This is a genomic window from Rhizobium sp. FG113 (genome assembly GCF_057809895.1).
The window spans coordinates 171,468-227,993 of record NZ_JBMDKV010000005.1 but is presented as its reverse complement, the minus strand read 5'-3'; the positions used below and the strand labels follow the sequence as shown (position 1 = coordinate 227,993).

The 56,526-nt window shown below is 62.0% G+C and carries 52 protein-coding genes (2 of these 52 running past the window's edge); 19 read left to right on the top strand and 33 right to left on the bottom strand.

From position 1 onward, the window contains the following. A protein-coding gene (locus ACODTZ_RS15880) for an EAL domain-containing protein (RefSeq protein ID WP_489026742.1) crosses the window boundary here: on the bottom strand, positions 1-1,836 show its 5' portion. Its footprint begins 522 nt before the window's first position; the window shows 1,836 of its 2,358 coding nt (coding positions 1-1,836); its start codon is at positions 1,834-1,836; its stop codon lies beyond the left edge, outside the window. Positions 1,837-2,023: 187 nt separating this feature from the next. Beyond that, on the bottom strand, positions 2,024-2,635 hold the full coding sequence (locus ACODTZ_RS15875; RefSeq protein ID WP_111562863.1) for a 50S ribosomal protein L25/general stress protein Ctc: 612 nt from the start codon (positions 2,633-2,635) through the stop codon (positions 2,024-2,026). Between the two features lie 391 nt (positions 2,636-3,026). Here ACODTZ_RS15875 and ACODTZ_RS15870 point away from each other — a divergent pair, with 391 nt between their 5' ends. Both ACODTZ_RS15870 and ACODTZ_RS15865 read left to right on the top strand, forming a co-directional pair. Next, entirely contained in the window at positions 3,027-5,807 is a 2,781-nt protein-coding gene (locus ACODTZ_RS15870) for a bifunctional diguanylate cyclase/phosphodiesterase (RefSeq protein ID WP_489026741.1), read from the top strand. An 82-nt stretch (positions 5,808-5,889) separates the two neighbouring features. After that, the gene (locus tag ACODTZ_RS15865) at positions 5,890-7,341 is read left to right on the top strand and encodes a hypothetical protein (RefSeq protein WP_489026740.1); all 1,452 of its coding nucleotides are present in this window, start codon (positions 5,890-5,892) and stop codon (positions 7,339-7,341) included. 66 nt (positions 7,342-7,407) lie between these two features. On the opposite strand, the gene ACODTZ_RS15860 is transcribed toward ACODTZ_RS15865, so the two are convergent. The 7 genes from ACODTZ_RS15860 to lgt all read right to left on the bottom strand — a co-directional run bounded on the left by ACODTZ_RS15860 (position 7,408) and on the right by lgt (position 14,053). Then, a complete protein-coding gene (locus ACODTZ_RS15860) occupies positions 7,408-7,920 on the bottom strand; it encodes a Kazal-type serine protease inhibitor family protein (protein WP_489026739.1) in 513 nt (170 codons plus the stop codon). Positions 7,921-8,008: 88 nt separating this feature from the next. Beyond that, positions 8,009-8,941, bottom strand: coding sequence for a ribose-phosphate pyrophosphokinase (locus ACODTZ_RS15855; protein WP_018897392.1), 933 nt, complete (start codon positions 8,939-8,941; stop codon positions 8,009-8,011). A gap of 106 nt (positions 8,942-9,047) precedes the next feature. Then, positions 9,048-9,920, bottom strand: coding sequence for a hypothetical protein (locus ACODTZ_RS15850; RefSeq protein ID WP_489026738.1), 873 nt, complete (start codon positions 9,918-9,920; stop codon positions 9,048-9,050). Between the two features lie 113 nt (positions 9,921-10,033). Then, positions 10,034-11,185, bottom strand: coding sequence for a M24 family metallopeptidase (locus ACODTZ_RS15845; RefSeq protein ID WP_489026737.1), 1,152 nt, complete (start codon positions 11,183-11,185; stop codon positions 10,034-10,036). Between the two features lie 5 nt (positions 11,186-11,190). Next, the gene (pgeF, locus tag ACODTZ_RS15840) at positions 11,191-11,985 is read right to left on the bottom strand and encodes a peptidoglycan editing factor PgeF (RefSeq protein ID WP_489026736.1); all 795 of its coding nucleotides are present in this window, start codon (positions 11,983-11,985) and stop codon (positions 11,191-11,193) included. Between the two features lie 95 nt (positions 11,986-12,080). Beyond that, entirely contained in the window at positions 12,081-13,181 is a 1,101-nt protein-coding gene (locus ACODTZ_RS15835; RefSeq protein WP_489026735.1) for a class I SAM-dependent methyltransferase, read from the bottom strand. A 23-nt stretch (positions 13,182-13,204) separates the two neighbouring features. Next, entirely contained in the window at positions 13,205-14,053 is an 849-nt protein-coding gene (gene lgt / locus ACODTZ_RS15830) for a prolipoprotein diacylglyceryl transferase (protein ID WP_181459272.1), read from the bottom strand. A gap of 193 nt (positions 14,054-14,246) precedes the next feature. Here lgt and ACODTZ_RS15825 point away from each other — a divergent pair, with 193 nt between their 5' ends. From ACODTZ_RS15825 to ACODTZ_RS15810, 4 genes are all read left to right on the top strand, one after another. Next, on the top strand, positions 14,247-14,519 hold the full coding sequence (locus ACODTZ_RS15825) for an accessory factor UbiK family protein (RefSeq protein ID WP_047506065.1): 273 nt from the start codon (positions 14,247-14,249) through the stop codon (positions 14,517-14,519). 394 nt (positions 14,520-14,913) lie between these two features. Beyond that, the gene (locus ACODTZ_RS15820; protein ID WP_026282796.1) at positions 14,914-15,414 is read left to right on the top strand and encodes a type III secretion system chaperone family protein; all 501 of its coding nucleotides are present in this window, start codon (positions 14,914-14,916) and stop codon (positions 15,412-15,414) included. A 1-nt stretch (position 15,415) separates the two neighbouring features. Next, positions 15,416-16,237, top strand: a complete 822-nt coding sequence (gene proC, locus ACODTZ_RS15815) for a pyrroline-5-carboxylate reductase (protein WP_018897400.1) — start codon at positions 15,416-15,418, stop codon at positions 16,235-16,237. A 16-nt stretch (positions 16,238-16,253) separates the two neighbouring features. Then, on the top strand, positions 16,254-16,595 hold the full coding sequence (locus tag ACODTZ_RS15810) for a tRNA-binding protein (protein WP_047506062.1): 342 nt from the start codon (positions 16,254-16,256) through the stop codon (positions 16,593-16,595). 47 nt (positions 16,596-16,642) lie between these two features. Here ACODTZ_RS15810 and ACODTZ_RS15805 read toward each other — a convergent pair whose 3' ends face one another. The 5 genes from ACODTZ_RS15805 to ACODTZ_RS15785 form a co-directional block, all read right to left on the bottom strand. After that, positions 16,643-17,224, bottom strand: coding sequence for a DUF1349 domain-containing protein (locus tag ACODTZ_RS15805; protein WP_489026734.1), 582 nt, complete (start codon positions 17,222-17,224; stop codon positions 16,643-16,645). A 7-nt stretch (positions 17,225-17,231) separates the two neighbouring features. Further along, on the bottom strand, positions 17,232-18,608 hold the full coding sequence (locus ACODTZ_RS15800; protein WP_489026733.1) for an ATP-binding protein: 1,377 nt from the start codon (positions 18,606-18,608) through the stop codon (positions 17,232-17,234). A gap of 26 nt (positions 18,609-18,634) precedes the next feature. Then, a complete protein-coding gene (locus tag ACODTZ_RS15795; RefSeq protein WP_489026732.1) occupies positions 18,635-19,336 on the bottom strand; it encodes a response regulator in 702 nt (233 codons plus the stop codon). After that, the gene (locus tag ACODTZ_RS15790; protein WP_489026731.1) at positions 19,337-19,846 is read right to left on the bottom strand and encodes a MarR family winged helix-turn-helix transcriptional regulator; all 510 of its coding nucleotides are present in this window, start codon (positions 19,844-19,846) and stop codon (positions 19,337-19,339) included. 322 nt (positions 19,847-20,168) lie between these two features. After that, positions 20,169-20,780: a DUF1236 domain-containing protein gene (locus ACODTZ_RS15785; RefSeq protein ID WP_018897407.1), complete on the bottom strand. Its 612-nt coding sequence runs from the start codon at positions 20,778-20,780 to the stop codon at positions 20,169-20,171. Positions 20,781-20,976: 196 nt separating this feature from the next. Between ACODTZ_RS15785 and ACODTZ_RS15780 the strand changes: the two genes are divergently transcribed. Continuing rightward, complete coding sequence (locus tag ACODTZ_RS15780; RefSeq protein ID WP_209234970.1) at positions 20,977-21,627, top strand: MBL fold metallo-hydrolase; 651 nt, start codon at positions 20,977-20,979, stop codon at positions 21,625-21,627. 90 nt (positions 21,628-21,717) lie between these two features. On the opposite strand, the gene ACODTZ_RS15775 is transcribed toward ACODTZ_RS15780, so the two are convergent. The 6 genes from ACODTZ_RS15775 to ACODTZ_RS15750 all read right to left on the bottom strand — a co-directional run bounded on the left by ACODTZ_RS15775 (position 21,718) and on the right by ACODTZ_RS15750 (position 28,371). Continuing rightward, on the bottom strand, positions 21,718-22,152 hold the full coding sequence (locus ACODTZ_RS15775) for a BA14K family protein (protein ID WP_489026730.1): 435 nt from the start codon (positions 22,150-22,152) through the stop codon (positions 21,718-21,720). Positions 22,153-22,289: 137 nt separating this feature from the next. Continuing rightward, a complete protein-coding gene (locus tag ACODTZ_RS15770) occupies positions 22,290-22,505 on the bottom strand; it encodes a cold-shock protein (protein WP_018897410.1) in 216 nt (71 codons plus the stop codon). 463 nt (positions 22,506-22,968) lie between these two features. Beyond that, the gene (locus tag ACODTZ_RS15765) at positions 22,969-23,883 is read right to left on the bottom strand and encodes a DMT family transporter (protein ID WP_489026729.1); all 915 of its coding nucleotides are present in this window, start codon (positions 23,881-23,883) and stop codon (positions 22,969-22,971) included. Between the two features lie 125 nt (positions 23,884-24,008). After that, positions 24,009-25,127, bottom strand: a complete 1,119-nt coding sequence (locus ACODTZ_RS15760; protein ID WP_489026803.1) for a PQQ-dependent sugar dehydrogenase — start codon at positions 25,125-25,127, stop codon at positions 24,009-24,011. Between the two features lie 123 nt (positions 25,128-25,250). Next, positions 25,251-26,030 carry a class GN sortase gene (locus ACODTZ_RS15755; RefSeq protein WP_489026728.1) on the bottom strand — a complete coding sequence of 260 codons (780 nt, stop codon included), beginning with the start codon at positions 26,028-26,030 and terminating at the stop codon, positions 25,251-25,253. Beyond that, positions 26,020-28,371 carry a marine proteobacterial sortase target protein gene (locus ACODTZ_RS15750; RefSeq protein ID WP_489026727.1) on the bottom strand — a complete coding sequence of 784 codons (2,352 nt, stop codon included), beginning with the start codon at positions 28,369-28,371 and terminating at the stop codon, positions 26,020-26,022. Before ACODTZ_RS15750 ends, ACODTZ_RS15755 begins: the two co-directional genes overlap by 11 nt. A gap of 340 nt (positions 28,372-28,711) precedes the next feature. Here ACODTZ_RS15750 and ACODTZ_RS15745 point away from each other — a divergent pair, with 340 nt between their 5' ends. Continuing rightward, entirely contained in the window at positions 28,712-29,914 is a 1,203-nt protein-coding gene (locus tag ACODTZ_RS15745) for a pyridoxal phosphate-dependent aminotransferase (protein ID WP_113199132.1), read from the top strand. Between the two features lie 141 nt (positions 29,915-30,055). After that, positions 30,056-31,210, top strand: a complete 1,155-nt coding sequence (locus tag ACODTZ_RS15740; RefSeq protein WP_489026726.1) for a GGDEF domain-containing protein — start codon at positions 30,056-30,058, stop codon at positions 31,208-31,210. Between the two features lie 70 nt (positions 31,211-31,280). Here the strand turns inward: ACODTZ_RS15740 and ACODTZ_RS15735 are convergent, their stop codons facing one another. Beyond that, positions 31,281-32,378, bottom strand: a complete 1,098-nt coding sequence (locus ACODTZ_RS15735; protein WP_113199130.1) for a calcium:cation antiporter — start codon at positions 32,376-32,378, stop codon at positions 31,281-31,283. Positions 32,379-32,613: 235 nt separating this feature from the next. Here ACODTZ_RS15735 and ACODTZ_RS15730 point away from each other — a divergent pair, with 235 nt between their 5' ends. Continuing rightward, on the top strand, positions 32,614-32,895 hold the full coding sequence (locus tag ACODTZ_RS15730) for a DUF2188 domain-containing protein (protein ID WP_018897419.1): 282 nt from the start codon (positions 32,614-32,616) through the stop codon (positions 32,893-32,895). A gap of 28 nt (positions 32,896-32,923) precedes the next feature. On the opposite strand, the gene ACODTZ_RS15725 is transcribed toward ACODTZ_RS15730, so the two are convergent. Then, positions 32,924-33,835: a LysR family transcriptional regulator gene (locus ACODTZ_RS15725; RefSeq protein ID WP_489026725.1), complete on the bottom strand. Its 912-nt coding sequence runs from the start codon at positions 33,833-33,835 to the stop codon at positions 32,924-32,926. A 90-nt stretch (positions 33,836-33,925) separates the two neighbouring features. On the opposite strand from ACODTZ_RS15725, the gene ACODTZ_RS15720 reads away from it, so the two are divergent. After that, positions 33,926-34,924, top strand: coding sequence for an SDR family NAD(P)-dependent oxidoreductase (locus ACODTZ_RS15720; protein WP_489026724.1), 999 nt, complete (start codon positions 33,926-33,928; stop codon positions 34,922-34,924). Here ACODTZ_RS15720 and ACODTZ_RS15715 read toward each other — a convergent pair. The 6 genes from ACODTZ_RS15715 to trxB form a co-directional block, all read right to left on the bottom strand. Next, positions 34,921-35,724, bottom strand: coding sequence for an aminoglycoside phosphotransferase family protein (locus ACODTZ_RS15715; protein ID WP_489026723.1), 804 nt, complete (start codon positions 35,722-35,724; stop codon positions 34,921-34,923). The genes ACODTZ_RS15720 and ACODTZ_RS15715 overlap by 4 nt on opposite strands. Positions 35,725-35,819: 95 nt before the next feature. Further along, positions 35,820-36,941 carry an alkene reductase gene (locus ACODTZ_RS15710; protein WP_489026722.1) on the bottom strand — a complete coding sequence of 374 codons (1,122 nt, stop codon included), beginning with the start codon at positions 36,939-36,941 and terminating at the stop codon, positions 35,820-35,822. Positions 36,942-36,987: 46 nt separating this feature from the next. Continuing rightward, entirely contained in the window at positions 36,988-38,157 is a 1,170-nt protein-coding gene (locus ACODTZ_RS15705; protein WP_489026721.1) for an MFS transporter, read from the bottom strand. A gap of 2 nt (positions 38,158-38,159) precedes the next feature. Next, positions 38,160-38,453, bottom strand: a complete 294-nt coding sequence (locus ACODTZ_RS15700) for an ArsR/SmtB family transcription factor (RefSeq protein WP_047506019.1) — start codon at positions 38,451-38,453, stop codon at positions 38,160-38,162. Positions 38,454-39,004: 551 nt separating this feature from the next. Next, the gene (locus ACODTZ_RS15695) at positions 39,005-39,901 is read right to left on the bottom strand and encodes a LysR family transcriptional regulator VtlR (protein WP_018897426.1); all 897 of its coding nucleotides are present in this window, start codon (positions 39,899-39,901) and stop codon (positions 39,005-39,007) included. A gap of 22 nt (positions 39,902-39,923) precedes the next feature. Next, the gene (trxB, locus tag ACODTZ_RS15690) at positions 39,924-40,898 is read right to left on the bottom strand and encodes a thioredoxin-disulfide reductase (protein ID WP_489026720.1); all 975 of its coding nucleotides are present in this window, start codon (positions 40,896-40,898) and stop codon (positions 39,924-39,926) included. Between the two features lie 229 nt (positions 40,899-41,127). Here trxB and ACODTZ_RS15685 point away from each other — a divergent pair, with 229 nt between their 5' ends. Beyond that, positions 41,128-41,595, top strand: a complete 468-nt coding sequence (locus ACODTZ_RS15685) for an Lrp/AsnC family transcriptional regulator (RefSeq protein WP_018897428.1) — start codon at positions 41,128-41,130, stop codon at positions 41,593-41,595. 7 nt (positions 41,596-41,602) lie between these two features. Here ACODTZ_RS15685 and ACODTZ_RS15680 read toward each other — a convergent pair whose 3' ends face one another. Continuing rightward, complete coding sequence (locus tag ACODTZ_RS15680; RefSeq protein WP_489026719.1) at positions 41,603-42,679, bottom strand: glycosyltransferase family 4 protein; 1,077 nt, start codon at positions 42,677-42,679, stop codon at positions 41,603-41,605. A 5-nt stretch (positions 42,680-42,684) separates the two neighbouring features. Further along, positions 42,685-43,161: a transcription elongation factor GreA gene (greA, locus tag ACODTZ_RS15675; RefSeq protein ID WP_018897430.1), complete on the bottom strand. Its 477-nt coding sequence runs from the start codon at positions 43,159-43,161 to the stop codon at positions 42,685-42,687. 247 nt (positions 43,162-43,408) lie between these two features. On the opposite strand from greA, the gene ACODTZ_RS15670 reads away from it, so the two are divergent. The 3 genes from ACODTZ_RS15670 to ACODTZ_RS15660 all read left to right on the top strand — a co-directional run bounded on the left by ACODTZ_RS15670 (position 43,409) and on the right by ACODTZ_RS15660 (position 46,566). Further along, positions 43,409-44,641: a putative DNA modification/repair radical SAM protein gene (locus ACODTZ_RS15670; RefSeq protein WP_112980119.1), complete on the top strand. Its 1,233-nt coding sequence runs from the start codon at positions 43,409-43,411 to the stop codon at positions 44,639-44,641. Further along, complete coding sequence (locus ACODTZ_RS15665) at positions 44,641-46,107, top strand: UdgX family uracil-DNA binding protein (RefSeq protein WP_489026718.1); 1,467 nt, start codon at positions 44,641-44,643, stop codon at positions 46,105-46,107. Before ACODTZ_RS15670 ends, ACODTZ_RS15665 begins: the two co-directional genes overlap by 1 nt. 81 nt (positions 46,108-46,188) lie before the next feature. Next, positions 46,189-46,566: a VOC family protein gene (locus tag ACODTZ_RS15660; protein ID WP_283194206.1), complete on the top strand. Its 378-nt coding sequence runs from the start codon at positions 46,189-46,191 to the stop codon at positions 46,564-46,566. Here the strand turns inward: ACODTZ_RS15660 and ACODTZ_RS15655 are convergent. From ACODTZ_RS15655 to ACODTZ_RS15645, 3 genes are all read right to left on the bottom strand, one after another. After that, positions 46,550-47,842: a T6SS phospholipase effector Tle1-like catalytic domain-containing protein gene (locus ACODTZ_RS15655; protein WP_489026717.1), complete on the bottom strand. Its 1,293-nt coding sequence runs from the start codon at positions 47,840-47,842 to the stop codon at positions 46,550-46,552. The two genes, ACODTZ_RS15660 and ACODTZ_RS15655, sit on opposite strands and share 17 nt — an antisense overlap. A 155-nt stretch (positions 47,843-47,997) precedes the next feature. Next, entirely contained in the window at positions 47,998-51,486 is a 3,489-nt protein-coding gene (gene carB / locus ACODTZ_RS15650) for a carbamoyl-phosphate synthase large subunit (protein ID WP_489026716.1), read from the bottom strand. Between the two features lie 162 nt (positions 51,487-51,648). Further along, entirely contained in the window at positions 51,649-52,677 is a 1,029-nt protein-coding gene (locus ACODTZ_RS15645) for a zinc-dependent alcohol dehydrogenase family protein (RefSeq protein WP_489026715.1), read from the bottom strand. A 173-nt stretch (positions 52,678-52,850) separates the two neighbouring features. Here ACODTZ_RS15645 and ypfJ point away from each other — a divergent pair, with 173 nt between their 5' ends. The 4 genes from ypfJ to ACODTZ_RS15625 all read left to right on the top strand — a co-directional run. After that, entirely contained in the window at positions 52,851-53,768 is a 918-nt protein-coding gene (gene ypfJ, locus ACODTZ_RS15640) for a KPN_02809 family neutral zinc metallopeptidase (RefSeq protein ID WP_112944385.1), read from the top strand. Between the two features lie 105 nt (positions 53,769-53,873). After that, entirely contained in the window at positions 53,874-54,767 is an 894-nt protein-coding gene (locus tag ACODTZ_RS15635) for a LysR family transcriptional regulator (RefSeq protein WP_489026714.1), read from the top strand. Positions 54,768-54,932: 165 nt separating this feature from the next. Beyond that, entirely contained in the window at positions 54,933-56,180 is a 1,248-nt protein-coding gene (locus ACODTZ_RS15630) for a TCR/Tet family MFS transporter (RefSeq protein ID WP_489026713.1), read from the top strand. Positions 56,181-56,319: 139 nt separating this feature from the next. Then, positions 56,320-56,526 carry the 5' end (the start) of an MATE family efflux transporter gene (locus tag ACODTZ_RS15625; protein WP_489026712.1) on the top strand. 1,182 nt of this gene lie beyond the right edge of the window, so only the first 207 of its 1,389 coding nucleotides appear in the window; the start codon lies at positions 56,320-56,322; the stop codon falls past the right edge of the window.

Below are 56,526 nucleotides of genomic sequence, written 5' to 3'. Positions count from 1 at the left end.
GAGGTAGCTGTTCTCAAGGCCCGGGAGCGCCGAGAGCACTGCAAGATGCTCGATCGCCTTTTCCATGATGACGTTGCCGACGCGGATGATCTTGCCGGTCTCCTCGGCAACGTTGATGACCTCCGCAGGCGCCATGAGACCCTTCACAGGATGATTGAGGCGCATCAGCGCTTCGAAGCCGGCGACGCCGCGACCGTTGAGGTTGACGATCGGCTGGAGATAGGCTGCGAACCAATCCTCGATCAGGCCGATTTCGATGCAGCTTTCGATTTCGGCGCGAGCGCGGGCGTGATCCACCATGCCGCTGTCGAAGTGCTGGGCGCCATTCTTGCCGTCGCGCTTCTTGGCATACATCGCCATGTCGGATTTCTGCAGCAGCTCGGCGGCATTGTCGGCGTGGCGCGGATAGATGGCGATGCCGACGCTGGCGCTCAGATGCATATCGGTGCCGAAGGGCTCGTTGAAGATGGAGGCGAGCATCTCGGCCATGAGGTCGGCGCGCTCGGCGGCGTTGCCTGCCGGCAGCAGGATCGCGAACTCGTCACCGCCGAGGCGGGCTGCCACATCCGTGGGCGCGAGCTTGCTCTTGAGACGGCCGACGAATTCCCGCAGCGCCTTGTCGCCCTCGGCGTGGCCGAGGTTGTCGTTGATCCACTTGAAACGGTCGAGATCGACGAAGAGGCAGGCGAGCTCCTGGTTGGCGGCGTCGGCCTCGCGGATCTTGCCGTCGAGCACGGTCTCGAAGCCCTGGCGATTGAGGAGGCCAGTCAGATGGTCGGTGATCGCCTGCTTGTGGTTACGGGCTTCAGAGGCCTTCAGCGCCGTGACATCGGTCATGACCGACAGCGACAGGCCGCCCTGGCCGCCGGTGGCAGTCTTCGATTCGAGGATCAGCACGTCCATGACGCGGCCTTCGGCACAAAGGAACTTGACGGTGACATCGACAGTGACGCCACCATTGAGTTCATTCTTGCGGCCGAGGAAGGCGCTGCGGGTGTCCGGGGTGACGAGATCGGTGAAGCGGTTACCGATGATATCATCGCGCTCGTAGCCGGTGGCGGCGAGCCAGTAGTCGCTGACGGCGGTGATGTGGTCGTTTTCGTCGAGCGAGAACAGCATCGCAGGCGTCAGATTGTAGATGTCGATGGCGCGGCGGTGCGCGAGCTTCAGCTCCTGCTCCTCGCTTTCCAGCTTGGACTGCATCGTGTTGAAGCTCTTGGCAAGGCGGCCCATCTCGTCGTTGGAGCGCCAGTCGACATGGTGGCGCGAGCCGAGCTGGCCGGTGGCCTCGATGGCGGCGATCAGGCGCATCAGCGGACGAACGAGGACGATGCGGTTGCCGATGAGGGCGGCGCAAAAGACGATCAGAACGGCGAAGACGAAGATCGACAGGAAGATGATCTCTTCATTCTTCAGGCCGGAGAACAGATCCGGCGCGGGATAGAAGACCGAGATGGTGCCCAGCTTCTTCGGACCGTCGAGCGTGGTGTAGGTGATGGCGTGCGAGACTTCGATCAGCTGGCCGTTATAGGAAGCGGGGATCGTCGACTGGGTGACGTCAAGCTGGCCGGATTCATCGCGGACCTGAACCTTGACGATGTTGCCCTGCGAGACGACGGCGGCGCTGATCTGCGCGACGCTGTCTTCGTCCAGATCCCAAAGCGGCTTTGCCAGTGCTTGCGAGTTGGCGACGAGAAGAACGGAGATGTGGTCGCGGATTTCCTTTTCGGCGCGTCCGGAGGACAGGAAAAGGAACAGAACAAAAAGCGGGGCTACGAGCAGAAGCAGTGCAGCGAACACAATTCCTAGAAATCTGTTCTGAACGGAATTATGCATTTTCCTGCGTCTGCCCCTTGCCGCACAATTTTTTCGTTCAGAACAGAACCTGCTCTGGAACGATGGGGCATGCTTCCACGAAATGTCTTAATCGAAGTTGAAGCGGCTCTGTCCGAACAAATGAAAAGACCCGCTTTCCGGAGAAAGCGGGTCTTATACTTTACAAAGCGTTCAAGCGATCAAATGATCAAGCTTCAGCTTCGCCAGCTTCTTCTTCTTCTTCCGATACGCCAGCTGCCGGAGCAACGATCGTAGCGATGGTGAAGTCGCGGTCGATAACCGTGGTCACGCCCTTCGGCAGGGTGACTTCGGAGATGTGGATGCTGTCGCCGATCTTCTTGCCGCTGAGGTCAACGTTGAAGAATTCCGGGATCGCATCAGCCGGGCAATGAACTTCGACGTCGTGACGAACGATGTTCAGAACGCCGCCGACCTTGAGGCCCTGGGACTTTTCTTCATTGATGAAGTGAACCGGGATCGCAACGGTAACGGCGGTGTTGCCGGATACGCGCAGGAAATCAACGTGCATGGTGAAGTCGCGGACCGGATCGAGCTGGTAGTCCTTCGGCAGAACCTTGTACTTCTTGCCGTCGACGTCGATCGTAGCGATGGTGGTCATGAAACCGCCAGCGTGGATGCGCTTCGTTACCTCATTGGTGCTGAGGGAGATCGAAATTGGGGCCTGCTTGTCACCATAGATGACAGCCGGGATGAGACCATTGCGGCGAAGTTCACGGGCGGACCCCTTACCAACCCGTTCGCGCGCCTCGGCCTTGAGCTCGTAGCTTTCGTGGCTCATGACTTTTCCTTCCGAGGTTATTTGGAGAGCTCGGCGCAGGCATCGCCTGTCGCTGAACTGGAGGCGGGTTTCCCCATCCTCATCCGCATTGCCTCCAAGGGTGTCTGTGCGGACGCGTGCGCTATAGTCTAGTTGTGGCGGAATGGCAAGGGCGCGGCGCTTGAGAGCCGTGGCGGTGTGAACGCGACCATGCTGTAATTCTTTAGCATGAGCTGATGCAACTTAGACATCCGCCGTCAGCGCCAGTCAAAACTCAGGATCAACCGCCGTTGACGGAGCATTAATGACAGTTGCGATTAGCAATCGTCAAGACTTCGCCGGCTGCCGGAAATTACCGGTTTCTTAAGCGACCGCATATGAAAGCGAAACGGCAAATTGGTCCGGATATATGATGCTTACCGTTTTTAACTGCATTGCCTACATGCATGATCTCAGGCTGGTCGTTTTGGCCGGATGCCTGTGCTTCCTGTCGAGCCTTGCCGCGCTGACACTGCTGCAGCGGGCGCGCAGCACCGTCAAGGTAGCGCGCCTGATCTGGCTTTTGATGGGTGGTGCTGCCGGCGGTTTCGGCATCTGGGCAACGCATTTCGTGGCGATGCTTGCCTATGATAGCGGCGTGGTCGTCGGCTACGACACTTCGGAAACATTGACGTCGCTGGTACTGGTGGTGGTCGCGACGCTTGCCGCCGTGGCGTTCGCTGCCGGCGCGGAGAGCAGGGTGCGGCGGGCGTTCGCCGGGATGCTGTTCGGCGTCGGCGTCACGTCGATGCACTTTCTCGGCATGACGGCTGTGCAGTTTCCCGGCAGCATGGATTGGGACCAATCGCTCGTGCTTGCCTCGATGTCTTGCGCGGTGGTCATCTCGGCCATCGGCTTTTATATGCTCCCTGATATCAAGACCGATGCGCGCAAGCTGCTTATGCCTGCCGCAACGGTCTGCGCCGCGATCGTGGCGATGCATTTTACGGCCATGGCGGCGCTGACGATCGTGCCCGGCCCGGGACCCGTGATCGATCCGAGCGAGACCATGTCCACCGGCTTCATGGTCGTCACGCTTCTGTCGGTCTCGCTGTCCATGATTACGTCCGGCTTTGCAGCGGCGCTGTTTGCGATGCGGGCGGAAAGCTCGACGAAGGAGAGCGAGGCGCGTTTCGAGATGCTGGTGCAGGGCGTCACCGATTACGCGATCTACATGCTCGACCGGGATGGCCGGGTCGCCAACTGGAATGCCGGCGCCGAACGCGCCAAGGGCTATGCCGCCGACGAAATCATCGGCGAGGATTTTGGGCGCTTCTATTCCGAGGAAGAGCGCGCCGCCGGCCTGCCGCAGCGGGCGCTTTTGAAGGCGCGCACCGAGGGGAAATTCGAGGCCGAGGGCAAGCGGTTCCGCAAGGACGGAACGTCCTTCTGGGCGCATGTCGTGATCGATCCCATCTGGAACGCCGACGGCGAGATCGCCGGCTATGCCAAGATCACCAAGGATGTGACTGAGCAGAAGGCCGACCGCGACCGCATCAAGGAAGTCTCGCGCAACCTTGATCTCGCACTTGAAAACGTCTCGCAGGGCATCTGCCTGTTCGACGCCGAGGAACGGCTCGTGCTGGCAAACCGCCGCTACAGCGAGATCTTTGAATTCGAGCAGGGAACGATCCGTCCCGGCATGAGCTACAAGGAGATCATCGCGATCGGCTACGAGATCCACTTCTCGGATCCAGAGGCCGTGGCAAAGCGCGCATCCGAGCATTACGACAAGCTGATGCGTGCGCTCAGATCCGGTGAACGCTCGATCGTGCACAAAGGCGCGCATGGCCGGTCGATCCAGCTGAACCTCAACGAGCTTCCCGATGGCGGTTGGGTCGCGACCTACGAAGACATTACGGAACGGCTGATTTCGGAAGAAAAGATCGCCTTCATGGCGCGCCACGACGCGTTGACGGGCTTGCCCAACCGCTCCGAGTTTTCCGAGCGCCTGTCGCAGGATCTGGCTGTCGCCAAGCGCGCCGGCACGAAGGTCGCGGTCATCGGCATAGATCTCGACAAGTTCAAGGAGATCAACGACCAGCGCGGCCATAGCGCCGGCGACCAGGTTCTGGTCACGCTCTCGGAGCGCATGAGCCAGCTGCTCGGCGAAGACGAATTCGTTGCCCGCTTCGGCGGTGACGAGTTCGCGGCGATCAAGCAGTTTTCCGATATCGCGGATCTGCATGATTTCGTGGCGCGGCTGGAGGCGAGCTTGACCGGCGACTTCCAGATCGATGATTTCGACATCAATCCCGACGCCAGCATTGGCGTTGCCATCTATCCGCAGGACGGATCGACCGGCGAGATCTTGCTCGCCAATGCCGATCTTGCCATGTACCGCGCCAAGGCGACGCTTTCCGAGCGCATCTGCTTCTATGCAGTGGCGATGGACGAGGCGGCACGCGACCGTCGCAAGATGGCAAGCGACCTGTGGTCGGCCATCGAACGCAACGAACTGCATCTGCACTACCAGGTGCAAAAGTCGGTCTCAACAGGTGACATCACCGGCTACGAGGTGCTGCTGCGCTGGGATCATGCGACGCGGGGCAACGTGCCGCCGGGCGAGTTTATCTCGGTTGCCGAGGAATGCGGCGCGATCGTTCCGATCGGGGAGTGGGTGCTGCGCGAGGCCTGCAAGGAGGCTGCCGGCTGGGCGAATAAGCACAAGATCGCCGTCAACCTGTCGCCCGTCCAGATCGGTCACCAGGATATCGCCCATCTCGTGCATTCGGTCCTGTTCGAGACCGGGCTCGAGCCATGGCGCCTGGAGCTTGAGATCACCGAGTCGTCGATCATCGTCGACAAGGACCGGGCGCTGCTGACGCTGCGTCAGGTCAAGAATCTCGGCGTTTCGATCGCCATCGACGATTTCGGCACGGGCTATTCGTCGCTGGAAACGCTGCGCGCCTTCCCGTTCGACAAGATCAAGCTCGATCGCAGCTTCATGAACGAGGTCGAGACCAGCGAGCAGGCGAAGGCGATCATCCGCGCGATCCTGGCGCTGGGGCAAAGCCTCAATATTCCGGTGCTCGCGGAGGGCGTCGAGACGGATGTGCAGCTTGGTATTCTGCTCGACGAAGGCTGCGACGAGGCACAGGGCTATCTGCTCGGCCGGCCGATGCCGATGCGTTCACGCAAGATCGCCGCCTGAGGCCGCGCATGCAACTGCTGGGTTGACAGGGTGGGGGCCTAGCCTTCACATGCGACCTCAAATGGTACGGGAGAAATTCAGCATGCAACTCAAGACCCTAACGGCGACCGCTGTCGTTCTTCTTGGTTTGGTTTCGACGTCTTACGCGGTCGAAATCAACCAGAAGGGCGCCAAGGAAATCGAGGCGAACCTGTCGAAGCTCCTGCCGAGGGATGCAGCCAAGGGCTTCGTGACCGTCAACCCGGCCGGCACGCGCTACGAGATCGTTTACGACTTCGCGGCGCTGTTGAAGAAGGCAGACCCGAAGAATTTCTCCATCAAGGGCCTGAACCCCTGGTCGATCTTCGCGATGCCTGAAGAGAGCGGCCTGTGGACGATCGAGGGCAACAACTCGCTCGACGTCACCGGCACGTTCAAGGCGCCCGGCCAGCCGAACACCGAGTTCACCTATGTCATCGATTCCCTGATTTCGAACGGCGTCTTCGATCCGGCGATCAGCTACCTGAAGTCCGGCGACTTCTCCAGCAAGGCGCTTCGTTTCACCTCGAAGACGGAGAAGGAAGAGGTTAGCGTCGAGACCGGCTCGTCGACCTACAAGATGACCTCGTCTGACGGCGAGCTGAAGGGCCGCACCAATTTTGCCGGCAGCGGCACGATGAACGGCTTTGTCGAGACGATCAGCGGCAAGGAAGTCCCGCCGGTCGAAATCCGCGCCGACTCGGTGGATTTCGCAGCTGCCGTGAACGGTGTTTCCGTCAACGATTTCCGCGCGATCCTCGCCTTCATCATCGAACATGCCGATGAGAAGAAGCTCAAGCGCGCCGAGAGCGAAGAGATCAAGGAGCTGGTGCGCAAGTCGTTCCCGCTGATGTCGAGCCTGAACGAGACGGTGACCATGAACAAGGTCAGCGTGTCGAGCGTTGCCGGCAGCGGTGGCGCCGACAGCATTGATTACACGATAGGCATGAGCGGTCCGAGCGATGCGATGCGGTTCGATGTCGGCATGGCTGCCAAGCAGATCAGCTTCAACAGTGCATTGCTGCCCGAAATGTATGCGCCTTTCGTTCCCGAAGAGGTGGACCTGCAGTTCGCGTTTCCGGAACTCAACATCGCGGCTGTCGGCGACGAGCTGATGAAGGTCGATTTTGCCGACGACAAGAAGAGCAAGGCTGAAAGCGACAAGGCTTTCGAGAAGCTCCTGACCAATGGCGAGTTCGTCGTTGCCTTCCCGAAGATTTCGGCGCGCTCCAGCGTCTATGACGCCGAGATTTCGGGTGAGGTTCGCGGCATTCCGGAGTCCACCACGGCCTATTCGTTGAACGCATCGATCGTCGCGCGCGACTTCGACAAGACGATCACCGCCATCCAGGAACTGGCCAAGAGCAATCCCGACCTCAACCAGGTTTCCTTCGGCCTGATGATGGTCAAGGGCTTCGGCAAGACCGATCCGGATGGCCGTCAGCGCTGGGACGTCAATGTCGCACGCGATGGTTCGATCACGGTCAACGGCCAGGTGATCAAGGGCGCGAACTGAGCCCCAAGTCGTTTCCGGCCCCGTTCGTGGGCCGGAAACCTGCTGCTCGTTAGAGAGCCAGCGTAATCAGCGGCGGCATTCGCCCTGACCGACGATGCGGAAGCCCGCATTGCCTGCCTCGCATGAATTCGAAAATGTCCTGATCTGTCTGCCGCGCTCGCCGCAAACGGGCCGGTATTCGCGCGTGCAGATGCCGCCGGGCCGCTGCGGCGGCATCGGTTCCTCATGGGGAGGGCGCGGACGAGGCGGGCGAGGGCCAGGTCCCGGCGTCATCGGTGGCCCGGCGCGGCATTCGCCACGACCGACGATCCGGAAGCCGCTGTTGTTGGCCTGGCAGGCATTGCCGAAGGTCTGCGTGCGTCCGCCACGTTCTCCACAGACGGGCGCGTATTCCATGGTGCACATTTGCGGCTGCGGCGGGCGAGGGCGCGGCGGTGGCGCCGGACGAACCGGGCCCGGCCCGGGTCCGTAACCTGGGCCTGGTCCATAGCCAGGATCCATGTCCGCCGTGCAGGCGGAGAGTGCTGGAAGGATGACCAGCATCGCCAGTCTGATCGGAGATTTCAGTATTGTCGCCATGCCTCTTCCTCCCGTCGGCTGGATATCATTGATAATCCTAGCCGAATTGGCGCGGAGGAGGAAGGGCGGAGAGAAAGTCCTGCCAGCCTCAGTCGAAGAGGCTGGAGACGGATTCTTCCTGGCTGGTGCGGTTGATGGCTTCGCCGATCAGCGTTGCAGTGGTCAGCACGCGGATATTATGCGCCGACTGGACAGCGGTGGTCGGCTGGATGGAGTCGGTGATGACGAGCTCGCGCAGCTTGGAATTGGTGATGCGGGTCACCGCGCCACCCGACAGAACGCCGTGGGTGATGTAGGCGGTAACGCTTGCGGCACCCTTGGCGAGCAGCGCGTCGGCAGCGTTGCAGAGCGTGCCGCCGGAATCGACGATATCGTCGATGAGCAGGCAGTCCTTGCCGGTGACGTCGCCGATGATGTTCATGACTTCGGATTCACCCGGGCGATCGCGGCGCTTGTCCACGATCGACAGCAGACAGTCGAGACGCTTGGCGAGCGCGCGGGCGCGCACGACGCCGCCGACGTCAGGCGAAACGACCATGACGTTGGAGATATCGTAATTGGCCTTGATGTCGCGCGTCAGGATCGGCACGGCATACAGGTTGTCGGTCGGGATGTCGAAGAAGCCCTGGATCTGGCCGGCGTGGAGATCGAGCGTCAGGACGCGATCGGCACCGGCTTCGGTGATCAGGTTGGCGACAAGCTTGGCCGAAATCGGCGTGCGGCCCGAAGCGCGGCGGTCCTGGCGTGCGTAGCCGAAGTAGGGGAGGACCGCGGTGATGCGGCGGGCCGACGAGCGGCGCATCGCATCGATCATGATGAGCAATTCCATCAGGTGGTCGTTCGTCGGGAAGGACGTCGACTGGACGAGGAAGACATCCTCGCCACGTACGTTTTCTTGGACTTCCACGAAGATTTCCTGGTCGGCAAATCTTCGGACCGTTGCTCTGCCCAAGGGCACTTTAAGATAGTTGCAGATCTCTTCGGCGAGGTGCCGGTTCGAATTGCCTGCGAAAACCTTCATCTTGGTCCGCCTGTTGCCTGCTGATAGCCGCGCTTTTTAGCCAGCTTGTTTCCGAATGCAAGGGTAAACGCGACTTGCGCCTTGATATTTCCAAAAAGCTTGTGGCTTAACCGCCACGGGCGTCCCGCCACGAGGAAAACTCGGTGATCGTCTTGGACGCAATCTGCTGCATGACGGAGGCCGGCACCACGGCCCAGGGATCCTGCGCCTGCGAGGGAACGCTCTCCTGTCCCTGGATGCGGTGCAGCCGGGCGCCGCTGTTGTCGAGCACATCCCAGACATAGACCACAGTGACCTTGCCGCTATCGGAAAAGGCCGAGAGGTAGCCCTTGAGGATGAAGGCGGTGCTGTTGTCGTTGGAACTCTTGATCGAGAGGCCGTGCGAACGAGCCTCGGCGCCAAGCTGTCGCGACAGGGGCGTCACGGCCTGAACGGGGGCGCCGATGATCGGCAGGAAGCGGACGGTCGATGCGCCGGATGGCGTCAGCATCGCCGTGCGCTTCGGTTCTGCCGCCTTTTCCTTGGCTTCTGCGTCGGCGATGTCCTGCTCTTCGGCCTGGGCGTTGGATACAGGCTCCGAAACAGTGTCGGAGACCGGCTCGGAAAGAGGCTGGCTGCGGATGGCGGCAGACGCTCTTGGCGACTGTTCGGTCTGGCCATCGAGCGCGTAGGCCTGGGCCTGCATCGTCGTCGGCGGAGCGCCGCGACCGGATATGGGGCCTGATGTGGTGTCCTGTGTGGTGTCCTGCTCGACATAGGCGGGGTGGTAGCCGCCCTCGCGCGGCGAAGACGCAAAAGCCTGGGCGCGGCGCGGCGTGCCGGCCATGCGCTCGACCTCGCCCTGGGTGACCGGCGTCGAGCGGATGCTGCCCGAGGTGTCGCCGATGTCGACGAGGGGTGTCAGGGCATCCGTGGTATTGCAAGCTGAAAGCAAGGCAAGGCAGGCGATGAGCGTGGGCGCTGTCGCAAGTCGCGTCATCCCTCGTATCATCCTTCTTTCCGTGCGCGTGTGGCCACGCGGCATATGCCCCGGCCAACTTTATGACGGTCGGGGCACTGCAATGTCAATTGTCGATTCTAAAGGGTACCCACTCAGAGGTTGATGAAGTCGAGCGGGTGGCGCGACAGCGCCTTCGGCTCGTCGGCCGTCGTGAGGTAAGTCTGGCCGAGGCTCATGGCCGTGCCGCTGTCGGAATCCATGATGATCATGTGGACGAAGAGCGACATGCCCGGTTCGATCGGCTGCGGATTGCCGACGTGGAACATCTGGTGCTCCATCCATGATGGCGAGAAGCGGGCGCCGAGCGAGTAGCCGCAGGCGTTCAGGCGGTGACGCGAGAGGCCGCGCTCCTCCATGATCTTCGAGTGGACGTCGAAGACATCGCCGAAGGTGTGTCCCGGCTTCAGCACGGTTTCGATGGCCTGGATGTTTTCAAGGCAGGCATTGTAGAGCTCGCGGTGGCGATAGCTCGGCTCGTCGATGACGATCGTGCGCATCATCGCGGCGTGGTAGTGCGCGTAGGCGCCGGCCCATTCCAGCGTCAGCTGGTCGTTGGCGTCGAGCCTGCGGCGACCGGCCTTGTAGCGGCAGAGCAGGGCATCGACGCCGGAGCCGATGATGAATTCGTTGGCGGGATAATCGCCGCCGCCGGCAAAGACGGCGCCCTGCATGGCAGCTAAGATCGCGGCCTCGTCGGCGCCGGCTTTCGTGAGCGAAAGGGCCGCGTCCAGCGCGTCGTCGGCAAGGGCTGCCGCGCGCTCGACATAGGCGATCTCCGTCGGGCTCTTGATGAGGCGCAGGCGGCTGACGAGGTAGGAGGCGTCGGAGATCTGGCCGAAGGCCATCAGTTGCGTGTCGAGAAGCCTTGCGATGCGGCCGGTCATGCCATGGGTGTCGTATTCGACGCCGATGCGCGCGCCGAGCAGGTCCATCTCGACCAGCAGGTTCTTGAGATCGACCGTCGGGTCGGCGTTGACGCGATCGACCCAGATATGAATGTTTTCGATGATCGACGTCTGCCGCGCCTGGCGCAGATCGGCCGAGCGGGTGAGAAGCGCCATGGTGCCGTCGGCCTTGACGACCAGCGTCTGGAAGAAGCAGTAGCCGAAGGTATCGTAACCCGTCAGCCAGTACATGCTTTCCTGGGCGAAGAGGAGGAGGGCGTCGAGCTTCTCCTCCTGCATCTGCTGCGTCAGCCGCGCGAGGCGATCGGCGAATTCGGAGGTTTCGAAGTGTAGGCCCATACCGGTCACATCTCCCTTATGGCAATCGCCGAAATCTGTCGGCCGTAGTCCGGTTCCTGGCTGTGTGTCGTGCGTCGGTAGGAAAAGAAGCGTTCGCTGTCGGGATAGGTGCAGACGCCGAGGCTTTCGGCCTTGACGCCGGCGGCGCGCAGCCGGTCGATGGTGAAGGACGGCAGGTCGAACATCGAATGGCCGGGCTTTTCCGACGGAGTGAAATAGCGCTGGTAGTCGCCGTTTTCGCTTATGAAGCGCTCGACGAATTCGGGGCCGACCTCGTAGCTTGCCTTGCTGATCGATGGGCCCAGGCAGGCGACGATCGCCTCGCGCTTGGCACCGAGCTTGATCATGGCATCGATGGTGTTTTCCAGCACGCCGGTGAAGGCACCCTTCCAGCCGGCATGAGCGGCGCCGACCACCTTGTTTTCCGGATCGGCGAAGAGGATCGGGCCGCAATCGGCGGCGAGCACTCCGAGCGCGATGCCGGGGGTTGCGGTCACCAGCGCATCGGCCGGCTGGCGGGTGCCGTCATAGGAGGCGTCCACCACCACGACATCGGGCGAATGCACCTGATGCACGGTTGCCAGCCGCTCGACGGGCAGGTCGAACCAGCCGGCGACGCGCCTGCGGTTTTCTTCGACCTTGGCGCGCTCATCGTTGGAGCCGAGGCCGACATTGAGGCCGCGATAGATGCCGTCGGAGACGCCGCCCTGGCGGGTGAAATAGCCATGCTGGATTGTGTCGCCCGTCGCTTCGTTCAGCAGCGCGCTTTGGATCGGTTCCGGGGAGGGCGCATGTGTCATCGGTCATTCCACGATTTGTTTTAGCGACGCCCAGACGGTGTGCCGGACGAAGCGCTGTCGATTGCGGCGATGTTGACCCCGCCGCGCGCGCCCTGTCAATCCACGGAACGGAACGGCATCAGATCGATGGCGGGATGGGAAACGGCCATCACCTTGAAGAGTTCCCCCATCTTTCCCTCGCCTTCGCCGGCCAGGCGGTCGACGGCGGCCTGGATGATCTGCTGGGTGCGGGGCTCGCGGTCACGGCCGAGGGCGGCGGCGCGTTCGAGGATGCCGAGGCCCACCAGGAAGTCGCCCTGGTGCAGCTGTCCGTTGACGTGGAGCCCGGCTGCGACGGCGGTCTCGCCGAGCGCCTGGAAATCGACGTGGCTGGTGAGATCGGCTTCGCCGGGGTGGGCGAGCGGCGGGTCGAATTCGTGCATGCGCACTGCCTGCAGCGTATCGCCGAAGCCGGTGATCAGGTGGCCGTAGTCGAGCGCCAGCGCCGTACCGCCAAAGGCCTTTAGCCGGTCGGCGATGGCGACCATGACGGATTCACGGGCAGGGGCGATCTCGAAGAGGGTGCCGAGCGGCACGGTCGCTGCCTGCTCCGGCAGCAGTTGCGGGTCAATGCCTGCGACGCCGGTTCCGAAGGACAGTTCGTCATCGACATCGAGGCCGACCATGCGCTCGCGAAAGCCGGTCGCCGTCTTCACGAACTGGCGGATGGGGATCGCGTCGAAAAGTTCGTTGGCGGCGATCAGCGTGACGCCCGGCGGGATCTCGTCGAAGCCGTCGTGCCAGCTGATCCTGCCCTGATGGGCGGCGAGCGTCTCTCCCTGCACCTCGCGCAGACGCGGGCTGGTCTCGACGAGGTGGACGGTCATCGTTTCGAAGAGTGGCGGCGCGAGGCGCTCGATGACGCGCAGCATGTCCGACATCATCGTGCCGCGTCCGGGGCCGATCTCGACCAGCTTCACATCTAAAGGCGTGCCGTGGCGCTGCCATGCGTGAACGATGAAGACGCCGATCATCTCGCCGAAGAGCTGGCTGACCTCGGGCGCGGTGACGAAGTCGCCGGAGCTGCCGAAGGGCTCCTTGGTCTTGTAATATCCGTATTCGGGGTCGGCGAGGCACAGCGAAAAGTAATCGGTGACGCTGATCGGACCGTTCGCCTGAATGATAGCCTTGATCTTCTCACCGAGTGCGGTGGTCATGTTCTCCTCCTCCGGTGCCGCGATCAGGACTGCAGGGCAGCCTGACGACGGGCGCGGATCATGGCCCAGAGGCCCAGCAGGATCATCGGCGACGACAGGACCATGCCCATCGTCAGCCAGTTGGTGCCGAGAAGGTAGCCGAGTTGTGCGTCAGGTTCACGGAAGAACTCGACGAAGATGCGCGACAGCGCATAGCCGCAGACGAAGACGCCGGCGACGAAGCCGGGGGTCTTCAGCGCTTTCATGCCGTAGATGAGGGCGGCGAGCACGAGAACCAGCACGATGCCTTCTAGGCCTGCTTCATAAAGCTGGCTCGGATGGCGCGCGAAAGGGCCGCCGGTCGGGAAGACCACGGCCCACGGCACGTCCGTCAGCCGGCCCCAGAGCTCGCCATTGATGAAATTGGCGATGCGGCCGAAGAAGAGGCCGACGGGAACGACGGCTGCGACGATGTCGAAGAGGTTCCAGAGCGGGATCTTGTTGCGCTTGGCGAAGATGATCATGGCGATCGTCGTGCCGGTCAGGCCGCCATGGAAGGACATGCCGCCGTTCCAGATCTGGATGGCGCGGATCGGGCTCTCGATGATCGCGGGCATGTCGTAGAACAGGATATAGCCGATGCGGCCACCGAGGACGACGCCGAGCGCCACCCAGACGACGAAATCGTCGAGCTGCGCCTTGGTGATCGGCGAGACATTGCCGGGCCAGAGGCTGTCGTTCGCGGCGATGAGGCGCGCGTAGTACCAGCCGATCATGATGCCGGCGACATAGGCCAGGCCGTACCAGTGAATGGCCACGGGCCCGATTGCAAAGGCGATCGGGTCGATATTGGGGAACGGCATGATGGCCATGAGGTCGGCAGCTGTCTGCAAGGTAATCCCATCCGTTGATGTGGGCGGAAGATGGCCTTGCCATAACAGCGGGTCAAGTTGATTGTTAGTGATGCGAGATAAGTGCGACCGCTTATCCAGTGCAAAGCGCTTGCATCCTTAACGGCGAAGCCCTACCTCATTCCTGAGGGCCGAGAGCGGCCGGAAGCCATTATTTCAAAGGGAGTAAACCGCCATGACGACAGGCGCAAACCGCATCATGGACGAGTTCGCAAAGCTGATGACAGATGCCGCAGGTGCCGCCCAGGGCGTGCGCAAGGAAGTCGAGACGATGTTCAACGCGCAGGCCGAGCGCTGGCTGAACAGCATGGATGTGGTCAAGCGGGAAGAGTTCGAGGTCGTCCGCGAGATGGCGATCAAGGCGCGCGACGAAAACGATGCGCTGCTGGCGCGTATCGCCGCACTCGAGGCCAAGCTCGAATCCAAGCCTGCCGCCAAGGGCAAGTAAATCCCGTTTGGGGACAGGGCGCGGTGTGGCCTTTGAGAGACACACCGCTGCTTCGGCCAAAAAATCGGGTGTGTTTATCCACCTGTGGACACTGCCAAAAAAGCCAATGGGCAGAGTCGTTTATACCCTCCTTCTGAATCCAATTCCCAACACCTTTCCACAGTGGCGTTCCCTAAAACGGCCCTCAGGGGGCTGGCACACCACCGGGTGCGTTATACACTGATTTTAAATGATGATTCGAAGCAGTTGGTAAGCTCCGGGCAGGTTCACTGCGTAAGTCTGGTAGCGGTTCAACGGTCATCTGGGTTGGTGGTTTCCGGGTTAGTTGCGTGTGTTCGCTTGTGTCTCGTTGGACGAAGTCGTTACGCATTCACTCCGGTCAAGAAGGTGCTGCATGAGCCTCATGGAATTGGAAGTCGAGCGTCAATCGAACCCGGTCGATATGATCGAGTACGTCGCCGCCCACAACGACTGGGCTTTCGAGCGGTCGGGTGACGACGAAATCGCGATGACGGTCGAGGGCAAGTGGACGGATTATCACGTCTCCTTTTCCTGGATGGAGGAATTCGAGGCGCTGCATCTCGGCTGCGCCTTCGATATCAAGATCCCCGAACAGCGCATGAATGAAGTGACGAAGCTTCTGGCCGGTATCAACGGCCAGGTGCTGATGGGTCACTTCGACGTCTGGCGCCAGGAGGATGTGATCATCTTCCGGCAGTCGCTGCTGCTTGCCGGCGGCGCCGAGCCTACGAACCGTCAGGTCGAAGTGCTGCTCGCCAGCGCGCTTGATACCTGCGAGACCTATTATCAGGCGTTCCAGTTCGTGATCTGGTCCGGCATGGACGCCAATCGCGCCATGGAAGCCGTGTTGTTCGAAACCGTGGGTGAAGCGTAACATGTCCGGTCTGTCGTCCTCGGGTCCAATCGTTCTTGTCGGCGCCGGCAATATGGGGGGTGCGATGCTCTCCGGCTGGCTGAAGAATGGTGTGCCCGGTGCCTCTGTCGTGGTCGTCGATCCCGGCCCCTCGGCCCAGATGATGGCAACGATCAATGAGGCGGGCGCCAGGCATGTGACGGCGCTTCCCGCCGAACTGAAGGCCGGCGTGCTGTTTCTGGCGGTGAAGCCGCAGGTGATGGACGCCGTGCTCCCCTCCGTGAAGAGCGCCGTCGGCGACGATACGGTCGTGGTTTCGGTCGCGGCGGGCAAGACGCTCGGTTTCCTCGAATCCCATCTTGGCGAAGCGGCGATGGTTCGCGCCATGCCGAACACGCCGGCCATGGTTGGCCGCGGCGTCACCGGCGCGTTTGCCAATCAACGCGTTGGCCAGAACCAGCGCGATCAGGTGCATGCGCTGCTCAGGGTCTCCGGACCCGTGGAGTGGGTACCTTCCGAATCCGATATCGATGCCGTTACAGCCCTTTCGGGCAGTGGTCCTGCGTATGTGTTCTATCTCGTGGAGTGCATGGCAGAAGCAGGCCGCAAACTTGGCCTGCAGGCGGACCTTGCCATGCGGCTTGCACGGGAAACTGTCGCGGGGGCTGGTGAACTCTTGCACCAGTCCCCCGACGACGCATCGAAGCTTCGCCAGAACGTGACGTCTCCAGGCGGCACGACGGCGGCGGCGCTCTCGGTGCTGATGGCTGACGATGCGATGCAGCCGTTGTTCGACAAGGCGCTTTCGGCCGCTCGCAAGCGCGCCGAGGAGCTGGCAGGCTAATTCGAGGCTGATTTTCATGACCGAAGAAATTACCTACGGCGATTTCGAGCGGGTCGACATCCGTGTCGGCACCGTGATCGAGGCCAATCCGTTTCCGGAGGCGCGCAAGCCGGCCTTCAAGCTGCTGATCGACTTCGGACCCGAGATCGGCGTCAAGAAGTCCTCGGCGCAGATCACCGTACACTATACGCTTGAAAACCTCGTCGGCCGGCAGGTGCTGTGCGTGGTCAATTTCCCGCCGCGGCAGATTGGACCGTTCCGCTCCGAGGTTCTGACGCTCGGTTTCGAGGACGAGGCTGGCGCCATCGTGCTCGCAGCACCGGACAAGCCGGTTCCTAACGGCAAGAAAATCATGTGATTGGTGGAGCGCCGTGGCCTTGTGCCCGGCGTTTCAGTGCCGGCGTTCTAGTGAATGTCGCGCGAGAGCGGGTCCGAGAGGCTGAAGTCGTGAAACGTGGCTTCGAAGCCGGCGCGTTGCGGTGAGCAGAAGGCCGGGCCGACCATCAATTCCGCAAACTTCGGGTCGAACCAGGCGAGGCGCGCCATGCGCCAATCGGCCATCATGTCCGTCCTGTACTGGATGAACAGCGCATCGCCATTGCGCGTGACCCGCACCGACAGCCGTTCGAAATCATGGTCGATGCGAAATGCCGACCAATCGGAATTGCCGTTGGTGACGACGACGCTGAAGTGGCAGGCGCCGTCCGTGTATTCGATCCCGCATTTCATCCAGTGCGCCGCATCCGCGCGCAGCATGATGCCGGCCTGATCGTAGAGCGCCTGGTAATCCGCCGAAAAGCTCAGCTCTACGGTGAAGTCGCCGTGGCGGGACCGATGGAGGAAATGGCCGTCGTCGCGGTGAAAGCCGTAATAGGTTCCCTGCCAGAAATCAGTCTTGTCGCCGGAGCGCACGTGCAGGCCGTCGTCGCGCTGATCGGCGAAGGGCGGCGGGTTGAGCCAGGTCATATTGGTGATATCGATCGCCATCGTGATCTCAGGCCGGGATGCGGATGACGGCGCGCAGGCCGCCGAGCGGGCTGTCGCCGAGCGTGACGTTGCCGCCATGGCTGCGGGCGATGTCGCGGGCGATCGCAAGGCCGAGACCCGTTCCCGACGCATCGAGATTGCGTGCCTCATCGAGACGGAAGAAGGGCTTGAAGACGTCCTCGCGGTTCTGTTCGGGGATGCCGGGACCGTCGTCGTCAAACACGATCGTCAGCCACTTGGCGCCGTGCTTGGCCTCGATGTTGAGGGTCTTGGCATAGCGGCGGGCGTTGGAGGCGAGGTTGGTGACGAGGCGCGTGAATGCGTTCGGCCGGACCACGATATCGTCGTCGCCCTCGATCGAGTAAGTGAGCGTCTTCTTGTGCAGGGCGAAGTCCGGCTCCAGCTTCAATAGCAGCTCGCTCAGCTTCAGCTCGCCGACATCTTCCTCGACCTCGCTGCGGGCAAAGGCCATGTAGGCCTCGAGCATCGACTGCATGTCGTTGACGTCGTCGCTCATGCCTTGAAGATCGGGATTGTCGCCGGCGAGCGCCAGCTGCAGCTTGAAGCGCGTGAGGATGGTGCGCAGGTCGTGGCTGACGCCGGTCAGCATCGCCGTTCTCTGTTCCATCTGGCGCTCGATGCGCTCGCGCATGAGAATGAAGGCGAGGCCGGCGCGGCGGACTTCATCAGCGCCGCGCGGATAGAAGTTGTCGGCCTTCTGGCCCTTGCCGAAGCTTTCGGCGGCGGCCGCGAGTTTCTGGATCGGGCGGATCTGGCCCCTCAGGAACAGAATGGAGATGGTGATCAGCACCAGCGATGCGCCGACCATCCAGACGATGAAGATATGGGTGTTGGAGGCGTAGGTCTGATTGCGCTTGGCAAGCACGCGCAGGATCTTGCCGTCCAGCTTCACCCTGACCTCGACGAGATTGGAATCGCCGACCGTGTCGATCCAGAAGGGGCGCTTGATCTGGTCGCGGATCTCGTCGCTCAGAATCCCATCGAGAATGGAAAAAAACGGCTTGATGCGGGGCGGGGGGAGCTCGCCATCGGGCTCGATCGAGATCTGCAGGCCGAGCTGGTCGCGGGCGATGCGGGTTGCCTCGCTGTAGTCGGTATCCTGCGGGTAGGTCTCGATCATCTGGATGATCGCGGCGATATCGGCGGTCACGGCCATCGACAGGCGCTGGGTGACCATCTGCCAGTGCCGCTCCATGAAGACGGCGGCGACGACGGATTGCAGGAGCACCATCGGCATGATGATGATGATCAGCGAACGGACGTAAAGGCCCTTGGGCAACTGGCGGCGCAGCAGGCGCGTGAACCAACGCCAGCCGGAAACCGGCGAGCGGTCCTCGCGTCGCAGGGAATCGAATGTCACCATCTAATGCCTTTCCGGGTCCCGGATCATCAATCGATGCTCAGGCGGTATCCTATACCACGAACCGTCTGGAGCCAGACCGGATTTGATGGGTCGTCCTCGATTTTGCGGCGCAGGCGGTTGATCTGCACGTCGATCGTGCGCTCGCCGACATCGACATCGTTGCCGATCAGTTCGTGGCGGGGGATGGTGTCGCCGGCGCGCTTGGCGAAGAGCAACATAATTTCCTGCTCGCGATCCGTCAGGCGCACGATTTCGGCAGCCTTCTTGAGCTCGCGGCGGGTCAGCGAGAATGTGTAGGGGCCGAACATGACCTGCTCGATCTTGGGCGCATCGCCGGAGATATTGCGGCGCAGGATGTTGTTGATGCGCAGCACGAGTTCGCGCGGGTCGAAGGGCTTGGGCAGATAGTCGTCGGCTCCTGCCTCAAGACCGGCGATGCGGCTGTCGGATTCGGCGAGCGCCGTCAGCATGATGATCGGCACGTTCTTGATGATGCGCAAATCCTTGGTGACATCGATGCCGGATTCGCCGGGCATCATCACGTCCATGATGATCAGATCGAAATCCAGGCCGCCAAGCTTGCGGCGTGCTTCGGCGCCATCGGCCGCGACCGTCACACGGAAGCCGTTCTCGCTCAAATAGCGGTTGAGCAGCGCGCGAATACGCGTGTCGTCATCCACAACGAGCAAGTGTGCCGCATCGTCCGAAATCACTATCTTCGCCGCCATTCAGTCCGCTTTCGAGTTTTGTCTGTTCTGCATGCCACTCAGGAAGGCCTTCACACCCGCTCTGACCTCCGGGGAGGCTCCGTCGAATGCTCTCTCAATACGGCGCGATTGCGGCTCGGCGAGTGCAAGCGCCAGATCCCTGCCTGTTGCGGTGGGATAGAGCTTGCGCTGACGTCGGTCCTCAGGCCCCGCTTTTTGTTGAATATACCCCGAATCGATAAGCTGTTTGAGTACCCTTGCGAGACTCTGTTTGGTTATCTTCAACGTATCCAGGAGATCGGCAACGGTCATGCCGGGGTTTCGGTTAACGAAATGCACCGCGCGGTGATGCGCACGTCCAAAGCCGCTCTTCGCCAGGATGGCATCAGGATCGGAGACGAAGTCCCGATAGGAGAAAAACAGGAGCTCGATGATATCGAAGTCGATGGTTTCGGTGTTTTCCAACGGCTTGGTCAAAGGCTCCGGCTTGGGCTCCTGCCTGCCGGCTCTCGGGCTGCTCTGTCGTGCCAATTTGGCATTTCCTTTCCTAGTCTGCGCCGCTTGACCGACAGCACGGGAACATAGGTCAGCAATCATGACATATGTTCCAGTGTCCGTCGGTTTTCGGCTTTCGCGCGTGCAAAGAAGATCGGTCTTGTCAGTCGAACCGAGATGCCCCGCGCAAAACTCCCCATGCGATACGCAATTCCCCTGCGTGATTGGATTAAGAGGCATATTTGCGGCAACAATCAACAGGCATGACGCGAGCGTTGCGGCGAGTTCACAGCCGTCTGGCGAGCGCGCATGAAAAAGGCGGCCGGGTGGCCGCCTTTGCTGTCCATGATTTCAGGTCTTAGTTGTAGACGTAGACGATACGACGCGTGCCCGGATCGACCAGTACCGGACGGTCGTTGATGCGAGCGTAGCGGTACTGGTAGTCAGGGATTTCCTGGAAGGTCACGGTGCCCGGCACCTGCGCGCCGACCACGACGTCACCGCCGACCTCGACCGTGCGGCCAGGGTTGCTCTCGATATAGGTGGTGACCGTCTGCGGCGGTTCGATCGTCTCTACCGAGCCGACCGGGCCGAGCAGCTCGTCGCCCGGAGCGGGTTCGGCGGGGCCGGTCGCTGCCGTGGTTTCATAGGTCACAACGGGGATATCGAGATCGGACTGGTGCTGCTGGACGATCACCTGGTTGCCGTCCTGATCCATCTGCAGGTACTGGGCATAGACCCAGCCGCGCATGCCGTTGACATCGACACGGCACCACTGGCTGCCCGCGACGCAGCCGTCGAGGATGGTTTCGGAGCCGCGCGTCGCAACGCCGACAGCGGGATACTGCTCGCCGGGGCCGGCGTGAATGGTCAGATCGTTGATGGCCGTTGCGGCCATTTCCGCGCGGGCGAGGCCGGCGGTCGCCAGAACCATTGCGCCTGCCAGGAAAAGATTTCGCTTCATGGTCATCGTGGGTCTCCTTTTATAGACGGGTTGGTAACGCCCGGAATAGGGGGAGGTTCCGCCGACGGCGATCACAGGAGATTACACTTGTCGTTGCGGCGTGACGGAGGGCTGGGCAAAATCGAGGCTGCACGTGCCGGCATTTGCGACTATATCGACATCGAGACGGACGACGTATGCAAGACTTAAAGCGAGGCACCCCATGAGCATGCTCCAGGCCGGGATCATTCCGGTGACAGCGTTCCAGCAGAACTGCACGATCTTTTTCGATGAGGCGACGAAGGAAGGCGTGGTGATCGATCCGGGCGGAGATGTCGCCAATATCCTGCAGGGGATCGAGCAGAATGGCCTGAAGATCAAGGCGATCTGGCTGACCCACGGCCATCTCGACCATGCCGGCGGGGCCAAGGAGCTCAAGGAAGCGCTTGGTGTCGATATCATCGGCCCGCACGAGGACGACCTGCCGCTGCTGCAGCGGATCGAGACGCAGGCGGAGAAATACGGGCTGCCGGCGGGCCAGATGCAGAATGTCGAGCCGGATCGCTGGTTGAAGGATGGCGATACCGTCTCCTTCGGCGAGCATGTCTTCGAGGTCTACCACACGCCGGGCCACGCGCCGGGGCATGTCATCTATTTCAACCGGGCGCAGAAGTTCGCGCATCTGGGCGATGTACTGTTCAACGGCTCGATCGGCCGCACCGATCTTCCCGGCGGAAACCACCAGCAGTTGCTCGATTCCATCCGCGACAAGGTGCTGCCGTTGGGCGACGAGGTCGGCTTTATCTGCGGCCATGGGCCGGGCAGCCGGATCGGCGACGAGCGGCGCGGCAATCCCTATCTGCAGGGGCTTTGAGCCGGGTAGGGGATCGGGGCAGGGGCAACCCGTACAAAAGAAAAGCGCCGCTGAAAAGCGGCGCTTCGTGCATGAACAATCGGCGTTCGATCAGTTGGCGACGCAGAAGTGGCTGCGACCGTCATTGCCGATGAAGGTGCCGCTGCGTGGATCGAACGAACGGTAACGGTAAGAGCAGTAGCGTTCCCACTGCGGGGTCCACGGCTCGACGCCGACGCGAACCGGAGCCGGCTGATAGTAGCGCACGGGTGCCGGGCGGTAATAGCGGGGAGGTGCTGCGTAGACCGGACCGTCGTCATAGGCGTAGGGCGGGTCGATATAACGCGGTTCGTCGTAGCGCGGTGCATTGGCGATCGCCGAGCCGACGATCAAGCCTGTTGCGAGACCGACCGCTCCACCGACCCAGGCGTCGTTGCCATGGTGGTGATGATAGCGCCAGTCGTCAGCCGATGCGACACCGATCGACGAGAATGTGATGGCAGCCGCGGTTGCCGTCAGAAGAAGGGTCTTGGCAAGGCTATTCATGTGTTCTGTCCTGTTCAAACTCTTGGCCGGTTTTGCACCTTGATGATGGCAAGTTAACGGCTGGCGGCTGAATGCAGGCTGAACGATAAAACCCGGCGGCCCGCCGGGCTTCAACTCGATTGCAAAGGTAGGCTCTATCAGCCGTCGATCTGCAGGTTGACGGCCTTCGGGCCCTTGCCGCGACGATCCGGTTCGGTGTCGAAGCTAACCTTCTGGTTTTCCGTCAGTCCGGCCAATCCGGAAGCCTGCACGGCGGAAATGTGAACGAAGATGTCCGCGCCGCCCTTGTCAGGCTTGATGAATCCGAAGCCCTTGTCGGTGTTGAAGAATTTTACAGTCCCAGTCTCGGCCATGCGTCAGGTCCTTTGATCTCTGCCCGCCATCCACACGGGCAGCATACTGATATTGCCTCCTCACGGAGACGCTAACAGGCAATTATTGAATTGTGAGAAAAAGGTCCCCTCTAAATCAGTAGAGTTCTCCGCAGAACTTCCGCCTGCTTATTTAGAACCTACCGACCGGAGTATTAGCGTCTCCGGCGCGCACAATCTTAAGGACTTCCCATGCTCGCAAAATGCCCGAACGCCACGAGATTGCTGCGATTATTCACTTTTGGCAAGCAAAAGTTTTCCGACGCAACGCTGCCTCGCGCGCCAATTCCGGGTGGGTTTTGGCCTTTGACGAAAAAAAGCACTCATCAGCCGCCGCTGAATAACGTTTTGTATCGTGAGCAATATATTTTAGGAGCAGATTTTGCCAAAATTACAACGTGCGCGCGACTTCGCGAACGTTAAACTTTTTTTCATATTTTCGGCTTCAGCCCGGATTTTGGCCGATAAGCAGGCCGTTTTGGCGACGTCGGCGGGCTATCTCGGGGACGATTTCAACTAGAAGCATTGCCGCGAACATCAGCGCGCAGCCGACATAGCCGAGAGTGGAAATCTTCTCGCCCAGCACAAGAGCGCCGAGTGCCGCGCCGAACAGCGCTTCGGACGACAGGAAGATGGCCGCCTGCGAGGAGGTGGTGTAGCGCTGGCCGATGATCTGCAGCGAGAATGCAATGCCTGACGAGAATATGCCGACATAGAGGATCTCCGGCGCCGCGTCCCAGATCGCCGCCAGGCTGATGGGTTCGACAATGACGGCGGCTGCCAGCGCCAGGACGGCGGTGACGGCGAACTGCGCCACCGACAACGTCAGGGCTCGGCCGGTCTCGGAGACGATGATGCCTGCGAGCGTGATCTGTCCGGCGGAGAAGACGGCGCAGAAGATCGTCAGGATATCGCCGCGCGACAGGGTCGACATGTCGCCACCCGACAGAAGGTAGATGCCGGTCAAGGCCATCAAGGCGCCAGGCCAGACGATCCAGTGCGGCGCCCGGCGCAGAAAGACCACGGCGATGATCGGCACGATCACGACGTAGAGCCCGGTGAGGAAGCTTGAGTTGGTTACCGTCGTCGTCTGGAGGCCGATCTGCTGGGTGATCATGACGCCAAAGAGGGTCAAGCCGATCAGCAGATAGAGCATCGCGTGGCGCCCGCTGGTCTTGATCTTGCTCTTGCGCGCCTCGATCAGCGCGAAGGGGAGCACGGCGACGGTGGCGATGGCGAAGCGCAGGCCGACGAACCAGAGCGGTCCGATCGTTTCCATCGCCGTCGACTGCGCGACGAAGCCGCCGCCCCAGATGGCGCCAGCCAGCAATAGAACAAGGTTCGCCTGTATGCGCGTCATGTAAGCCTCAATCTGGGAGGTCGGCCAGACGGGGTTAGCGCTTTGCGGCCGAAAACGGGGTGGTCGAGATGGGCGACCGTTACCAGTTTCGTTCGACCGCAGCAAGGCGACGCCTGCCGATGAGATCAGCCGTTGTTCGCAGGCGCCCGGGAGACGCGCAGCAGCGCACCATCGTCCTCGTCGGTGACGATCAGAAGCGCGCCGTCGGGCGCCACCACGATATCGCGCATGCGGCCATAGGCGCCGTCGAAGATGCGCTCCTCGGCGACGAAAGCGCCGCTGTCATCGCGCTGCATGCGCGACAGGAGCTGGAATTTTAGGGCTGCGACCAGGAAGTCGCCATTCCATTCAGGAAACATCTTGCCGCGATAGATGGCGACAGCGCCCGGTGCGATCGAGGGGTCCCAGTAATAGAGCGGCTGTTCCAGACCCTTCTTCGCTGTGCCTTCGCCGATCTCGGCGCCGGAATAGTCGCGGCCGTAGGTGATGATCGGCCAGCCGTAGTTCTTGCCCGGCTCGATGCCGTTGATCTCGTCGCCGCCGCGCGCGCCGTGCTCGACGGTATAGAGTTTGCCGTCGGCGCTATCGAAGGTGATGCCCTGCGGGTTCCTGTGGCCCTTCGACCAGATTTCCGGCAGTGCTTTTACGCCATCCTTGAAGGGGTTGTCATTGGGGATGCTGCCATCGGCATTGATATGGACGATCGCGCCGGCATCGTCCTGCCAGTCCTGCGAGCGGTCACGATCGCCGCGGTCGCCGATGCTGATGAAGAGCGAGCCATCCTTGGCGATGGCGATGCGGGAACCATACTGGATGCTGCCGCTGGTGAACTTGCGCATCTTGAAGATCGACTTGACGTTCTCAAGCGCGGTTCCGTCGGCCGAAAGCGTGGCGCTGAAGGCTTCGGTGCCGGAGCCGCCGTCACCCGGGGTCGCGGCCGTGAGATAGAGGGTTCGCGAGGTCGCAAAATCGGGTGCCAGTTCCACGTCCATCAGGCCGCCCTGGCTTCTGGCGTAGACCTTGGGCACGCCGGATATCGGCGCGGAGAGCTTGCCGTCCCGGATGATCCGCAGGCGGCCCGGGCGTTCGGTGACGAGATAGCCGCCATCGGGAAGGACGGCCACCGCCCAGGGATGCTCCAGCCCCGAGGCGATCGTTTCGACCTGAACCTGGACCTTCTTGGTCTCGACCGTGTCGGCGGCCATGACCGGGGCGGACTGCGCGACAACCGCCGCCAGCAGCATGCCGATCCCTGGCGCTCTACCGATCCGAAGTGTCGAAACTGATCTCATTCCCCATCCCCTAATGCCAGCTTACAAATGTCAATCCGCCTGAGAGTTGGAGGAGCAGGCGCCTTGCTTCAACCCTCAAGGCAGAGGGGGTAACGGCATTGTGTTTCGGCCTTGAACGGAACCGGTCGCTCTCGCGTCCACAAGCTCGGCCTCGACGATGTAGCGGAGCGGCCCGCGTTCGGTGGCGCCGAAGGGCCAGCAGGTTGCCAGCACGAGGTTATGGCCATGCGCCGCGGGGTCGATGCCGCTGTTGTCCCAGGAGACGACGCGGCCTTCGCCGGCCTTGAAGATCAGGCGTTCGCCGTCGCGGCGCGTCACCTCGATCTCATCGCCCGGCTTGACGTCCTTCAGCCAGCGGAAATGGGTGTCGCGATGGGCGGCGATGACGGATGTGCCTTCGTCTCCCGGCTGCGGCGTGTTGGTGAGCCAGGCGGGGCCGAAGGCAAGGGCTTCGCCGGAGGCACCGGAGAGAACGATCGCCTGCTTGCCGAGGCGCGGGGCGCTGACCTTCGCCTCGGTGGTAAAGTCGGCCCAGGGCCAGGGCTTGGCATCCTCGCCGCGCAGTTCGGCCGCAAAGGCGCGCGCCAGCAGGAATTGCGACAGCTGCGCCTTCGCTTTGATGTAGATGCCGTCGCTGATCAGGATCATTCCATAGAGGGCCAGGATAGCGATGCCTGTCGCGATCACCTTCTCGACCACCGAGAAGCGCGGCAATAGCGCGGAGGACAGCTTGTTATCAGGCGTATCGAAGGCGGTTGCCGCCGCTGTCGCCATGGCGAGTTCCAGATAGGTGGGAAGCGGGCCGAAGTCATCGGCCGGCCCGGCTCCGCTGGTTCTGCCCGTTCTAATGGCCACGGCGGGTTCCTCCTGCCATGGCGTTGCGGCGCTTCCAAGCCATCAGCCCGGTTGCGGCCAGCAGTGCCAGTACCATCATGGTCACACCACGGGCGATCTGCTCGTCGGCGCGGGTGGCGGTCTGCGGCAACTGGATGGAGGCCGAGCGCTGGGCGATCAGGTTGGCCGCCTTGGGTGTCGGGGCGGCCGCCATGCGGGTTGCCGCGAGCTCCGCCACCTGCTGCAGTGGGGCAGCCATGGCGTGGTCGGGTCCGTTGCCTGAAGGTGCCTGAGGGGCAGGGGCGGTCTCGCCGTAGACTTTCTCGAAGTCCCAGCCATCGGGCAGGTTGAGCGGGAGCTTGGCCGAATCCAGCGGCTTATCCTGTGGCCGCGACGGGGTGACGTCGACGGCGACGAGGCTGGTCATGCGTGAGACCAAGTGATGGGCGAGCGCCACGGTCTCGACGTCCTTGTCGAGTGCTGTCGGGTCCTGCCGCTCATAGGCGCGGGCTTCGAGGTCGTCGATCTTGCGGCGTGCCCAGAGCTTGGAGATGCCCTGGCCGTCAGCGGCGTTGGCGATATCCATCTCGACGCGCCACGGCTGGACGCCGGTCTTGCCCGTTATCTGCAGTTTGCCCGTCGGCTTGGCGTCCGGGAGTTCTGCGGTCAGCACCACGGGTTCGCCGGTGTAGAGGTCGGGCATCGGGTTCGGGGTGATGTCCTCGGCCTTGGCGTTTTCGAAGGTCGCGGCGATATCGGTCATCGCGGGGTTCTGCAGCTTCTGGAACAGCTCGGCCATGCGCGTGGCGATCTGGTCGGTGGAGCCGATCTGGGTGAAGGTGCCGCGGCCCATCTCGGCGGCCTTGGTCATGAAGTAGGAGTTGGGCGCCGAGCCGATGCCGACGGTGAAGACGCGGGCGTCTCCACGGTTCTGGGTGATCTCGGTGAAGAGCTGCTGCTCGTTGCCGATCGCACCGTCGGTGAGGAAGACGACCTGGCGCAGCGCGCCCGCCGCGACCGAGCCCTGGTTGCGCAGCGCGTCCTGCAGCGCGGGCAGCATTTCGGTGCCGCCATCGGCGTTCAGGCCCCTGACATAGGATATCGCCTTTTCGCGATTATCGGGGGAGGCGGCGACGAGGCCGTTGAAATAATCGGTCATCGTGTCGTCGAAACGGATGACGTTGAAGCGGTCGTCGGCGTTGAGCCTGGAGATGGCGAGCGCCAGGCTCTCTTTCGCCTGCTCGATCGATGGGCCGGACATGGAGCCGGAATTGTCGATGACGAAGACGACCTCGCGCTTTAAGGGGGCTGCTGCCGCATCCGGCGTCGCGGGCGGGGTGACGAAGGCAAGCAGATAGGTCTTGCCGTCGCGCACTTCGCGGAACAGGCCGGCGCTTGGCGTCTTGCCGGGGGCCGCCTTCCAGGTGAGCTCGAAATCCTTGTCGGCCGGAACCGTCTCATTCTTCAACGCGATGACGCGGTTCTCGTCGCCGTCAGTCTTGATATCGACATCGTGGAAGGAGGATTTGACGTCGCCGAGCGGGAAGCCGGCCTTCAGCTTTACGGTCAGCGCGACAGGGTTGATCTTGGCATTTTCGCGCGGGTCGAGCACCGGTGCGGTGATCTTCTCGCGGTTTTTGACCGGATCGGACGGGACGGCGAAGCCGGCGCCGTTGTTGAATTCGACGGTCTGGACGATCGGCGCTGGATTGTAGCGGGGTGCCACGACCATCGGGAAGCGCAGCGAGAACTCGCCGCCGGACTGGTGCACCGTCTGCTGGTATTCGACCTGCACGACGATGGTTTCGCCGGGGCCGATATTGGCGACCTGGTTGGTGAAGATGTTGGGGCGTTGCTGTTCCAGGAGGGCGGTCTTCTTGCCCTCGGCCTTGGCCTGCTCGTAGATCTGACGGGCCTGCTCGCGCGGCTTGATCTGGCCTTCGATGAAGCGGTCGCCGATCTGCATCTTCAGGACGTCGACGGCGGAATTTTCAGGCAGCGGGAAGACGTAGGTGCCCTCGACCCATCCCTTGCTCGGGTTCTGGAAGCGCTGGGTGACCTTGACGCGGGCGATGGGCCCGGTGACGTCCATCTCGACGTCGGTCTTCAGGCGCGGCGCCTCGACGAAGAAGCCGGGTTCCTTGGCGGGAAAGAGGAGCGAGCCGCTGTTGACGTCGTTCGGCTTGATCAGGCCGGCGAGCTCGCGGGCTTTCGGCTGGCTTTCATCGGCCGCATAGGCGGCCGTCACCAGTCCTGATGTAACCAGAACGGAGGCGGCGAATGCCACGAATGCGATCAGCAGGGATATGGAAACGCGGGCGGCGCGCAGCCGCCTCAAGGTGACTTCATCTTCCAGAAACATGGCATGCCCTCAGTAACCAATTTCGGAGACTAGAGAATGCGGCTTCGATCTCGGCGGGCTCGCGACCGAATTGCGGCATGCCACGGCATTTGTTGCGGCCAATTCGTGGCGAAGGGCCGATTTGGCGAAGTTTTTGATTTCAGGGCGTAAATCGGGATCGCCTCGATGAGGCGGCTTCGGATTATGCGAATCACGATCCCGATGGCGCGAATGATCACGAAGAATCATCCGTTTCATCACGCCTTTGGCCTTGAAAAGCCTGCCTACATTGGACATAGACCGTAGCGCAGAAATCCGGCCCCGGCCGTCTGCTAAAATCAAACCGTATAGGACCGATATCATGGCCTTTCTTGCCGATGCTCTTTCCCGTGTGAAGCCTTCCGCCACCATCGCCGTTTCCCAGAAAGCGCGCGAGTTGAAAGCAAAAGGCCGTGACGTGATCGGTCTTGGCGCCGGTGAGCCGGACTTCGATACGCCCGACAATATCAAGCAGGCGGCGATCGACGCGATCAACCGCGGCGAGACGAAGTACACGCCGGTTTCCGGTATCCCTGAACTGCGCAAGGCGATTGCCGCGAAGTTCAAGCGCGAGAACGGCCTGGATTATTCCTGGGAGCAGACGATCGTCGGCACCGGCGGAAAGCAGATTCTTTTCAACGCCTTCATGGCAACCCTGAATGCCGGCGATGAAGTCGTCATCCCGGCTCCTTACTGGGTGTCGTATCCTGAAATGGTGGCCCTGTGCGGCGGTACGCCTGTTACAGTCATGACGACGCAGGAAAACAACTTCAAGCTCCAGGCTGAAGATCTCGACAAGGCGATCACGCCGAAGACGAAGTGGTTCATCTTCAACTCGCCGTCCAACCCGTCGGGTGCCGCCTATACGCATGACGAGCTGAAGGCTCTGACGGACGTGCTGCTCAAGCATCCGCATGTCTGGATCCTGACCGACGACATGTATGAGCACCTGACCTATGGCGACTTCAAGTTCGTCACGCCCGTCGAAGTCGAGCCGAAGCTCTATGACCGCACGCTCACTATGAACGGCGTATCGAAGGCCTACGCGATGACCGGCTGGCGTATCGGCTACGCGGCCGGCCCGATCCAGCTGATCAAGGCCATGGACATGATCCAGGGCCAGCAGACCTCGGGCGCATCGTCGATCGCGCAGTGGGCCGCTGTCGAAGCGCTCAACGGCACGCAGGCGTTCATTCCCGAGAACAAGAAGATCTTCGAAGGCCGCCGCGACCTCGTCGTTTCGATGCTGAACCAGGCCAAGGGCATTTCGTGCCCGAACCCGGAAGGCGCCTTCTACGTCTACCCGTCCTGCGCCGGCCTGATCGGCAAGACGGCGCCGACGGGCAAGGTCATCGAGACGGACGAGGACTTCGTGTCCGAACTGCTGGAATCGGAAGGTGTTGCCGTGGTTCACGGCTCGGCCTTCGGCCTCGGCCCGAACTTCCGCATCTCCTACGCGACCTCGGAAGCACTGCTGGAAGAAGCCTGCAAGCGTATCCAGCGCTTCTGCGGTGCCTGCAAGTAAGCAGTCTCGCTTGAACTTCGAAACCCGCCGGCGACGGCGGGTTTTTTGTTGCGGGTGTGTTTTGCTCCCGCCCATTTAAGGATCGCTAATGACTGGCGTCTATTGGTGCGGTGTTTTTATAGATTTCATTGCCTCCGGATCATGACGCTTCAATCCTTCCAGCTCGACCTCGCAACGGTTCTCCTGTTGCATCAATGCTCGTTTCTCGTCGGCGCTCTTTGCTTTCTCTACACGCGCTGGCAGTCGAAGCGCGGTGAGGGGTTGGGCACGCTGGCGATCGGCTTCTTGTCGCTGGCGATGTCGTCGACCTTGGCGGGGCTGGGTGAGCGTTCGGTGCTCTCCCATGAAATATGGACGTTCGGCACCTTTGTATTCGGTCTCATCGGCTATTCGGTCTTCTGGGTCGGCATGCGCCAGCTCAGCAGCGGCCGGCGGCGGCGGATCGATTGGCTCGTGCTGGTCATTCCAGCGGTGCTGATCGTGACCGCGGTCGTGACGCGATTCTACCTGGTCGACGCGCTTCGCGGCGCGGTCGGGAATTTCGTTTCCTTCCTGTCACTTGCGGCGGCCACGGCCACCGTGCTGCACGATCGGCGGCCGGAACGGCTGCCGGTGCGGATCGTGCTGTCTTGCGTGATTGCGCTGTCGTCGCTTCTGGCCTTGCTCATCGTCGTTGCCATGCTGACGCCGGCGATCGCTCCGATGACGCCGCGCTGGGCGTTCTTCATCCGCATCATCTGCCATTTCGCGATCGCGCTCTTCGTGATCATCCTCGTGAAGGAGCGCGCCGAGGCGGCGCTGCGGCATGTGGCCGATACGGACATGCTGACGGGCGTCGGCAACCGCCGCTGGTTCACCTCGCGGATGCCGAAGGTCATGCGCGGGGACGATGCGCTGCTGTTGATGGATCTCGACCTGTTCAAGCAGGTCAACGACCGCTTCGGCCACGATACCGGCGATCAGGTGCTCGTCAGCTTCGCCGATGCGATCAGCCGCAACCTTAATGCCAGCGGCAGCTTCGCGCGTCTCGGCGGCGAGGAGTTCGCGGCCTATCTGCCGAAGACGAACGCCTTGGAAGCCATGAAGGCGGCCGAGCGTCTGGTCGATGTGATCGGCAAGCTCGAAGTGGACAGCAACGGTCAGCGCGTGCCGCTCACCGTCAGCATCGGCGTTGCAACAAGCGCGGATGCGGGCCGCTCCTGGAGCGATCTGCTCAAGATGGCCGATGCGGCGCTTTATGCCGCCAAGGATAGCGGGCGCAATCGCGCCGTTCTCTACGACAAGATCGCGGCGTAATCGGCTTTCTCAGTTGGTAATCCGATTCAGCTTTTCGCCCTAAGGCGTTGATTTCGGATTCTATGTGCCGCTATAGCCCCAGGCTCGCCAGCATCAGGAACGTCGCGAACAGGATGAAGTGGGTCATTCCCTCGATCGCGTTGGTCTCGCCATCGTTTAGGTTGATGGCGGCGGCAATCAGGGTGATGGTGACCATGACTGTTTGCACCGGCGTCATCGCCATGATGAAGGGTTGGCCGGTGTAGAGCGCGATCGCCTCCATGACCGGGACGGTCAGAATGACGGTCGAGAGCGAGGCGCCCATGGCGATGTTGACGGTTGCCTGCATGCGGTTCTTCAACGCGGCGCGAAGCGCGGTCAGGATCTCGGGCGCGGCCGATATGGTCGCGACGACGAGCGCGGTGAGGCCGATCGGCGCGCCGGTGCCCTTGAGGCCCGTCGTCATGAAGGCCGACATGAATTCAGCCAGCAGGCCGATGATGACGACGCCCGCCAGGATCGTGGCGATCGAGACCGCCGTCGACCCTTCGTCGCCATGGTCCTCCGATGCGTCCTGCTTGCGCTCGGCGCGGGGGTAGCTGTAGCTGAAGAAATAGCTGTGTTGGCCGACCTGCATTCGCAGGAAAAGCGCGTAGAGCGCGATCATCGCGACGATGGTGAAGGCGGAATAATAGTGCCATTTCTCGTCGGGCACGAATTCCGGGACGATCATCGAGATGCCGATGGCTGTCAGGATCATCACGCCATAGGTCTTGCCGGAATTGTCGTTATAGGGTTGCTCCCCGTGCTTCAGGCCGCCGAGCAAGGCGGCAAGGCCGAGGATGCCGTTTATATCGAGCATCAGCGCCGAATAGATCGTGTCGCGCACCAGCGTCGGCGAGCTTTCGCCGGCCATCATGATGGCGAGGATGATGACCTCGACGGCGACGGCCGAGAGCGTCAGGATCATCGTGCCATAGGGATCGCCGACCTTGATGGCGAGGATTTCGGCGTGATGGGCCACACGCATGGAGGCGAGAACGATGGTCACGATGAGGGCGGCAGCTGCAATCAGGGCAGCGCCCTGGCCCATCTCCATGATCGCGTGTTCCGACAGAAACGCCGCCACGCCGACCGCAATCGCGATCAGCAGGTACCGTTCGGTTTTCAGGCGTGACACTATCCCCAACGTCGAGCTCCGATCTTGATTCATGTCTCAAGTCTAAGGCGATGATTTCACATATCAAGTCGGCGATTGCGCGGGGCAGGTTTGCAGTCTTGGGCATTTAATGGAATACTGCCTCATCGGTCAGCCGGAAGCATATCGCGGCGCGTCTCGTCTTTTTGCCAGATGGCACCGCGCGGAACAGGATCCAATCCTGTCGGTTCGGTGTGTTGAACCAAGCAAAAGAGGAGTGAAGTGCATGGTCAAGGTGGTCTATGAAGTCGTCCAGCACGATGGCGGCTGGGCCTACCGGCTGGGAAACGTGTATTCCGAGGCCTTCCCGACACATTCCGAAGCGCTTGAGGCGGCCCGTATCGTGGCGGCCGAGCAGCAGGTCGGCGGCGATTCCGCCGAAATCAGCTGGCAGGACGACAAAGGCAAGTGGCACGAGGAATATGCCGAGGGTGGCGACCGTCCGGAGACCGAGGTGGTCGATGGAAACTGGAAGACCCACCAGGCCGCAACGTCGCCACGCGCTTGACCGATCGCACTCTTCATGAGGCGTTCCGTCAGTCCCGGCGGCCGAGCGCTCCTTCCCTGATATAATCGAGCAGGCCCGTGACCAGCGCATCGAAGGTGACGCGGTAGCGCGGCGAGGTCTTGATCGCCTCGTGCATCACCACCCAGGTGGCAAGCGGGATTTGAAACGCCTGCGGAAGAAGGTGGACGAGATTTTCATCCGACGCCGCCAGGCCAGTCTGGCACATCCCTATCCCCAATCCCGACCGGATCGCCGCCATCTGCGCCAGCGTGCTATCGGCCTTGAAGCCGAAGGTGAGGTCGGCGAAGACGGGGTAGCGTTTCAGCATCGTCCTCACATAGCCGGTGTGCCGGTCGAAGCCGATCAGGCGATGGCCTTCGAGGTCGGCCAGGGTCTCTGGCGTGCCGCGATGGTCGAGATAGCGGCGATGGGCGTGAAAGCCGAGCGGAATGTCGCCGATGCGGCGCACCACCAGCGCTTCCTGTGTCGGCTCGCTCATGCGCACGGCGATATCGGCTTCGCGGCTCAGCAGATCCTCGACCGCGTCGGAGGCGGAGAGCTCGATCTCGAGCTCCGGGTACTGCTCCATCAGCGGCGCCAGGATCGAGGGCAGCACCTCGACACCGATCACCTCGCTGGCGCTGATGCGGACCGGGCCGGCGATGCGGTCGCGATGGCCGGAGGCAGTGCGAAGGAGGGCGGCGGAGGTTGAGGCCAGCGTTTCGGCATAGGGCTTGAGTTCGAGGGCGGCTTCAGTCGGCATCAGGCCGCTCTGCGAGCGGACGAAGAGCTGGGTGCCGACGATCTCTTCCAGCGCGTCGATATGGCGGCCGATGGTCGGCTGCGTCAGGCCGAGCTCGCGGGCCGCAGCCGATAGCGAGCCGTGGTGGAGCACGGCGAGAAGGGTGCGGTAGAAATCCCAGCTTGGCTCTGTTGTCATTCAAATACGTATAGATGAGATACGAATTTCGTCAATTTCGTTTATCGCTGCGTCAGCGCATCATCTCTTCATCAACAGATGGAGACGATGATGACACAGCAGATCGCACTTGTACTCGGAGCAACCGGTGGCATTGGCGGCGCGGTTGCCCGCAAGCTTGTTTCGCGCGGCTGGCATGTCCGGGCGCTCAATCGCAATGTGGAAAAGGCGCGCGCCGCCGAGCCCTGTTTGAACTGGGTGCAGGGAGATGCGATGCGTGCTGCCGATGTGATGGCCGCCGCTGAAGGGGCGAGCTTGATCGTGCACGCCGTCAATCCGTCCGGCTATCGCGACTGGGAAAAGCTGGTGCTGCCGATGCTCGACAATACGATCGCGGCCGCCAAGGCGGTCGGCGCAACGATCGTGCTTCCCGGCACAGTCTACAATTTCGGGCCGGATGCCTTTCCTGTTCTGCGCGAGGATAGCCCGCAGCATCCGGTGACGAAGAAGGGCGCCATCCGCGTCGAGATGGAAAAGCGATTGGAGGCCGCATCGCGAGACGGGGCGCCTGTCATCATCGTGCGCGCCGGCGATTTCTTCGGGCCGGGGGCGGGGAGCAGCTGGTTCTCGCAGGGCATGATCACGCCGGGCAAGCCTGTTTCCACTGTGACCAACCCGGCACGCAAGGGTGTGGGGCATCAATGGGCCTATCTGCCTGATGTGGCGGAAACGATGGTGCAATTGGTAGAGCGCCGCGATCGGCTGCCTGATTTCGCCGTCTATCACATGGACGGTTTCTGGGATCGCGATGGGCAGCAGATGGTCGAGGCGATCAGGCGCGTCGTTGGCGGGCGGGTGAAGGTGCGGGGTTTTCCCTGGTTCGTCGTGCCGCTGGCGGCACCCTTCGTGACCTTCATGCGCGAATTAAAGGAGATGCGCTATCTCTGGCGCGAGCCGATCCGGATGAGCAATGACCGGCTGGTGGCTGAACTCGGTTTCGAGCCGCGGACGCCTGTTGATGAGGCCGTCAGGATGACCTTGTCGTCGCTCGGCTGCTTGGAGGAGCAGAAGGCTGGCGAGGTGGCGGGCGCAGTTGCGCCGCGTGGCTAGCCTTGGCTCAGTTCCGCGAGCGCGATGCTGGCGACCGTCAGCGGGCTTTGCGCTTCCGATGACATGCCGTCGTCGAGAAACCAGGCAGCGGAGAGGCCGCAATAGGCGGCGATCCAGCGCAGCAGGCGCGCGGGCTCGATGTTGGCGGCAGCCGCTATGATGGGGAGTTGGCGACGGAGCCGATCGGGATCGGTGACCGTCGAGAGTTCCGGGTTGGCGAAGATGTTGGCGTAGTCGAAGCCGCGCTCGCCAACTAGGCCCTTCGGGTCGATCGCCAGCCAGCCGTGTTCTTCGAAATCGAGGACGTTGCCGTGGTGGATATCGCCGTGCAGGACGGTCTCGTCGCGCGGTTCGGCGAGCAGGGCGGTGGAGATTTCGTGGCAACCGGTGAGCACGCCGCCGTATTTGCCGGCGGCCGGTGCGAGATCGCGGAACCATCGAGCAAGGGGAATGAGCGGCGGCTGCGGTGTTTGGCGCGGCGCATGCAGTTTGGCGGCGGTGTCGCAGAGGATGCGGCTTGCCTCGTCGTCCTCTCCCTCTGAAGCCATGGCGAGCAGCGTGCGGCGGCCTTCGGCACGCTCTAGCACGATCGCATCGGCGTCGTGGCAATAGACCTTCGCCGCACCGTTTCCGTCCCACCAGTGCATCACGGCGGCGCCAGACCGCTCGGCTTCGTCGGCGCTGAGCTTCAGCATGGCCGCCTTGCCGCGCCACAGCACGGGCAGGAGGTTGCTGGAGTGGGTGACGACAGGCGCACCGTCGGGGGTGAGGTTCCAGCGGTCGAGATAGGGCTTGAACATGGACGGGATGCTAGCCGGTCGCGGCTGGGAAGGGAAATGAGGTCGCCTAAAAAAGAAATCCCGCCGGGTGGCGGGATTTCGAGGCTTGGTGTCGATCAAGCGACCTTTTCGAGGACCGGGTAATCGATGTAGCCCTTCGGGCCGCCGCCATAGAGGGTGGCCTGGTCGAGTTCGTTGAGCGGGGCGTTGGCCTTGAGACGCTCGACGAGATCGGGGTTGGCGATGAAGGGCTTGCCGAAGGCGATCAGGTCGGCCTTGCCGCTCTCGACAGTGTCGATGGCGAGCTGGCGATCATAGCCGTTGTTGACCATCCAGCTTGCCTTGCCGCCTGCCTTTTCATAGGCGGCGCGCAGGCCGGCATAGTCGAAGGGCTTGTCGCCCTGCTGGAAGTTGCGGTCGCCGCCGGTAGCGCCCTCGATCACGTGGATGAAGGCGAGATCGTATTTCGCAAGACCCTCGACAACATAATCGAAGAGCGGCTGCGGCGCGGCGTCCGATGCGTCGTTGGCGGGGGTGACCGGCGAGATACGGATGCCGGTGACGCGCGGGCCGATTTCCTTGGTGATCGCATCGACCACTTCGAACAGGAAGCGGGCGCGGTTTTCGATCGAGCCGCCATACTGGTCGGTGCGGTCGTTGATGTCGGCGCGCAGGAATTGGTCGATCAGGTAGCCGTTGGCGGCGTGGATCTCGACGCCATCGAAGCCGGCATCAATCGCGGCGCGGGCGGCCTTGCGGTAATCCTCGACGATGCCGGCGATCTCGGCGGTTTCAAGCGCGCGCGGCTCGGAGGTCTCGGCGAAGCTGCCGGTGCCGTCGGCGTTGACGAGGTAAGTCTTCGACTTGGCGGTCTTGTTGCTCGAGGAGACCGGCTTGCCGCCGTTCGGCTGCAGCGTCGTGTGCGAGATACGGCCGACATGCCACATCTGGACGACGATCTTGCCGCCATGGGCGTGCACGGCGTCGGTCACGCGCTTCCAGCCATCCAGGGCTTCCTTGCTGTAGAGGCCGGGGACGTCGGCATAGCCCTGGCCCTGATGGGTGATCGCGGTCGCTTCGGTGACGATCAGGCCGGCGGAGGCGCGCTGCGTGTAATATTCGACGTTGAGGTCATTAGGCACGGCGCCCGGCGAGCGGTTGCGGGTCAGCGGGGCCATGACGATGCGGTTCTTGACAGTGATGTCGCCAACCTGGGTCGGTTCGAAGAGCTTGCTCATGGGAAGTCCTTTCGGTGGTGCTAGTGGTTTGGGGGCGTTGGAAGGATCATTCAGCCGGGGCAGGCATGGCTGCCTTGCCCTTGGCGGAGAGATAGGTAAGTGCCGTGACGACAAGGCCGATCAGGGCCATGAAGGCGGCGACGAGCGGTACGCGGGTCATGTCGAAGCCAAGCTCGATGGCCATGCCGCCTGCCCAGGCGCCGAGCGCGTTGCCGGTGTTGAAGGCGCCGATATTGATCGTCGAGACAAGATTGGGCGCATCCTTGCCGAAGTGCACGACGCCGACCTGCAGGGCTGGGACGGCGGCGAAGGTCGCCACGGCCCAGACGAAGAGGGTGATTTCGGCGGCGATGAAATAGGGGCTGGTGAAGCCGAAGGCGACCGAGGTCACGGCGATCATCGCGAAGACGCCGGCGAGCGTCGGCCCGAGCTTCCAGTCGGCCAGCTTGCCGCCCAGCAGATTGCCGACAGTGAGGCCGAGGCCGATCAGGAACAGCGTCCAGGTGACGCCCTGCGGCGACAGACCGGTGATATCCCGCAGCAGCGGCGCGATGTAAGTGAAGAGGGCGAACATCGAGGCGGAGAAGAAGACGGTGGTCGACAGCGCCAGCCAGAGGTGGCCGTTCTTCAGAGCGGCAATCTCGCGGAAGATGTTGCCCTGTTCTTCCTGGCGGTCCTTGGGGAGGACGGCGATCAGGCCGGCGATGGTGATGACGCCGAGGACGGTGACGACCGCGAATGTCGAGCGCCAGCCGAATGCCTGGCCGATGGCGGTGCCGAGCGGCACGCCGAGCACGTTGGCAAGCGTCAGGCCGGTGAACATCAGCGCTACGGCGCGGGCGCGGCGATCCGGTGCCACCAGGCTGGCGGCGACGACCGAGCCGATGCCGAAGAAGGCGCCATGGCAGAGCGCGGTGACGACACGTGCGATCATCAGCACCCAGTAGCTCGGCGCCAGCGCGCAGAGCAGATTGCCGGCGATGAAGAAGGCCATGAGCGCGATTAGCGCCGTGCGGCGTTTCAGGTGCGCGGTGGAGACCGCCATGACAGGGGCGCCGACGGCGACAGCGAGCGCATAACCGGTAACGAGCCAGCCGGCTTGCGGGATGGTCACCGCAAGGTCGGTGGCGACTTCGGGCAGCAGGCCCATGATGACGAATTCGGTCGTGCCGATCGCAAAAGCGCTGAGCGCCAGGACGAGGAGGGCGAGGGGCATGGTCAGAGATCCTGTGCCAGTTGCTTGAGGAAGGCAGCGATGGTTTCTTCGTTGCGCTTATAGAAGATCCACTGACCGACCCGGCGCGTGGTCACCAGATTGGCGCGGCTGAGCGTGCCCAGATGCGCGGAGACGGTCGATTGGGAGAGGCCGCAGCGTTCGAACTGGCTGGCGCAGACACCCATCTCGAGCGGGTGCTCCTGCGAAGAGAAATGCTCTTCGGGATTCTTCAGCCAGTTCAGGATCTCCATCCGCTTGGGATGGGATATCGCTTTCAGGATTTCGTCGTTGTCCATCGTCGTTTGCCGAACCATAAATCGTTTCTGATCGATATATGGATCGACGGTTTTCGATGTTCAAGACATGCGCGAACGGCGCGTGCGATTTTTTCCGTGGTTAAATTTTAAGCAAAAAAAGAGGGCCACCGAATGAACGGGGCCCTTTAAGGTGTGAAGGTTATTCAACCTCCAGAGGGGAACAGCTAATGCAGCGGCACTGGGAGAGAACCGCCATGTGCATCAACTGAGTGCGATATGATGCTTTGGCGGGCAGATTTCAATGCCCTTTTGCGCATGCCTGCTATGCAATGCAGCATTTTATGCTGCGATGCGGAAAATTAGGGCAAATCAAGGCAAAAAAAGAGGGCCACCGAAAGCTCGGGGCCCTTTATAGGTATGAAGGTCTAAACCTCCAGAGGGGAACAGCTAATGCGGTGGAACTGGGAGGAAAAGCCACCGTGTGCATCAGCTGAGGTTGATATGGTGTTTTAATGTGCAGCCGGCAACCAATTTTTGTGCATGTCAGACATGCGTGAACTGCACGGCTGCAAATTTCGCCGTAAAAACAGTTAGAAGCTCCAGTTTCTGGCCTTGCTGACGATGAAGTCGCGGAAAGCCTTGAGCTTGGCGGCGTTCTTCATTTCGTCGGGATAGCAGAAATAGGTGTCGAAGGACGGCACGTCGGCGTTGATCGGCAGCTGAATCAGGCCCGGGTCGCGGCCGACGATATAGTCGGGCAGGCAGGCGACGCCCATGCCGAGAAGGCAGGCGCGCTTGATCGAGGTCTGGCTGTTGATCTGCAGGTGCGGAATGCGCTTGTTGTCGGACGAGCGGCCGGCGATTTCGAGCCAGTTCACGTCGAGCAGATAGTTCGGCGCCGGTTCGCCGAAGGTGATGATTCGGTGGTTGTCGAGATCCTCGACCGCCTGCGGCTCGCCATAACGGTTGATATAGGAGGGGGCCGCATAGACGTGCATGTGCACAGTGAACAGCTTGCGCTGGATGAGATCAGATTGCTGCGGCTGGCGCAGGCGGATCGCGCAATCGGCATAGCGCATGTTCACATCCACTTCCTCGTTGTCGAGGATGAGCTGAATCTGGACATCCGGATAGAGCTGCATGAACTCCTGGATCTTGTCCGTGAGCCAGCCTTGGCCGAGACCGACGGTGGTGGTCACGCGCAGCTTGCCCGACGGCGTTTCCGTCGTCTCGGTGAGCTGCATCTTCACGGTTTCGAGCTTCAAGAGCACGTCATGCGCGGTGCGATAGAGCAGCTCGCCCTGTTCGGTGAGGATGAGGCCGCGGGCGTGGCGGTGGAACAGCTTGGTGCCGACATCCTGCTCCAGCGCGCTCACCTGACGGCTGATCGCGGATTGGGACAGATGCAGCTTGTCGGCCGCGTGCGTGAACGAACCGGCTTCGGCAGCTGCGTGGAAAATACGCAGCTTGTCCCAGTCCAACGGCATTCCACCACCCCTCATGCCGATATTACTCCGCAGCTACGGCGACGGGCATGTGGCCCGTGAGATAACGTTCGGCCTCGAGCGCTGCCATGCAGCCCATGCCGGCGGCGGTGATCGCCTGGCGGAAGGTGTCGTCGGTGACATCGCCGGCCGCGTAAACGCCCTCGACCGAGGTCGCGGTCGAATCGGGCGCGGTCCAGAGGTAGCCGTTGTCCTTCAGCTTCAGCTTGCCCTTGAAGAGCTCCGTTGCCGGCGCATGGCCGATGGCCACGAAGACGCCGTCGATCGTGTGGTCGGCAACAGTGCCGGTGCGCGTATCGCGCAGGCGAACGCCCGATACTGACGGCGGCATTGGCGGCTTGGACGGCGCGCCGGTGATTTCGGCGATCTCGGTGTTCCAGAGGATCTTGACGTTCTCCTTGGCGAAGATGCGTTCCTGCAGGATCTTTTCCGAGCGGAAACTGTCGCGGCGGTGAACGACCGTTACGGTCTTGGCGATGTTCGAGAGATACAGCGCTTCCTCGACGGCCGAGTTGCCGCCGCCGACCACGATCACATCCTTGTTGCGATAGAAGAAGCCGTCGCAGGTGGCGCAGGCGGAAACGCCGAAGCCCTGGAAGGTCTGCTCGCTCTCGATGCCGAGCCACTTGGCCTTGGCGCCGGTGGCGATGATCAGCGTATCGGCGGTCCAGACCTGGCCGCTATCGGTGCGGGCGACGAAGGGGCGCTGGTTCATCTCGACTTCGGTGACGATGTCGTTGACGATCTCGGCGCCGACGTGCTTGGCCTGCTGCAGCATCTGGTCCATCAGCCAGGGGCCCTGGATCGGATCGGCGAAGCCCGGATAGTTCTCGACGTCGGTGGTGATCATCAGCTGTCCGCCTTGCTCCATCCCTGCAATCAGGACCGGCTTCAGCATCGCGCGCGCCGCATAGACGGCAGCGGTATAGCCGGCGGGGCCGGAACCGATGATGAGCACCTTGGTGTGGCGGGCGGACATGAGACTTCCTTTCAACTGGCTGGACGCGCTGGATATTAGGCGAATGCGGCCATCACGCGTCCATGCGTTATTTATGAACGACCAATGCTTTTATTCAAGGGCAGCCTTGCGTTACCAACAAGGCATTCGGTGTGGATGTGCAAGATTCCGTCATGTTAGGGAAAGATTCTTGCGTATTGTGCCGCTTTATATAGAAGCTGGATTCGGGAATTTAAAGAAAGGCACTCGCTTGGTTCGCGCTGAACTGGACGCCATCGATATCAAGATCTTGCGTGAGCTGCAGGCGGATGGCCGCATGACCAACGTCGAGCTCGCCGACCGGGTCGGCATCTCGGCGCCGCCCTGCCTTCGGCGTGTGCGCAAGCTGGAAGAGTCCGGCGTCATCGAAGGCTACCACGCGATGCTGAACAGCCCGAAGCTGGGCTTCGATCTCGTCGCCTTCTGCATGGTCGGGCTGAAGCACCAGTCGGAAGCCAATCTCAAGGCGTTTGCCGCGGCGACGACGCAGTGGCCGCTGGTGCGCCAGGCCTGGATGGTTTCGGGCGACAGCGACTTCCTGCTGCATTGCGTGGCTGAAAACCTGACGCGGTTCCAAGACTTCGTCATCGAGGTGTTGACCGCCAACGAGCATGTCGACACCGTGCGCACCATGCTGACGATCCGCCAGATCAAGAAGCTTGGATTGACCGAAGTCTGACTTCGTCTCAGCCGAGGCTGTCGTAGACGGCCTTCAGCTTCGTGGCCTCGCCTTCGATGCGGAAGTTTTCCATGACATGCGTCTGGGCATTGGCGGCGAGCCGTGCCAGGCTGATTTCATCAGCCATGAGTTCCGAAACGGCGTTTGCCATCGCATCGAGATCGTCGCGGGCGATCAGCAGGCCTGCGCCGTTATCGCCTGTCGTGACGATTTCGGGAAAAGCGCCGACGTCGGTTGCGACGACGGGGACGCCTGTGGCCATCGCTTCGAGCGGGGTCAGGCCAAAACCTTCCCAGCGCTGCGGCGCGACGAAGAGATCGAGCGCGCGGTACCAGTCGTTGATATTGGTGTGCTCGCCGACGAAGAGGATGCGGTCGGAGAGGCCGGCGGCGGCGACCTTGGCCTTCAGGCCGTTCTCGAACTCGACATGCTGGGCCGTGGCGCGGCCGGCGATGATGGCGCTCCACTCGGGATGATCGGGGAGAAGCCGCAGCATGGTATCGACGAAGAGGTCGGTGCCCTTCTGGTGGCGGACGCGGCCGAAGCAGCCGGCGATCTTCTTGTCCGGATCGAGGCCGCATTCGCGCTTGGCTTGCGCCTTATCCAAGGGCGGCGAGAAGCGGGCGGTGTCGATGCCGTGCAGGATGACGGTGCTCGGGACTTCCAGATAGTTCGCCGTCTTGCCCGAGGTCGCGATCACCGCGTCCATCTTCGAGACAAGAAACTTCGTCCAGCCGCTGTGCTTGCGCTGCGAAGCGGAAGTGAAGACGATCTTCAGCTTCATGCGCAGGATGTCTCGCATGATCAGGGCAGGGAGCATCTCGATGTTGCGGCGGGCATGCCAGACGCGGAATGGCCGGGTCGAAGGTGCGCGCCACAATTTTGAGAGATCGCGGAAGCGGATGTGAGGGATCGATGCCGGCAGGCCGGGCCCGAGCGCCGCGATCTTCTGACCGAGCGCCCGCTGGACCGGGATAAGCTGGATGATCGTCGAGGTGACGCCTGATAGACGCTTCTTGAAGTTCGGCGCTATGATTTCGACGTCAGCGATATCGACGAGGTGCGATCGGCCGCGATCCGCCAATGTCCTCAGCCCCAGGTGATGGCCAGAACTTCGTAAGCCTTGGAGCCGCCGGGCGCGTTGACTTCGATGGAATCGCCGACTTCCTTGCCGATCAGCGCGCGGGCGATCGGGGAGGAGATGGAGATGCGGCCGGCCTTCACGTCGGCTTCCTGGTCGCCGACGATCTGGTAGGTCTTTTCTTCCTCGGTGTCCTCATCGACGAGCTTCACCTTGGCGCCGAACTTGATCGTGCTGCCGGACATCTTGGAGAGGTCGATGACCTCGGCGCGCGCCGTCAGATCCTCGAGCTCGCCGATGCGGCCTTCGTTGTGGCTCTGTGCTTCCTTGGCGGCATGGTACTCGGCGTTTTCCGAGAGGTCGCCGTGTGCGCGGGCCTCGGCAATCGCCTCGATGATTCGCGGGCGTTCTTCCTGCTGACGCCAGCGCAGTTCTTCCTGCAGCTTGACGAAACCACCCTGCGTCATCGGTACCTTATCAACCATTTTCTTGTCCTTCAGTCTTTGTGTCGGCTAGGCAGAGACACAAAAGAAAACAGGTCCCGAAGGGGAACTTCGGAACCATGCAAAAACTCTATCTGCTTCGTTTATAGCAGATTGCCTCCGTCGATTTCCAGAGAATTCGATGAAGCGACTTGCAACCCCTCATGGCTTTTCGCGTCAAACTTGAAAAACATCAATTGGAAGCGGCTTTTCTTGACTGTTAGCGATGGAACATATAGTGAACACAGACATGAAGAAGTCACTCGAAGAGCGGTTGGCCATCCTCTCGGACGCGGCCAAATATGACGCCTCCTGCGCCTCCAGCGGAACGACTAAGCGCGATTCCGGCAAGAGCGGCGGGCTTGGTTCGACTGAAGGTGCCGGCATCTGCCATGCCTATGCGCCGGATGGACGATGCATATCGCTGCTGAAGATCCTGCTCACCAATTTCTGCATCTACGACTGCGCCTATTGCATCAACCGCTCGTCCAGCAATGTAGAGCGGGCGCGGTTCACGCCGGAAGAGGTTATCTGGCTGACGCTGGAGTTCTATCGGCGCAACTATATCGAGGGGCTCTTTTTGTCGTCGGGGATCATCCGCTCCTCCGACCACACGATGGAGGAGATGGTGCGGATCGTGCGCGAGCTTCGCACCACGCATAATTTCCGGGGCTACATCCACCTGAAATCCATTCCAGAGGCCTCGCCGCATCTGATCGAGGAAGCCGGGCTCTATGCCGACCGTCTGTCGCTCAATATCGAGCTGCCGACCGACCGCGGCATCGCTCAGCTGGCGCCGGAAAAGAAACCGGCCAGCATTCGCCGCTCGATGGGCGATCTGAGACTGAAGATCGAGGCCGCGTCCGAGCCGACGCTGCAGACCAAGCGGCGCAAGCGCTTCGTGCCGGGCGGGCAGAGCACGCAGATGATCGTTGGGGCCGACGGCGCCAATGACGCGACCATTCTCGGGACCAGCGCGCAGCTTTACGGAAGCTATGGGCTGCGGCGCGTCTACTACTCGGCCTTCAGCCCTATTCCCGACTCGTCGAAAAACCTGCCGCTGATCAAGCCGCCCTTGATGCGCGAACACCGGCTCTACCAAGCCGACTGGCTCTATCGCTTCTATGGCTTCGGGATCGACGAGATTACGTCCTCGCAGGAGGGCGGCATGCTCGACCTCAATCTCGACCCGAAACTCGCCTGGGCGCTCGGCAATCGCAACGATTTTCCGGTCGATATCAACAGGGCGCCGCGCGAGACGCTGCTGAGGGTGCCGGGACTGGGGACGAAGACGGTGAAATCGATCCTGTCGGCGCGTCGTTTCAGAAAGCTCCGGATCGAGGATCTGACGCGGCTCGGCGTGTCGATCAAGAAGGTGCAGGCGTTCATCTCGGCCGAGGGCTGGTCGCCGCGCCGGCTGATTGACCGGCCGGATCTGAGGGCGATGTTCGAGCCGAAGCCGGAACAACTGTCGTTGCTGTGATGATTACCGTGTTGCTGGAGGGCCGGGGGGAATTGGCCGAGTGGCGCGACGAGGCGCGGCGGTTGGCTGCATCCGGTGTTGCGCCCGAAGAGATCGACTGGCGGGAGCGGTATCGCGAGACGGATCTGTTTGCGGCCCCTGAAGTGTCGTCGAAACTGCCGACGCTCGATGCTTCCAAGCCGCTGACGGTACCGCCCGCTTTTATCGGGCTTGCGGAGGCGGTGATCTGCCATAGCGATCCGATGCGTTTCTATCTGCTCTACCGGCTGCTCTGGCGGCTGCAAAGTGATCGGTCATTGCTCGACGTCGCCTCGGACGAGGACGTGGCGCGGGCGCGGGCGATGGACAAGAGCGTGCGCCGCGACGCCCACAAGATGACCGCCTTCGTGCGGTTCAAGGAGGTGGGATCGGGGATATCGCTTAACGGGCGGCGGAAGTTTCTCGCCTGGTTCGAGCCGGATCATCACATCGTCGCCCGCAAGGCGCCGTTTTTCCAGAAGCGGTTCAACGACATGGACTGGGTGATCGCGACGCCCAAGGGGTCGGCTGCCTGGGACGGCGAGAAGCTGACCGTCAGCCATGATCCGTGTGAGAAGCCCGATCTCACCGACCCGGCCGATCAGCTGTGGCGGACCTATTACGCCAATATCTTCAATCCGGCGCGCCTCAAGGTGAAGGCGATGCAGGCGGAGATGCCGAAGAAATACTGGAAGAACCTGCCCGAGGCCGATCTCATTCCCGGCATGATCGCCGATGCGGAAAGCAAGGTTCTGGAGATGGCCAAACGCCAGGCGAGCGAGCCGCTGCCGTTTCACGACCGGTTGCAGGAGGCCGCGCGCCGCGTGCCCGCAACGCCGAGGGCGCCCGTGGGCACGCTGGCGTCGCTGCGTGAGGAGGCGGTCGTCTGCATGCGCTGTCCGTTGCATGAAAAGGCGACGCAGACTGTGTTCGGCGAGGGGCCTGAAGATGCGAACGTGATGTTCGTCGGGGAGCAGCCCGGAGATCAGGAGGATCTCGCCGGGCGGCCGTTTGTGGGGCCGGCGGGCAAGGTGTTCGATCAGGTGGTCGGCGACGCCGGGATCGACCGGCAGTCGGTCTATGTCACCAATGCGGTGAAGCACTTCAAATACGAGCCGCGCGGCAAGCGCCGCATCCACCAGCGGCCGAACATGGGCGAGGTCACGCATTGCCGCTGGTGGCTCAACCTGGAGATCGAACTCATCAAGCCGAAGCTGATCGTCGCCATGGGCGCGACCGCGCTGACGGCGCTGACGGATACGAAGCACAAGCTGTCCGATATCAGGGGGCAGCCGATCAGGATGGGGAAAGAGCGAACACTGTTCGTCACCGTCCATCCGTCCTATCTGCTGCGCATTCCCGACGAGCGGCTGAAGGCGGAGGAGATGGCGCTGTTTCGGGCCGATATGGTGCGGGTGCGCGAGCTGATGGCCGGGATGGCGGCCTGACGATCGCTCGCCTTGCGAATTGCCATGGCGCTTCGGCGCGAATGTTGTAGCGTTGCCGATGAAGCAATCTGGAGACCGTTTATGTTCGATCATGTGTCGATTGGTGTGAAGAGCCTTGAGAAGTCGCAGGCGTTCTACGATGCCGCGCTGGCGCCGCTCGGCTATGAGCGGCTGACGAACTTCGGCAATGTCAGCGGCTATGGCGCTGATCGGGTGGGGCTCTGGGTCGGCGAGGTGGCGCGGCCGGTGGCGCCCGATATGGAATCGGGGCTGCATTTCTGCTTCGTGGCTCCGTCGGAGGAGTCCGTCGATGCGTTTTACGCGGCCGGGCTTGCCAATGGCGGAACCGACAATGGTGCGCCGGGCGTGCGGCCGGATTACAGCCAGTTCTACTATGCTGCCTTCGTCATCGATCCTGACGGCTACCGGCTCGAGGCCTATTTCAAGCGGCCGGAGTGATCGGAACGACCTCCGAATCTTCTGATGGTGGCGGGCCGTCGTTGCTCCAGGGCTCCGTCTCGAAGCGTAGCGGCAGGTTCGGCGGGGCGTAGGGCGGTGCTGCCGTAGACGACAGTCGGTCGATCACCGATTGGTGCAACGAGGCGCCGTCGGGGATAAAGCGGTGGTCGGCCAGCGGCAGGTAGATGCGCGTCGTGTCGCCGCGCTTGCGCCAGGAGGTGATCGGCACCCGCCTCGGCACATATTCGAGCAGCTTCCACGCCCAGTTCATGGAGTCGTGCAGCGGTGCCGTTGGGGCCGGCCGGACATAGCTCTTCGTCGGGTTGTCGCCATGAACGAGTTCCTTGACGGCGTCCTCGTTGTAGATGAGGCCGGTGCTTCGGGTCTCGGCGATCATCCAGGCGAGTGGTATCTTGATAGCCGCACTCTCCGCTTCCGGATAGCCGCCGCCGATATCGCCATGAACACCGGAGAACCAGACTTCCTTCACGTTCTGCGGGGGCGGGGCGGGCGGCTTGAAGGGGCCGCCCCAATAGTCCTGCCCTTGCCGCCATGGCAGCGGATTGAACATGGTTCGCCGCTCATCGATGGCGAGCGCGTGGCGGACTACTTCCACGCTCGGATTGCGATCGGTGAAGGGAAGCGTCAGGAGCTGCGGGCGCCATTTGCCCCAAACAATGACCGAGGAGACGGTGTCGAAGAGGCCGAGCAGCTTGATCGGCGGGCGGTCTGTCTTCAGCGTGCGCTCGTAGAGACGCATGGTTTTGAAGGCCGAGGGCGCATCCCAATCCACATCGGCGGCATCTGCTCCGCCCTGCTGCTGCTCGCTTTCGGAGATGCCCTTGTAGGTGTTGTAGGCGTAGTCGATCAGGTTGACGTGGTACTTGCTCATCAGCCCGAGCGAGTGGACGAAGCCTGCCAGCACCCGCGCCGTATAGGCGCCGCGGCTGAAGCCGAAGATGTAGATGTTGTCGCGGTCCCGATACTCTTGATCGTCCCCCGGTTCGCCGGGCTCGTAATTGTCGACGAGGAAGCGGTAGGCCTCCTTGACGTTCTGATCGAGGCCCCATCCGGTCGCCAGGCCCCAGAGTTCGACCGTCTTGCGGTAGGCGTTGGACCAGGCATTGGCGGCGCCGAAGGTGCCGACGCCGGGATCGTAATAGACGATCTGCCTGTCGCTGCGGTCGAGAACGCCGAACAGCCTCAGAATATTGGTGCGGTCGGCGGAGATTTCGTTCGACGTGCCATCGAACAGAATGACGATATTCTTGCCCATCGATGCCCCTCACGTGTGGGGATATCGTAACATGATCGCGAAGGGTTTGAAATCTCAGGTGGATTGTCGCGTTTTGCGACACTTCGGCGTGTTGTCACGCTGGTCGCTGTGCGGCGAAAAAGCCGGCCGTGAAGGGTCACGGCCGGCTTTGAATCTTAGGCGAAGTAGCTCTGCAGCGGGCGAACTTCCAGATTGCCGGCCTTCAGTGCCTTGATCGCCATGGCGGCGGCTTCGGCGCCGGCCATGGTGGTGTAATAGGGCACCTTCTGCATCAGCGTGGCGCGGCGCAGCGATTTCGAGTCCGAGATCGCCTTGTTGCTGTCCGTCGTGTTGATGACCAGCTGGACCTGACGGTTGCGGATGGCGTCCTCGATATGCGGGCGGCCTTCCAGAACCTTGTTGATCTTGGTGGCTTCGATGCCGTGTTCGGCGAGGAAGCGGGCGGTGCCGCCGGTGGCCAGAACCTTGAAGCCGATCTCCACCAGAATGCGGATGGCCGGAAGGACACGGGTCTTGTCGCTGTCGCGGACCGAGACGAAAACGGCACCATCACGCGGCAGTTCGACGCCGGCGCCGAGCTGGCTCTTGGCGAAGGCCAGCGCGAAATCGGTGTCGAGGCCGATGACTTCGCCGGTCGAGCGCATTTCCGGGCCAAGCAGCGTATCGACGCCCGGGAAACGGGCGAACGGGAACACGGCTTCCTTGACGGCGATGTGTTTCAGGTTACGCGGATCCGGCTTGGTGCCGTAGGCAGCAAATGTTGCGTCGAGCTGTTCGCCTGCCATGGCGCGGGCCGCGATCTTGGCGATCGGCGCACCGATCGTCTTGGCCACGAACGGCACGGTACGCGAGGCGCGCGGGTTGACTTCGAGAACGTAGACCGTCTCGTCCTTGATGGCGAACTGCACGTTCATCAGGCCAACGACGTTGAGGGCCTTGGCCATAGACTTGGCCTGGCGCTCCAGCTCGTCGATCATCGCCTCGGAAAGGGTGCGCGGCGGCAGCGAGCAGGCGCTATCGCCCGAGTGGATGCCGGCTTCCTCGATGTGCTCCATGATGCCGGCGATGAAGACGTCCTTGCCGTCGCAGAGGCAGTCGACGTCCACTTCGATCGCGTTCGACAGGTAGCTGTCGAACAGAAGCGGGTTCTTGCCGAGCAGGGTGTTGATCTGGCCGGTCTTGTCGTTCGGGTAGCGCTGCTTGATGTCTTCCGGAACCAGTTCCGGCACGGTGTCGAGCAGGTAGGTCTGCAGCTGGCTTTCCTGATGGATGATCTGCATGGCGCGGCCACCCAGAACGTAGGAGGGGCGCACGACCAGCGGGAAGCCGATCTCGGAGGCAACCGTGCGGGCCTGTTCGACCGAATAGGCGATGCCGTTGTTCGGCTGCGTCAGGTCGAGCTTCATCAAGAGCTTCTGGAAGCGGTCGCGGTCTTCGGCGAGGTCGATCATGTCGGGCGCGGTGCCGAGAATCGGGATACCGTTCTTTTCCAGCGCTTCGGCGAGCTTCAGCGGGGTCTGGCCGCCGAACTGGACGATGACGCCGACGACTTCGCCCTTTTCCTGCTCGGCGCGCAGGATCTCGATCACGTCTTCGGCCGTCAGCGGCTCGAAATAGAGGCGGTCGGACGTGTCGTAGTCGGTCGAGACGGTTTCCGGGTTGCAGTTGATCATGATCGCTTCATAACCGGCATCCTTCAGCGCGAAGGCGGCGTGGCAGCAGCAATAGTCGAACTCGATGCCCTGGCCGATACGGTTCGGGCCACCGCCGAGGATGACGACCTTCTTGGCGGCGGAAACTTCCGCTTCCGAGCGCAGTTCGCCGACGAACGGGGTTTCGTAGGTCGAGTACATATAGGCGGTCGGCGAGGCGAATTCGGCGGCGCAGGTGTCGATACGCTTGAACACCGGGCGCACGTTGAGCGCGTTGCGCAGTTCGGCCACTTCCTTCGGACGCTTGGAGGTGAGCGAGGCGAGGCGGGCATCGGAGAAGCCCATGGCCTTCAGCTTGCGCAGGTTTTCGGCATCGGTCGGCAGGCCGTGCTCGCGAATGCGGGCTTCCTTGTCGACGATCGCCTTGAACTGAGCGATGAACCAAGGATCGATCTTGCAAGCTTCGTGCACTTCTTCCTCGGTGAGGCCGAAACGCAGTGCCTGTGCGACCTGACGCAGGCGATCCGGCGTCGGCGTGCCGATGGCGGCGCGAATGGCGTTCTTGTTGCCTTCGCCTTCTTCCATGCCGGGGATTTCGATCTCGTCGAGACCGGTCAGGCCGGTTTCGAGACCGCGCAGCGCCTTCTGCAGCGATTCGGCAAAGGTGCGGCCGATGGCCATGACTTCACCGACCGACTTCATGGCGGTGGTCAGGACCGGCGAGGCGCCCGGGAATTTTTCGAAGGCAAAACGTGGGATCTTTGTAACGACATAATCGATCGACGGTTCGAACGAGGCAGGCGTTGCGCCGCCGGTGATGTCGTTTTCCAGTTCGTCGAGCGTGTAACCGATGGCGAGCTTGGCCGCGACCTTGGCGATCGGGAAGCCGGTGGCCTTGGATGCGAGAGCGGACGAGCGCGAGACGCGCGGGTTCATTTCGATGACGACCAGGCGGCCGTCCTTCGGGTTGACGGCGAACTGAACGTTCGAGCCGCCGGTTTCGACGCCGATCTCGCGCAGAACCGCGATCGAGGCGTTACGCATGATCTGGTATTCCTTGTCGGTCAGCGTCAAAGCCGGCGCGACAGTGATGGAATCGCCCGTGTGGACGCCCATCGGGTCGATGTTTTCGATCGAGCAGATGATGATGCAGTTGTCCGCCGTGTCGCGGACCACTTCCATCTCATATTCCTTCCAGCCAAGGACCGATTCTTCGATCAGCACTTCTGTCGTCGGCGAGGCGTCGAGGCCGGAGCCGACGATCTCGAAAAATTCCGAGCGGTTATAGGCAATGCCGCCACCGGTGCCGCCAAGTGTGAAGGACGGACGAATGATGGCCGGTAGGCCGACAACGTCGAGAGCCTGGGCGCCGATCGCCATGGCATGTGCCATGTAACGCTGCTTGCGGACGGTTTCGCCGAGGTTCCAGGTGTTTTCCAGATCGTCCAACGCCTTGTCGAGATCGGCACCCGACAGCGTTTCGCGCAGCTTGGCGCGCCCGGCCTCATGTGCCTTGCGGTCTGCATCCTTGATGTCCGTGGCATTGGCGAGCATCGATTTCGGGGTTTCGAGGCCGATGCGGGCCATGGCTTCGCGGAACAGCGCGCGGTCTTCAGCCATGTCGATGGCGGCCGGCTTGGCGCCGATCATCTCGACATTGTAGCGATCGAGCACGCCCATGCGCTTCAGCGATAGCGCGGTGTTGAGCGCCGTCTGGCCGCCCATGGTCGGCAGCAGTGCGTCCGGGCGTTCCTTGGCGATGATCTTGGCGACGACTTCAGGCGTGATCGGCTCGACGTAAGTTGCGTCGGCGAGGCCCGGATCGGTCATGATCGTTGCCGGGTTGGAGTTGACCAGGATGACGCGAAAACCTTCTTCGCGCAGCGCCTTGCAGGCCTGGGTACCGGAATAGTCAAACTCGCATGCCTGGCCAATGACGATCGGTCCTGCGCCGATGATGAGGATCGATTTGATGTCTTGGCGCTTCGGCATGGGCTTTTTTCCGTTTCCTAGCTGCGCAGAAAGCCGGCCAGGGTGGGAGGCACCGGCCGGGTCGCGCATATGATGGTCTTTTCAGGCTAGAAGCGGCTTATAGGCAAATGTATCCGTGAACGGAACCCCATAATTTTCGGAATCGACAGGAATCGGAAGGGGCTAGCCAAGACCTGGCAAAACCAGCGCTCGAATCTCGCCCGGACGGGCCGGATTGCTGATCGCATCCACCGCTTCGGCAGGCCCGATACGGCGCGATATCAGGGGCTCCACCTTGATAACGCCCGAGGCAACCAGATCTGCGGCGCGTCTGTGGGTGAAGGGATTGATGAACGAGCCGATCAGCCTGATTTCGCGAAACAGCAGGTCGAAGGGCTCGATCGACACTTTCGCGCCCTGCGGCATGACGCCGAGAATCACGACTGTACCGCCATGACGGGCAAGGGGAGGGGCCTGCTCGACGGTCTCGGCGACGCCGGCGCATTCGATGACCACATCGGCGCCGCCCGGCAACAGACCATCCGGCGCGGTGATGTGTTTGATGATGTCGCCATCACTAGGGTCTGCGGTCACTGTCGCGCCGAGGCTTTCGGCCAGCCGCCGCTTGTCGGCGCTGCGGGTGACGAGCACAACGTCGGTGGCGCCGGCAAGGCGCGCGAGTTGCACGACCAGCAGGCCGATGACGCCGCCGCCCAATACGACCACAGACGAGCCGGTCCTGATCTCGGCCAGATCGACACCGTGCAGGCAGCAGGCGAGTGGTTCGCAGAAGGCGCCGTGGACGGGATCGAGGTCATCGGGCAGGACGAAGGCCTGCTTTTGCGGGACGATCACATACTCCGCAAAGCCGCCGTCGCGGCTGATGCCGATTGCCTGGAGATTGCGGCAAAGATTGACGCGGCCGCGTTGGCACTGGTCGCATTGACCGCAGGAGATGTTTGGGTCGCCGGTGATGCGCATGCCCTCGCGAAAACCGCTGACGGCGGGGCCGATCTCCTCGATGATGCCGGTGAATTCGTGACCGAGCGTGACGGGTGGTCTGGATGGGAATTCGCCGTGAAGCAGATGCCTGTCGGTACCGCAGATGCCGCAGGCCTCGACGCGGACAAGCAGCTCGCCGGCGCCGGGCCGTGGCTTCTCTACCTCACTGAACGAGAGTTTCCCGATTGCTTCCAGCCGCACTGCCTTCATGCCAGTTCTCCTCCGATTTCTCCCTCGTGCAGAAGGGGCGAAAGCAAGGCGCGCGTCAAGCGCCTGTCATGGTCGCGAAGGGCGGATACGCGTGGTTGAAATCGGCTGGAATTTCCCATCCCCCCGGATATATAAGGGATGAGAGAGCAAGCAGTCTCTGCGGGGAGATCATCATGGAATGGAAAGGCCGGCGTCAGTCCGACAATATCGAGGATCGTCGCGGTGATCCTTCCATGGGTGGATTGGGACGAGGGGGCGGCTTCAGCTTCCCGTCTGGCGGCGGCATGGGCCGGCGCGGTGGCGGGCTCAGCATCGGCACCATCATCTTCCTCGTCGTGCTCTATCTGATCTTCAAGGCCATGGGCATCGACCTCCTGCAGGTGATGGATGGCGGCATGTCGAGTGGCCCGGGTTACGAGCAGAGCCAGTCCGGCGGCAGCCAGACACCCGCCAATGACGAGATGACCGCCTTCGTGCGCACGGTGCTCGCCGAGACCGAGGATACGTGGCAGGGCATCTTCCAATCGATGGGGCGTGAATACGAAGATCCAAAGCTGGTGCTGTTTTCCGGGCAGACGCAGTCGGGTTGCGGCTTTGCCTCAGCTGCAACAGGGCCGTTCTATTGCCCGCAGGACCGCAAGGTCTATCTCGACACCGCCTTCTTCAACGAGCTTAGCCGCAAGTTCGGCGCGTCGGGCGATTTCGCCGAGGCCTATGTTGTCTCGCACGAGGTCGGCCATCACGTGCAGAACCTGCTCGGCATCCTGCCCAAGTTCAACGAAGCGCGCCAGCGTATGAGCGAGGCCGACGCCAACAAGATGTCGGTGCGCGTCGAACTGCAGGCCGATTGCTTCGCCGGGATCTGGGGCAAGTTCACCCAGCAGAAGGGTATCCTGGAAGCAGGCGACCTCGAGGAGGCGCTGAATGCCGCGCAACAGATCGGCGACGATACGCTGCAGAAGCGCAGCCAGGGCTATGTCGTGCCCGAGAGCTTCAACCACGGCACCTCGGCGCAGCGCGTGAAATGGTTCAAGCGCGGCTTCGACAGCGGCCAGATGCAGGCCTGCGATACGTTCTCCGGTCCAGTCTGACGGTTGCAGGTCCCGTCTCCAGGGCCGCGTTCACCGGCTTTCGTCTTGTGCATCCTTGTGCGATAGTTCGGCTCAATTTGAGCCGATCGTGCGGGAAAATGCACAATGGATGATCTTCCACTCAGCGACCTCGATGCCTTCACGGCAATCGCGACGGAGAGAAGCTTTCGCGCGGTGGCGCGCAAGCGGGGCGTTTCGGCCTCGTCGCTCAGCGATTCGCTGCGACGTCTAGAGGAGCGGCTCGGGGTGCGGCTTCTCAACCGGACGACGCGCAGCGTGACGCCGACGGAGGCCGGGCAGCGGCTTCTCGAAAGGCTGGCGCCAGCGCTAGGGGAGGTCGCTTCGGCGCTCGGGCAGCTCGACAGCTTTCGCGAGGGACCATCCGGCACGCTCAGGCTCAACGTGCCGACGATCGTGGCGCGCTCCTTCCTGTCAGATATCATCAACCGTTTTCTGAAGGCCTATCCGAAAGTGCGGATCGAGGTGATCGGCGAGGACAGTTTCATCGATGTGCTCGGCGCCGGCTATGATGCGGGCATTCGCTATGACGAGCGGCTGGAGCGCGACATGATCGCCGTGCCGATCGGTCCGCGCCGGCAGCGCTATGTGACGGCCGCGTCGTCCGATTATCTCAAGCGGCGTGGCGTGCCGCAGCATCCGCGCGATCTCATCGACCACGATTGCATCATCCACCGGTTCCGGAGCGGTACGAGCGCGACGCCTTGGGAGTTCGATCGCGATGGCGAAACGCTGATGATCACGCCGACGGGGCAGGTGTCGGCCAATGCGCTGGAGATCGAGGTGGGAGCTGCGGTTGCCGGCCTCGGCATCATGCGCACCTTCGAGGAGGTGGTCATGCCCGAGGTTGAGGCCGGGCGGCTGGAGCTCATTCTGGAGGAGTGGGTGACGGAGTTTTCCGGACCGCTCCTCTATTACGCCAGCCGTCGCCACATGCCGGCGGCGCTGCGGGCCTTCATCGACTTCATAAAGGCGGAGTAATAGAAGGTCCCGAAGTCCACTATTTGTTCCTGTTGTCTATCAATATAAGTCTTTAGCCTATCAAAACAATTGAAATGTTCACGTATTGTTTCCATTCTCCCGGCTATGTAGCATAGCGGCGGACGAGATCGTCCTCTGGAACACGTACTGATTTAGAGATGCAGCATGCTTGATCCAAAATTCGTCCGCCGTGGACTGTTCCTCGTCTTCATGATCCTTTTTCTCGACGTGATCGGGATCGCGATCATCATGCCGGTGCTTCCTGTTTATCTGGAGCAGCTCACCGGCGGTTCCGTCAGCGATGCGGCGCTCGATGGCGGCTGGCTGCTCGTCGTCTATGCCGGCATGCAGTTTTTGTTCGCGCCGTTGCTCGGCAATCTGAGCGATCGCTTCGGGCGGCGGCCGGTGCTGCTGCTTTCGGTTTTGACCTTCGCGATCGACAATCTTATCTGCGCGGTGGCGACCAGTTTCTGGATGCTGTTCATCGGGCGCATGCTGGCGGGCTTGAGCGGTGGCAGCTTCGCGACCTGTTCGGCCTATATCGCCGACATCAGCAACGAAGAGAACCGCGCCAAGAATTTCGGCCTCATCGGCATCGCGTTTGGCGTCGGCTTTACCGTCGGTCCCGTCATCGGCGGCTTCCTCGGCGAGTTCGGGCCGCGCGTGCCGTTTTATGGCGCGGCGGCGGTGTCGTTCCTCAATTTCGTCGCGGCCTGCTTCCTGCTGCCCGAGACGCTCGATGCCAAGAACCGGCGCCGTTTCGAATGGAAGCGGGCCAATCCTCTTGGCGCGTTGAAGCAGATGCGAAACTATTCCGGCATCGGTTCGATCGCTGCCGTCATGTTCCTGTTCTGGCTGGCGCATGCCGTCTATCCGGCTGTCTGGTCGTTCGTCACCAGCTACCGCTACAATTGGAGTGAGGGCGAGATCGGGCTTTCGCTCGGCATTTACGGGATCGGTGCCGCCGTCGTCATGGCGCTGGTGCTGCCGAGGATCGTGCCCGTTCTCGGTGAATGGAAGACGGCGGTGGTCGGGCTCTGTTTCTCGGTGGTCGGTCTCACTGGCTATGCCTTTGCCTGGGAGGGATGGGTGGTCTATGCGGTCATCGTACTGACCGTGATGGAAAACATCGCCGATCCGCCGCTTCGCAGCATTGCCGCCGGCAAGGTGCCGCCCTCGGCGCAAGGTGAGCTCCAGGGGGCGCTGACGAGCCTTTCCAGCATCACGACGATCATCGGTCCGCTGATCTTCACGCAGATGTTCGGCTATTTCACCAAGCCGGATGCGCCGGTCACCTTCGCGGGCGCGCCGTTCCTGATGGCGGCGTTCTTCATCCTGATCGCCACCCTGGTGTTTTTTTTGCGCGTGCGTGTCTCCAAGACAGACAAGGCGCTCGGTCAGGCGGCCGAGTGATCGATCAGAATTGATGATGTGATGATGAATATTTCATCATCTGCATATTTTTCGGTGTCCCTTCCTCGGCATTTCCGTTAGAGCCTTGGTCATATTGTCGCGCCTTGCGACTATTTGCACCAACTCACAGGACACCGTCATGGACACGTCGATCGACGCGCGAAAGCTGGCGCCGACAACCGATAACCGTTGGAGCGCGCATATCCGCGCGACGCTGGCGCTCGGCGTGCCGCTGATCGGTGCGCAGCTGGCCCAGCTCGGTATCAACACCACCGACGTGATGATCGTCGGGCGGCTGGGTGCCGAGCATCTGGCGGCGATGGTGCTGGCCGGCCAGTTCCTGTTC

Bases quoted from the DNA above. Each gene is read 5' to 3' on its own strand.
- ACODTZ_RS15645 (WP_489026715.1), bottom strand. From the start codon at position 52,677: ATGAAGGCAGTGCGGCTGGAAGCAATCGGGAAACTCTCGTTCAGTGAG.
- ACODTZ_RS15670 (WP_112980119.1), top strand. From the start codon at position 43,409: ATGAAGAAGTCACTCGAAGAGCGGTTGGCCATCCTCTCGGACGCGGCC.
- ACODTZ_RS15725 (WP_489026725.1), bottom strand. From the start codon at position 33,835: ATGACAACAGAGCCAAGCTGGGATTTCTACCGCACCCTTCTCGCCGTG.
- ACODTZ_RS15715 (WP_489026723.1), bottom strand. From the start codon at position 35,724: ATGTTCAAGCCCTATCTCGACCGCTGGAACCTCACCCCCGACGGTGCG.
- ACODTZ_RS15775 (WP_489026730.1), bottom strand. From the start codon at position 22,152: ATGAATAGCCTTGCCAAGACCCTTCTTCTGACGGCAACCGCGGCTGCC.
- greA (WP_018897430.1), bottom strand. From the start codon at position 43,161: ATGGTTGATAAGGTACCGATGACGCAGGGTGGTTTCGTCAAGCTGCAG.
- ACODTZ_RS15700 (WP_047506019.1), bottom strand. From the start codon at position 38,453: ATGGACAACGACGAAATCCTGAAAGCGATATCCCATCCCAAGCGGATG.
- ACODTZ_RS15875 (WP_111562863.1), bottom strand. From the start codon at position 2,635: ATGAGCCACGAAAGCTACGAGCTCAAGGCCGAGGCGCGCGAACGGGTT.
- pgeF (WP_489026736.1), bottom strand. From the start codon at position 11,985: ATGACACATGCGCCCTCCCCGGAACCGATCCAAAGCGCGCTGCTGAAC.
- ACODTZ_RS15795 (WP_489026732.1), bottom strand. From the start codon at position 19,336: ATGGCGGCGAAGATAGTGATTTCGGACGATGCGGCACACTTGCTCGTT.
- ACODTZ_RS15825 (WP_047506065.1), top strand. From the start codon at position 14,247: ATGACGACAGGCGCAAACCGCATCATGGACGAGTTCGCAAAGCTGATG.
- ACODTZ_RS15820 (WP_026282796.1), top strand. From the start codon at position 14,914: ATGAGCCTCATGGAATTGGAAGTCGAGCGTCAATCGAACCCGGTCGAT.
- ACODTZ_RS15865 (WP_489026740.1), top strand. From the start codon at position 5,890: ATGCAACTCAAGACCCTAACGGCGACCGCTGTCGTTCTTCTTGGTTTG.
- ACODTZ_RS15855 (WP_018897392.1), bottom strand. From the start codon at position 8,941: ATGAAGGTTTTCGCAGGCAATTCGAACCGGCACCTCGCCGAAGAGATC.
- ACODTZ_RS15750 (WP_489026727.1), bottom strand. From the start codon at position 28,371: ATGTTTCTGGAAGATGAAGTCACCTTGAGGCGGCTGCGCGCCGCCCGC.
- ACODTZ_RS15850 (WP_489026738.1), bottom strand. From the start codon at position 9,920: ATGACGCGACTTGCGACAGCGCCCACGCTCATCGCCTGCCTTGCCTTG.
- ACODTZ_RS15760 (WP_489026803.1), bottom strand. From the start codon at position 25,127: ATGCTGCTGGCGGCGGTTGTCGCGCAGTCCGCCCCGGTCATGGCCGCC.
- ACODTZ_RS15765 (WP_489026729.1), bottom strand. From the start codon at position 23,883: ATGACGCGCATACAGGCGAACCTTGTTCTATTGCTGGCTGGCGCCATC.
- ACODTZ_RS15870 (WP_489026741.1), top strand. From the start codon at position 3,027: ATGCTTACCGTTTTTAACTGCATTGCCTACATGCATGATCTCAGGCTG.
- ACODTZ_RS15635 (WP_489026714.1), top strand. From the start codon at position 53,874: ATGGATGATCTTCCACTCAGCGACCTCGATGCCTTCACGGCAATCGCG.
- ACODTZ_RS15770 (WP_018897410.1), bottom strand. From the start codon at position 22,505: ATGGCCGAGACTGGGACTGTAAAATTCTTCAACACCGACAAGGGCTTC.
- ACODTZ_RS15780 (WP_209234970.1), top strand. From the start codon at position 20,977: ATGAGCATGCTCCAGGCCGGGATCATTCCGGTGACAGCGTTCCAGCAG.
- ACODTZ_RS15860 (WP_489026739.1), bottom strand. From the start codon at position 7,920: ATGGCGACAATACTGAAATCTCCGATCAGACTGGCGATGCTGGTCATC.
- ACODTZ_RS15730 (WP_018897419.1), top strand. From the start codon at position 32,614: ATGGTCAAGGTGGTCTATGAAGTCGTCCAGCACGATGGCGGCTGGGCC.
- ACODTZ_RS15845 (WP_489026737.1), bottom strand. From the start codon at position 11,185: ATGGGCCTACACTTCGAAACCTCCGAATTCGCCGATCGCCTCGCGCGG.
- ACODTZ_RS15665 (WP_489026718.1), top strand. From the start codon at position 44,641: ATGATTACCGTGTTGCTGGAGGGCCGGGGGGAATTGGCCGAGTGGCGC.
- ACODTZ_RS15740 (WP_489026726.1), top strand. From the start codon at position 30,056: ATGACGCTTCAATCCTTCCAGCTCGACCTCGCAACGGTTCTCCTGTTG.
- ACODTZ_RS15745 (WP_113199132.1), top strand. From the start codon at position 28,712: ATGGCCTTTCTTGCCGATGCTCTTTCCCGTGTGAAGCCTTCCGCCACC.
- ACODTZ_RS15630 (WP_489026713.1), top strand. From the start codon at position 54,933: ATGCTTGATCCAAAATTCGTCCGCCGTGGACTGTTCCTCGTCTTCATG.
- ACODTZ_RS15660 (WP_283194206.1), top strand. From the start codon at position 46,189: ATGTTCGATCATGTGTCGATTGGTGTGAAGAGCCTTGAGAAGTCGCAG.
- ypfJ (WP_112944385.1), top strand. From the start codon at position 52,851: ATGGAATGGAAAGGCCGGCGTCAGTCCGACAATATCGAGGATCGTCGC.
- carB (WP_489026716.1), bottom strand. From the start codon at position 51,486: ATGCCGAAGCGCCAAGACATCAAATCGATCCTCATCATCGGCGCAGGA.
- ACODTZ_RS15710 (WP_489026722.1), bottom strand. From the start codon at position 36,941: ATGAGCAAGCTCTTCGAACCGACCCAGGTTGGCGACATCACTGTCAAG.
- ACODTZ_RS15695 (WP_018897426.1), bottom strand. From the start codon at position 39,901: ATGCCGTTGGACTGGGACAAGCTGCGTATTTTCCACGCAGCTGCCGAA.
- proC (WP_018897400.1), top strand. From the start codon at position 15,416: ATGTCCGGTCTGTCGTCCTCGGGTCCAATCGTTCTTGTCGGCGCCGGC.
- ACODTZ_RS15705 (WP_489026721.1), bottom strand. From the start codon at position 38,157: ATGCCCCTCGCCCTCCTCGTCCTGGCGCTCAGCGCTTTTGCGATCGGC.
- ACODTZ_RS15835 (WP_489026735.1), bottom strand. From the start codon at position 13,181: ATGACCACCGCACTCGGTGAGAAGATCAAGGCTATCATTCAGGCGAAC.
- ACODTZ_RS15720 (WP_489026724.1), top strand. From the start codon at position 33,926: ATGACACAGCAGATCGCACTTGTACTCGGAGCAACCGGTGGCATTGGC.
- trxB (WP_489026720.1), bottom strand. From the start codon at position 40,898: ATGTCCGCCCGCCACACCAAGGTGCTCATCATCGGTTCCGGCCCCGCC.
- ACODTZ_RS15655 (WP_489026717.1), bottom strand. From the start codon at position 47,842: ATGGGCAAGAATATCGTCATTCTGTTCGATGGCACGTCGAACGAAATC.
- ACODTZ_RS15800 (WP_489026733.1), bottom strand. From the start codon at position 18,608: ATGGTGACATTCGATTCCCTGCGACGCGAGGACCGCTCGCCGGTTTCC.
- ACODTZ_RS15805 (WP_489026734.1), bottom strand. From the start codon at position 17,224: ATGGCGATCGATATCACCAATATGACCTGGCTCAACCCGCCGCCCTTC.
- ACODTZ_RS15785 (WP_018897407.1), bottom strand. From the start codon at position 20,780: ATGACCATGAAGCGAAATCTTTTCCTGGCAGGCGCAATGGTTCTGGCG.
- ACODTZ_RS15810 (WP_047506062.1), top strand. From the start codon at position 16,254: ATGACCGAAGAAATTACCTACGGCGATTTCGAGCGGGTCGACATCCGT.